Below are 53,423 nucleotides of genomic sequence, written 5' to 3'. Positions count from 1 at the left end.
TCGTAGTAGATGAGGGGCTTCACATAAGGGTACAGGGAAAGAAATTGACTGGAAGATCTGGAGAAATGACGCTCAACAGAGTAAGGTTAGCCATATCCAAATTTATGGGGCTAAATTCAGAAGTCCTTGAAAGGCACCTCCAACCTAATGTTCCACCCCGACCTCCGGCTATGTGCCCAGGATGTCCCCACAGATCCAGTTTCGTCTTTATGAAGAGGGGGGTAATCCTAGGAGGAATGAAAGAGACCTTTTATTCGGGGGATATTGGCTGTTACTCCTTAGGAGTGCTTCCGCCCTTTAACGTACAAGATAGTCTCATCTCCATGGGGAGTAGTATAGGAATAGCAAACGGCGTTTATAGGTCAACAGGAACTATCCCTGTGGCAGTCATAGGGGATTCTACCTTCTTCCACGCAGGACTTTCTTCACTTGCCAACGCCGTATACAATAACACTCCACTCCTAGTGGTGGTCCTGGATAATAGATCTACCGCGATGACTGGACAACAACCCAGTCCGTCTGAAAATATGGACATAGCTAGGGTAGCTGCGGGATTAGGGGTTGAATATGTTAGCGTTGCTGACCCCTTTAGTACCGACTTCTCTAAGGCTGTTGCTAATGCTATCTCTTGGGTCAAAGTAAATAAAAAACCAGCACTATTAATAGCGAAGAGGGCATGTGCACTTAAAGCCGTTGAGGGTTTTTCTGAAAGACCTCTAGCTTTCGTCAACGAGGATAAGTGCACCGGATGTACTATATGTTACGATCACTTCACATGTCCTGCTATTATGAGGAAAGCCAATAAGAAGGCGCACATTGATCCCAGGGAATGTATAGGTTGTGGTGCTTGCGTACCCATCTGTCCCTTCAACGCAATACTCCTGAAGGGGGAGAAGCCTGAGGGATGGGATAGGGCATGGTTAAGCTAAACATATTGATATGCGGGATAGGTGGCCAGGGAGTAGTCACCACAGGTAAGATACTGGCAGAAGCCTTTAGTAGGAGGGGTTTCAAAGTTATGGAGGCCGAGACTCATGGGTTAGCACAGAGGGGAGGAGCAGTCAACGTTCACGTAAGAATTGGGGATATTGAAGTTCCTTTAATTCCAGAAGGAGGGGCAGACTACATGATAGCATTAGAAGCCACTGAGTTGTTGAGAAATATTAATTTCCTTTCTAAAGATGCAGTGATCTTCGTAAACGCAGAGACGAAACCCTCGGCACTGCCAGGCCAACCTATGGTAGATCTGAATTATATCCTAAGTTTCTTGAAAAAGTGGAGAACATTCGTTGTTGATTGCCGGAAGATCTCGCAGAGTAGCGGAGGTTATTGTAATATTGCAATGTTAGCCTACTTGTTCCAGTTTGGCCTAAAGGAATTATTGGACATCGAAGACATTTTGTCGGCTATCCCTGGAACGGTCAATAAAAGACTATTCATTGAGACGGTTTCTGCGAGCCAAAATTACGTAGTGAGTGGACCGGCCGGGATTTGAACCCGGGGACCTCTCGGTGTCCTGCTCAGTGGTTGCAAGCCGAGCGCTCTTCCAGGCTGAGCTACCGGCCCACACACTTTCATCGTATTTATGGAGCTTTAAGATTAATTCTCGCCTTGCAAGAAAGCGTTCTCGGTACCACAACTCCCATAAAATAATTCTATGCATTGGTACAATGGTCTGTCCATAATTATGATCTAAAAAAAGACGAAATGAGTTTCTTACTTCAATTTGAAACTTATTTCACATAAGTTTCTCAAGAGCTCTATCACTCCTTCACCCTCACCTCAGCAGTTCAAGGATCAATAGCTAATTCATTTTGTTTAGCAAGTCTTATAATAATCAATTGCCAATTTAGGCTGAGCATCAACAGAGAATCAACAGAATTCTACTGATTTAAGGTCAAGAATTACAATCTGCAACGGAGCCCTGAATCGCCCTGGGCATTTTCCCTTAAACTATCTATTCTACGGAAAATCATTTCTTCGTAGTCAAAGATTTCCCCTTATTCTCAGACAAATTGGGATTAGGTATCACCACAGTGATCAGGAATCCCTCTCTCTTAAGCCTTTCTATTTCTTTGATAAGCGATCTAGAATATTCAAGCCTTATTATCATTGGTTCTGAAGTATCTAGGTCTGAAGACTTGATATATTCCACTAGTCTTTTGTGTCCCAAAGGGATTAGTACTACGTCCGCCTCGGTTTCCTTGATGATATCCCCTATACCCATGTTCAGCTCAAGTTCAGTAGCCTTGCTCCAATTCACCAGCTTGACCATTTCTACATCTTTTCCGACTATCCTCATTATATTAATATTGTTTAGGCGTGGCCGTAATGTCACGCACTAATATAAATTGGTATTACAAGAAGCAACCATGTTCGTACTACTCTTGAGGAACGTTCATCTTCAGGAATTTATCGTTAATGTGGAGAATTCTGAGGGAAAAGTTCTATTCCCAGAAAGAGTTTTGGTTCTACTCCAACTATAGGGCTGGGTATTGAGAGAGTGTCACAAGTGGCAATAATTGAATAAATTTATGTTCAAATTATCCGTGAATAATCCATTCGAGGTAGGAGTTATCTAGAAGTTCTGAATTTCCTCTCGGATGAGGGTCCGTAGTAACACTTAATGGGGAGGTCGTAGTACTGGAGCCTGGATGTCTGCTCCAGCCTGAGCCAATTCTGGCAAGAGCCGACCCACGTAATGTGGCATCTCTTGGAAAGTCGATTTTCCTTTCACTAATTATTTCATTTTTCAATAAATTGAATGTCTTCCTTGATATTGAGAGATATAATTCACCCCTGTTCCTTCCCGCTCATAATTCGATGCTTCTATAGTGTTTTGTTCGTTCAAATATTCCCACTTTGGACTCTCTTGAGGGTCAAGTTTTACGTTAGATCGTAATGAACAATGAAAAAGGAGTCATATATGTAGAAATGGCTTTCATTGTTTCCCTTGCCATATTGGATTACCATTTCCAGTTCTTTGATTAACCCATAGGGCTAATACGAACATAAGGGTGGAGAAACGATTCAAATAAGCCAAATGGACTGACTTAGCTAAACCACCCTTGACTAAACTAACGATGCTCCTCTCGGTTCTCCTACTTACTGCTCTAGCTAAATGAAGAAGAGATGCAGCAACGTGCCCCCCAGGTATGACGAAGTTTCTTAGAGGAGTCAGTTGATCGCCATAAAATTCGATTTCATGTTCGAGTTTCCTTACTTTATCTTCCCCAAAACCACTGTCAAATCCAGCTATCTCTGAAGAGAGCTCAAATAGGTCCCTCTGAAGACCCTGTATCAGGGATTTTACTTCAGGATAAAAACTGACGACTAGTCCAAGTACCGAATTCAATTCGTCTATGTTGCCAAGTGCTTCTATCATCTCGTCGTCCTTCCACACCTCTCCTTTTGACGGGACTTTAGTCTTTCCAGAATCGCCCAAGCCAGTGTACCACTTCATTTTGCTCATGTTCTCAAAGGTAGTTATGAGAATTATGCACAATATATTTCAATGAGATGCAGTTCCGTATCGATAATTGAGTCTAACGAACTACTTGGGGGCACTACCGCTCTGTCCACGACAGTTAAATGGGATTTCCCGTTTGGAGGAGAAAGTTTCTACAACGTTAGATCATGTCAATTAGTGGATCGAACTCATCTTTGAGTGGACCGGCCGGGATTTGAACCCGGGACCTCCTGGGTGCGAACCAGGCACTCTTCCAGGCTGAGCTACCGGCCCACAACGGAAATTCGGCGTCCAGTATTAAAATAGTTACCCAATACCTAGGCTTCTGGAGACTTTCTACTCTCCTTATAACTCCATCGAAAGTATTCTGTTTTTAATAATTTAATATAATGTATATCGAACATGATTTTGAATGACGCTGAGAGTCATCTTCCCAACATTTATAATAGTCCCTTTGTTCAATTGAAACGTAATGAGGCTACCTAATAGCGTATTTGTGATAAAAATCGTATCTATTATCGTTCAGATTTTCCTTCTCTTGGGACTAGGTTTCGCAGTATTAAGTACGATATTACAGATAATCTCAAGCTTACAGTTTGGTTTTCTGTTAGTAGCGTCAATAGTCTTAGAGAATGTCCTCCTCATCATTGTCTTCTTAGAAGTTTACTTGAGCGCTCTTGACTTTTTTGAGGGAAGAGGCAGAAGCGTGGTCTACGTTATAGATGCAATGTTGTCCTTTGTAGCTAGGGAAATAATAATTGAAATTCTAGCTCCCCCAGTTAACGCGATAGATTTGCTCACTCTATCGGCTCTAATAGCATCGGGCGCTTTCGCTAGGTTCATTCTTACAAGGAGATCGAGATCTTCAAGGAGAGGTGGTAGATATAAGAGAGGATCAGCCCAATGAGATTGGGCCATTGGAGAGTTAGCTTGTCCTCTCTAACCTAATAGCTTGCGCGAGCTTTGACGCCATATCGACTATCTGGGGAGGTATATCCGCATTCCAAAAACCATTAAAGGATAAATTCCTTAAGAACGGTATCTTCACTATACCGTAGATGGGACTGACACCAACCTTTATTTCCTTATTCATATCCTCTTGCCTTATCATGTTGACAGTGAAGAAGTCCAGCAGCCCCGAGTCTACCTGACTCGTTTCCTTTAAGATCATCATATAGGAGGAAATCATCTTTTCCGTGGATTTTATAATGAAATCATGGGGTGGTGAAACTGCTATAATGTGGGAAGAGTCCGAACGGGTCCTATAGAACAGTTCTAACTCGTATGATGCAACCCTATCGTAAAGTGGGAGTCCATAGTCGAGAATTAGAAACTCTGCTTCATCGATAATCTCGTCATATATATCCTTGAGGTTGGGTGATTCATTAAGTTGGATAAAGGGCAGATGAAAGGAAACTATCTTAAGTTTACCATCTTCTGCAATGAAATCGTGTCCAATGGTCAGACATCCCTTAATCCCCATGATGTTACTGATGGTCCTCGAGCTGCTGAGATCAAGAAGTACGACAGAAAACTCATTGGCCAAAACTTTGGAGAGACCAAAGGCTATGGTGGACTTTCCAGTACCCCCCTTTGCTCCAAGGATAGCTATCCTATACATTCGTTCCCACAACTCTTGACTAAAGAATATATCTTTAATTGACCACTATTGTCATTGATACTTTATATTCGCTAATTATTAGTGAACATATGAGAGTTGCGATAAACACACAAACTCCCCCAGTGAGGTTCACGCTAACTTACAGGGATCTTCTAGAGAAATATGGGGACCTGGAACTACCAGTGGACCTTTCATTGTTATCGGAGAGCGATTTTCAGGTGGCTGTAGGGGGAGTAGCACGCATGATGTTAGGCTTGATCAGGAAGATGAACTTAGGAAGAACCAGATGGGTAGCATTAGGCCCTGGTTACCCTCCGCAAGCATCTCTTCAAAACATCGAACTACATTTGGTAGACCTCCCCCCAAACGTCCTTTCTCTATATACCAAGTTCAAAGAGGGTCTTTACAATGAGGCTCATGGAATTTCGAGATATAACATTGTAGGCCAAGAGTATATAGCCTATGCCACCTATAACTGGTATTCAGCGAGTAAGCTTCTAGAGTTTTACCTGGACACTGACGTATATTTTGTGAATGATTTTCAACAATTACTAGTAGGAGGCATAATAGGTCCCTCGGCACCTGCACTGTTGTGGTACCATATTCCCTTCGTGCCTGAGAAGATGGGAGATAGGACTAGGGAATTTTTAGTAAGGTCTTTCGAAGGATTCGATTTAGTTATACTCAGCACTAGGAGAGACCTCGAAGGGTTAGTTAGAGCTGGGGGGAAAGTAAGAGCAAAACAGATATATCCTTTCATAGATCCGCAGGCTTACGAAAAGCCTAGTACCGCAGAACAGCAATCTACCCTAAATAAGTTCGGCATAGGTGAAGATGAGAAGGTAGTCCTCCTCGTGGGTAGGATGGATCCAATAAAAAGCCAAGATATAGCAATTAAGGCCATAAAGAAACTAGACGCCAAGTTAGTTCTGGCTGGAAATGGTAGTTTCACGAGCAAGACCCTTGGTCACGACAAGGCTAGTGTTTGGGTCAAAAAACTTAGAGACCTGACACAAGAAACAGGAGTTAAAGACAAAGTTATCTTCACAGGGTATGTTACTGAAAAGGAATTGGCATCCCTTTACATGAGGAGCGACGTAGTCATTTTGACGTCAAGAACTGAAGGATTCGGTCTGACTGTCTGTGAGGCTTGGAACTATCAAAAACCCGTAGTAGTTAGTAAAGGTGCAGGGGTCAGTGAACTAGTAATAGAAGGAGTGAACGGTTATACCTTTCCGTCGGACTCATACGATGAGCTTGCTGAAGCTATAAGGAGAACGTTCAAGGAAGGCGATAAGTTAGGTTCTATGGGTAGGGAGACCTTAAGACAATGCTCCTTAGAGTATGCTGTAGACAAGATTAAGGAAGCCATGGAAGAGGCGATGAAAGGTTATCCAAAGAGGGAGACGGATTGAAGTTCTATGCGTTTCTCTCCAATGGACTCACTTCGGCTTTAGAGAGAGACGGAAACATAGAATGGTTCCCCACCCCTAGATTCGACTCCCCATCCATATTTACCAAATTACTGGATCAAGAAGGAGGTTCGTTTAGCGTATTACCTGACGACGAAGATTACGTGGTCTCTAGTGAATACGTGGAAGACAGTATGATTCTAAGGACGAAGTTCAAGACAAAGAGAGGTCAACTTGAACTGATAGACTTCCTGCCTCTCTCTCTCCCAGCCATAATACGAATTTATAACAGCGAAATTCCTTTCGTCTCTGATATCAAAGTATTTTTCGATTATGGTCTCATTAGACCTGGTGTGAACGTGCATAGGAAGGGGTTGATATATAAGAACCCGAGATCTCAAGAGGGAGTAGAACTTGAGTTAAGAGGCAATTATTGCATTGAGGATACAAAGATAAAGTTTAAGCCAGGTCAAGGCTACTTATATCTCCTGTATTCGAAGGATCTACGATACGGACTTTTCAGTAAAAAGGGAGAAGTTTATTCTAAGCCCTATGAAGCCTTAGAAAGAACCCTAACGTTTTGGAAAAATCTTATAATGAGATCTAGACAAATTACGAAATTAAAGAGATTTGAGCAATTTTATAGAAGATCATTAAGCGTCATTCTAGGTCTTATGTACTTCCCGACTGGAGGACTCATAGCGTCTCCCACAACATCTCTTCCAGAGATCATAGGCGAGAGCAGGAACTGGGACTATAGATATGTGTGGGTTAGAGACGCTTCCTACGGTGCAGAGGCACTGATAAAGGCCGGTCTTCTGAGTAGGGCTAGACACGTGCTCAACTTCTTATCTAGCGTGGTTGATCCTTCTTCTAAGAGCTTCGATCACCCGTTCTATGGTATAGACGGGACATCACCCCCAGAAGAACAAGAACTAGAGTGGTTGAGAGGTTTCCAAAACTCTAGGCCGGTTAGGATAGGTAACGGTGCATACATGCAGGTGCAGAACGATATTGAGGGAGCATACATGCATTCCCTGCATCTTTATTATAAGGAATCCAAAGACAAGCAGTTTCTCTTGGATAACTGGTGGGCAGTGGAGGCCATAGCAGACTGGGTCTCCAATTCCTGGTACAGGAAAAGTACAGATATTTGGGAACAAAGAAACGTCAATGAACATTTTGTTCATACCAAGATAATGAATTGGGTAGCTCTAGATAGAGCATCAAAACTAGCACAGGATTTAGGAATGGAGAAATGGAAGGATTGGAGGAACGTTTCAGAGGAAATCAGGAGTTCTGTCATGGAAGAGGGCTACTCAAAGGAGCTCAACTCTTTCGTTAAGTATTATGGTTCACAAGAGATAGATTCAGCTTTACTCCTCCTTCCCCTTTACGGTTTCATAGAGGCTACAGATCCGAGGTTCTTGGGAACACTGAAGAGGATAGAGACAGAATTGGCGGTGTCACCAGGCCTATTCCTAAGATATAGGGGGGACTTCATGGGAGAAGCACTTAATCCTTTCACTCTAGTTACTCTATGGATGGCCAGAGTGTATATAAGGCTGGGCAGAACTAAAGAGGCCTCTAACATGCTTGAAGTTCTCCAGTCATGTTCCACTGATCTTCTGTTGCTAGGAGAGCACATAGAGAAAGGAACATGCATTCCAAGAGGTAATTTTCCTCACCTTTTCCCCACGTCTGGTGTAGTAGTGACTGTCCGTGAATTGGAAGAAAGTCTTCAAGACACTCATTTAACATGAGAAACAGTGAAATATTTAATTACTTATCAATGAAACAGTAAGAGTGTGAAAGTATGTTTGAAAGAATTTTAGTTCCTTTCGATGGTTCAGATAACTCCAAGAAAGCCCTACAGGTAGCCATAGATCTAGCGTCCAAGTATGATAGTAGACTTTACATTATCGAGGTTGTGAACGAGACGATATTCTACAGCGTAGGTATCCTTCCTCCATTGAAGGAATTAGAGTCCATGGAGAGAAAAGCCAAAGAGGATGTTAAGTTTGCAGTTACGGAGGCGGAGAGAGTAGGGGTGAGAGCTGTGGGGGAAACATTGGAAGGCGACCCCGCTCAGGCAATTCTGGACTACGTCGACAAGAACAGTATCTCTCTGATCGTGATGGGAAGCAGGGGTCTATCCACGGTCAAACGTGTTTTCTTGGGCAGTGTTTCAAGTAGAGTTGTACAAGAAGCGAGAGTTCCTGTGCTGATAGTCAAATAGCTTTTTATTGAGTGAAGTTATAAAGATATATTATCTATGCTGGACACGCTCTTAGGGATTATTGACTATTTGAACCAGGATAATGAAGTTGAGGCCGCAAAAAGGCTGATAGAGGCCACGAGGTATATAGAGGACGAAAACCTCATGAAAATAGTTGGAGAGATAGAGAAGGAAATTCATGATATTAAAAATACAGGCCTAAGCGAAGAAATGACTGGGGAACTGGCCCAGGAACTGGAGCGTATAGAGGACGAATTGAAAGCTCTGAAAAGAAGGAAACTGAAAATTCTAGTAATTTATGCTATCGATAGAATGAGCAACGGAAACTCTGTCGTTCTGCAAATGATTAGGAGACCGACATACGTTAGGAAACCACAAACTTTCATGTAGAAGCCGCGGCCGGGATTTGAACCCGGGGCCTCTGCCTGCCCAGGTAGGTTACCAGGGCAGCGCTCTAGCCAGGCTGAGCTACCGCGGCACTATAGAGATCAGCCCTAGAAAGTACAAAAGTTTAACTTATCCACCTGCTTGTGCTCCTTCTACCAGAAGTCAAGGACCGAAACTACTCTGTTACAGCAGTTATGGGAATCTTAGGGAGGTAATACCAAGAAGTTGGTATTAACGAGAAGTTTTTAATTTTCGACGTCTTCCTGCTGAAAAGATGTCAAACCAGAAGGGACAGGTGGAACTGGCTAAGGAGGATCTGATCAAGGCAGTGAACCAGGTCCTGGGCATAGTGAGGAGGAACGGGAGGAGCAGGAAGGTCGGGTTGGCGCTAGTCCTCATGGTTCTGCTAGGTGGGAGGTCCAGCGTGAGGAATGCTGCTGAGACGTTCGGGTTGGACTACGCGAACCTGCTGGAGGCGTTGGGGGAACTCCACGACGCGTGGAGGGACTACCTGGAGGTCCTGTCGGGGCTGGTGAAGGGTGAGGTGGCCGTAATCATAGACGACACCGTGGACCACAAGGAGTACTCCAGGGGGAGGGACGTGAGCCCCCACGGGAACTACTGGATCTACTGCCACACCCACCGGAGGTTCGAGAGGGGCGTGCAGCTCCTCACGGTCGCCATAGTGGACCTCTCCACGGGCAGGACGTTCATGGTGGGAGCCTTCCCCTACGCCGTGAGGAAGATGTTGGACTTGGGGATGGTCACCGAGTTCAAGACCAAGATCGACTTGGCCAGGGAGATGTTGGACGTGCTCAAGGGGTACTTCCGCGTGTCCAGGGTCGTCTTCGACTCGTGGTACTGGTCAGAGAAGCTCGTGAGGGACAACGTGGTGTCTGAGCTCAAGTCCAACCGGAGGCTCCTCAGGGTCGAGTCGGTCCAGGGGACCCTCGAGGAGGTGGAGGGACACCTCCGAGTGGGGGACCTACCCCCCGGACTCTACTACGCCGACCTGACCCTGGGAGGCCGAGCTATTACGGTAAAGTTGCTAGTCCGGGAATATAAACGTGACTCCGGGACACACGTGAAGTACCTCTACACGACCGACCTCTCGCTCAGCGAGGAGGAGATCGAGGAGGCCTGGAGGATGAGGTGGGAGATCGAGGAGCTCCACAGGGACGTTAAGGCCCTGGGACTGGAGGACTCCTCGTTCTGGAGGAGGGAGAGACTCCAGGGCTACCTCGCGATCTTCACCATCATGACCAACGTCGTCAGGGAGCTGGTGGGGGAGCTTAACCTGAGGAGCGTGGAGGCGTTCCTCAGGTTCGTTGAACGTCATTTAGGTGGACCACCTGGGCTGATGAAAATCTTTAAGTTACGTTAAAGTCCCATAACTGCTGTCTGTTACTTACTCACCTGCGGTGAGGGATATTCGTATTATCATCTCAACGTTAACCAAAGATAATATAGAACTGGAGTCCTTTCCTAGGAACTCCTTCGAATTCAGTCCATTTCCACCTCATTAACTTAATTCGGTGTCCGTCACTCCAATTATTAACATCGTTCTCTTATAGTCATTTTAATTCAAATTAGAAGATCATAATTGGCTAAAATAGAATGGAACATAGATTAGATATACAAAGTCGGTTGAGTGTCTCTACCTCTTTAGACACGGCTTCACGTGATGAAGAATGGATATAGAAGATGTGAAAGTCATAAGGAGCATTTACACGGAGCTTAGAGCTAGGATACCGTCCGATTGTGCTGAGATATTAGACAAGCATTTCTCAAACATTATTAAAGACATTAAAACCTTCGGCATAGAGGGAGCACTGAAGAGATGGAACGTGGGGGAAGATGAGGTAGAGCCTATCATCGAGGACTAGAATTCGTGGCCTTCTAGTTTCAATAGTTTTCTTTTTATGTCAACCCCCCTCGAATAGCCTCCAATCCCGCTTTCCGCTATAACTCTGTGACAGGGAACCAGTAATAGAGTTTGATTTTTGGAAAGGGCGGTCCCGACAGCTCTGGGTGAGCTACCTATCCTCTCAGCAACATGCTTATAGGTAGTGATCTCTCCCCATCGTAATTTCATGACCTCTTTGAAAACTCTCTGTCTAAAGGGGTTCATGGGCAATCTAATTTTTACCGTAAACTCTACCCTCTTTCCCTGGAAATACATGTCAAGTTTTTGAAAGAGATCCGAGAACCACTCGTTATTCATGAGGCCCTTCTCTACGCAATCGCAAAAGTCAAGCATCGTAATTTCGTCATCCTCTGCGATGACCGTTATAGGTCCAATGGAACTCTTATAAAGGCCGTATCTTACCTCAGTCATGATATCATCTTTAGAGCGACGTTCTCGGTGTTCCTCTCTCTTATTTCTTCTACTAGAGCTTCTAACCATCTTTCTAAGGGTACACCCTTAACCTCAATATTGGATCTTCCCCTCACTGTGACTTTATTTTCTGGTGCTTCCTTCCTACCTACTATAACTATATATGGCACACCTTCATCGTAAGCTCTCTTAATCCTTTTAGAGAGAGTCTCTCCACTAGGGTCTAGCTCCACCCTAATACCTTTGCTCCTGTGAGCCTCAGCCACTTTCACCGCATACTCGTGAATATCCTCAGTAATGGGTAGTACCCTCACTTGAACTGGGGAGAGCCAAGAGGGAAGCTTGCCCTTGAAGTGCTCAAGTAGGATTGCCATCATTCTGTCTATGGAACCATAGATCGCCCTATGAATTATTACTGGTCTCTTCTTACTTCCGTCCGCATTTACGTATTCCAGTTTAAACCTTTCAGGTAAGTTGAAGTCTACCTGAATTGTGGAAAGTTGCCACCACCTTCCCAAGCTGTCCCTAATATCGAAGTCTATCTTAGGCCCATAGAATGCCCCCTCCTTCTCCTTTATGATGAATGAGATACCAAGTTCCCTGAGAGCTTCGTGCAACGCGCTGGTTGCCTTCTCCCATTGCTCGTCTGTCCCAATGCTCTCGTCCGGCCTGGTACTCAAGTTTATCCTAACGTCGTCCCCCTTGAAGCCAAACTTTCCTAGAACTTCCAAGGTCTTCTTTACTAGAAGTTTAACTTCCTCCCTAATCTGATCTTCCCTAAGGAAAATATGTCCATCATCCTGAGTGAAACCACGTATTCTGAGGAGACCGTAGAGTTCCCCCTTTTTCTCCCACCTATACACGTTTCCAAACTCGGAGAACCTGATGGGTAAGTCCTTGTAACTCCTAACCCTCGACTTATAGATGAGTATATGTGCGGGGCAGTTCATCGGCTTAATTCCTAGTTCATCATCATCCTTCTGAAATATTAGCATCTTATCCCTGTACATCTCGTAATGCCCGCTTATCTTCCAGAGGACGGTTCTGAACACGTGAGAGGTATATACTTCGTTATATCCCATTGAATCATTTATTTGTCTCATATAGTTTATCATTTCGTTTCTTATCAGTTGACCTTTAGGGTGAAACAGCACTAGACCAGGACCACTCTCCTCATGGAAACTGAAGAGATCCATCTTTTCCCCAAGTACCCTATGGTCGGTCTCCGATGCCTTCTCTAACCACTCCAGGTAGTCCTTGAGTTGCTCCTCCGTTTCGAAAGCCACGGCCCTGATTCTCACTACCTGAAAGTCTGGGCTCACATGATGAACAGAGACGTTAAGGATTTTGAAGTACCTCGGATTACCAGAAGGTTTGGTCTCATCCAGGAGGCTGATCTCCCCGAACTTGCTTACAACCTTTCCGTTATTTATAGTGAAGTCATGATCTTTGTAAGTTGCAAAGTTCTCTGCTTCCTCTAGCGACAAAGAAGAATCGGCTATAACGTCAACGTAGAAGTCCCTTTCCCCAAGACCTATTTGATATACCCTTCGGCCTGCCTCCAGCATGTTCAGTGCGAGGACTATACCTCCCTTGAGCCATACAGCTTTGTACTCCATGGATAGCCTTTAAAATAGTTTAAGGTAATAATGTTATACGTTAATGCGGGATCTCTTGATCGTGGCCAGTGGAGGAGGCCACTCAGGTTTCGCCAAGGCTGTAGCGGATTATCTACCCTTTAAGCCGGATTTCGTGATTCCGACGGGGGATTCCTACTCGTGGAAGCTCTTAGAACCCTTGGCCAACAAGATATGGGAACTACCTAAGCCTAGGGAACCCTTAGAGTCCGATCTACACGCAATCTATAAGGGTGTCGAGTCTCTGGTACAATCATCGCTTCTGCCCAAGTATAAAGTAATTCTAGCTACTGGGTCCAATCACTCATTGTTGCCGTCCTTCTTCGGTTACCTGAAGGGATCTAAGGTGTTCGCCATCGAGAGCCAGGACAGGATATTCACGAGAGGGAAGGCTATCAGGATCATTTCTGCATTTGCCAAGGGTGTTTTCCTTCACTGGGAAGAACAGAGGTCACTATACAAGAACGGAGTTGTGGTCGGACCTATACTCCAGAGGCCCAGGTACGTTCCCAAGGACGAGGGATATGTTTTCGTCACAGCTGGTACAGAGGGATTTCAACGTCTGTTCGACGTCCTCGCCAAGCTCAAGTTACCCAACGTGATCCTGCAGACAGGAAAGGTGAACCCAGAGAGGTACAAAGGGTTAGGCTGGAAGGTCTTCGACTTCGATCCGGACATGGAGAAGTATTTAGCCAACGCGTCGCTTGTGATAACCCATCAAGGGAAGACTGCCATGGAGGCATCTATTCTCTATAATAAGAGTGTAATCATGGTATTCAACAGATCCTTAGTGAGGGCAACTACTTTCTCCGACGCTAAGGCCTACGCTGAGATCATAGGGGCAACATTCATGGACGATCCAAACACTTGGGCTTCAGAGGTGGAGCTTCTGAACTCCATAAACTCACCCAGGAGGCCCAAGACCCATAAGCCCGGTACAGAAAGATTGGTTCAGGTGATCCTGAATAACCTTTGACGAGCTCATCCAAATATTTGAAAGGGAGAGAGAGGCACTGGCACGACAGGGATGGATAATCTCAGATCCTCGCTCTTTTAGATGGTGGGACAACTTAGAGTCGGCAGACGAGATAGTGATCTCAGCCTTCTTAGTCCAGATGACAAAGTGGGAAACGGTTAAGAGGATATTGTTGGCTCTCAGGGAAGAGGGTCTCTCTACCATCGAAGCAATCTCTAGGTTAGACGAGGAGGACTTAGCGAGAAAAATTAGGGCAGTGAACTTCTACAAGACCAAGGCAACTAGGTTGAGGGCCTTTGCATCTTTTGTGGTGGAGAACGGTGGGCTCAGTAACCTCCTAAAGTTAGAAATGAGGAGTGAACTACTCAAGGTTAATGGACTTGGAGAGGAGACGGTAGATTCCATTCTTCTCTTTGCCGGACATCAACCTGTCTTTCCGGCATCAGAATACTCGAGGAGGGTATTAAGTAGATACCTGGGAGTAGAGCTCAGGCGGTCCGAAGTACCTAAACTTGTGTCTCAAAACGTAACGAAAGATATCTACTCGTTTAAGATTTTGCATGCAGGTTTAGGCTCTGTTGGAAAAGCTTCTTGTTTACAAGGAACACCTAAATGTGATAGATGCATTCTTAAACAGTGGTGCAAAAGTAATTATAGATACCCATGAAGTTGTACGAGTATGAGGGAAAGCTTCTCTTTAAAAAAGTGGGAATACGGGTACCTAAGGGCGTTGTCACTAAGGAACCCATCAAATGGGATGGAAAGGCTGTAGTTAAAGCTCAACTCCTAGAGGGTGCGAGAGGAAAGAGAGGCCTAGTAAAGGTAACCGATGACGTGTATTCAACAATTCTCGAAATGAGAGCTCAGGGCATTGGAACCTTTCTCGTAGAGGAGTTTATACCCCATACACGGGAGATATATCTCTCCACCATGATGGACAGGGAATCTGGGAACCCCATGATAGTAGCCTCGCCTTTTGGCGGGATAAATATAGAGGAGAGTAAGGAGGTCAGGACGTTCAAGATCCCCTTGGATAGAAGGGTTATGAGATTCGATGTCGAAGCTGTAGAGAAGTATCTCGGTGTCAGGGGCTTAGAGACTGTACTCCGAGGCTTGCTAGACCTCGTTCTAACATATGATGCAGAGTTAGCTGAGATAAATCCTCTCGCCGTGACTGAGGAAGGTCTACTTGCCTTGGACTCTAAGGTTATATTGGATGACAATGCGCTCTATAGGCACGAAGACATAATCAGTGAACTGGGAAGGAAAGAGGAGAGTGACTCATATGTGGAACTGGATGGAGATATAGGGATAATAGGCAACGGTGCTGGTCTAACCATGGCAACTATGGATCTGGTTAAGATAATGGGAGGTAGTCCAGCGAACTTCTTAGATGTGGGGGGAGGAGCAGATGCAGAAAAGATAGCCAAATCCATACTGCGTGTAGGGAATAACTCAAAGGTGAAGAAGATCGTCGTTAATATCTTCGGTGGAATAACGAGATGTGACGACGTCGCTAGAGGAATAATAGAGGCCTACAAACAGATAGGTAAACCCATTTTCGTTAGGCTCACTGGAACTAACGAAGAGGAAGGAAAGAGAATTCTCCAGACGTACGGAATAAAGACATACGAAGACGCCATCAGTGCCATAGGTGATGCACTACGTATGTGAATTCCAATACTAAGGTACTGGTCCAGGGAATAACCGGGAAGGAAGGTAGCTTTCATACCTCTCTCATGTTAAAGTATGGAACAAAGATAGTTGCTGGAGTGAGCCCTGGAAAAGGAGGTTCTAAGCTCAACGGAGTACCAGTCTATGACACTGTAGCTGAGGCCGCAAAGGAGCACGAAATAGATGCTTCCATAATTTTTGTACCAGCTAAATATGCCCCAGAGGCTGTTTATGAGGCCGTGGACTCAGGTGTGAAGCTCGTGGTTATAATTACGGAACATATACCCGTAGTGGAGGTAGCGAAGTTTGTGAGGTATGCTAAAGTAAGAGGTACAAGGATAGTGGGCCCTAATTGCCCAGGTCTTATAGCACCAGGCGAATCCCTCATAGGCATACTTCCCTCTAAATATTTCAACAGGGGAATGGTAGGCATAGTGTCCAGATCTGGAACTCTGACCTATGAGGTGGCAAGTATCCTGAGGCAATACGGTCAGTCTACTGTTATAGGTATAGGAGGAGATCCTATAATAGGTACCCCAATGCAAGAGGCCGTTCTCGATTTCCAAGACGACCCTGAGACTGAGGCCATAGTTGTTATAGGTGAAATAGGAGGTACTATGGAAGAACGCGTAGCTCAGCTCAAAAAGGCTGGTAAAATAACGAAACCGGTGGTAGCTTATATAGCGGGGATGACGGCACCTAGGGAAAAACGAATGGGGCACGCAGGAGCCGTAGTTTATATGGGTATGGGGACTTTCGAAAGTAAAGTCAATGCCTTCAGGGAAGCAGGGATTCCACTGGCAAAGACTCCGTACGAAGTCAAAGACTTAATAGAGAAGGTACTAAGAAAATAATTTTTAAGAAAACAATAATATTTTCAAAAACTTAGTGAGGTGGGTCATGAGCTTCTTGGCTTTATGGTTATTGTTCCTGTGTCTTCATCTACTTGCAGCATATACTTGACGCCAAACTTTTCCACCATGGACTTAGGTATATACAGGTTTAGAGGTAACGTATAGTATTCATATTCGTATATCTTTCCCCTCACCTGTTTCTTACCTATCAATCTTTTAGCTTCTACTTCTCTCTCTTTCATGAGATAAGAGTTACCTTCAGCTTTTTTAAAACTTTTTCCTGAAACCTTATTCATAAGATCAGGTGTTTTATATAAGGACCTACAGTAAACCGAATTTGTTTCCTAAAGTATAAAAGACGAGCTCGTTTTTTAAAACATGTGGGCTTATTCTCCTGAACTCGACGTCCATCTGTCCATCCACAGATCTCATCTTTAACATATATATCCAGTTGTTTTTACTAAAGAATGCATAATAGATACAATCGTTATACTCGCATAATGGGCCGAAATCTAATCTGATCCTTTCCCCATCGACGTTACTGAAGATGGAATGGAGAGACCAATCCATCACAACGATAACGTGTAGAGAATCAGCCTCTAATCGTATTACCACACCGATTTGCGAGATCTCAGTCTTATAAAGGGGTTTAAGCTTGACTCCCTTCAGAGAGGAAGCAATGCTAATGAATTCATCTTCAGTTAATGTGATTATCAGACCAGGTCCATCTAGGAGGATGTGTAGTCTTCGGTCTTTTGGTTCAGAGATGTGAATTTCGTTAATCGACAACGCTTCCTCGATTCCATCGAATGTGATCCTGTTTCCTTTCTTCTCGATCCTGACCTCTTCCCTCTTATTCATACGTCTAAGATAAGTAGTGCCTAGGAGAATTATAAAGGGGAATGCTATCCTCTTACCTTCTGATTGTTCTTTACGGCTCATCCGAAATTGTTTTTCTAGGACACTTTGTCCATAGGTTTTACAACTCTAAATCATAAAACAAGGAAAGTTTGTGGTAAGGGAATCTATTATCAAGGAGCATAAGAATAGAGATAATCGATAGATACCCTACTAAGGTGAGTGATGAGCGTGAAGTAAAATAACTTCCTTCGTGGACTCCCTAGAGATATCAGCCCCAGGAGTTTCTCCCTTCTTTATAAAGGGAATTAGGAGGTCTCTTTTTGAAGTCTATCGTAGATTGAATGCCAATGATTAACATCGCATCCCTAAAGTTAAAGTTAAATCCCATCGTCACTCTGGAACTTAATGAATCCAGTCCACATTCTGGCTAAGAAGGGAGATATAGCGGAAAGGGTGATCGTAGTTGGAGACCCTGGCAGAACCGAGCTGCTCTCTACTTTGCTCGTTTCTCCCAAGTTGGTGAACAAGAATAGAGGGTTCTTGATCTACACGGGTGAATACGAAGGAACTCAAATATCAATAGCTACCCATGGTATAGGAGGCCCTTCTTCTGCAGTGGTCTTCGAGGAGCTCTACATGCTTGGGGGACGTAAGTTCATAAGGTTAGGAACCGCAGGAGCTTTAGATCCTTCAATAGATCTGGGAGATTATATAATTCCCACAGGAGCTTCTTATAATCCAGGGGGACTGTTTTACCAATATTCTGGCGAGTTATCGTCAGTTTCCTCGACCCCAGATTTCTTCATAGTCAATCTCCTAGTTAACGCGTTCGCCTCGCGGGGCCTAAAATACTATTTAGGGAACGTGTTCAGTAGCGACGCGTTTTACGCGGAAGACGAGAACTTCGTTAGGAAGTGGTCAGGCAGAGGAAACATAGGTGTAGAGATGGAGTGCGCTACACTCTTCTTCTTAGGGAAAATGAGAGGAGCCAAAGTAGGTGCTGTATTGGTAGTCAGCGATAATCTAGCTAGAGGAGGAGATTGGATAACTAAAGAGGAACTGGAGGGCAGGGTGATCTCGGCTGCAAAATTGATTTTATCTGTATTGTCAAAGGTTTAACAATGAAGCTCATCAGAGATCCAGTTCACGGATATATAGAAGTGCCAGACAACATACTGGCTATAGTTTCTCACCCATTGTTTCAAAGACTAAGATACATCAAGCAGACTGCCTTAGCATACATGGTATATCCAGGCATGACTCACACTAGATTTGAACATAGCTTGGGTGCAATGCACTTAGCCTTGGAATTTTCCAAATACATAAAGGAGAACTCAGACTTGAAGTATTTGGACAAGACCCTCATGGAGCTGATCGCGACTGCTGGACTACTCCACGATATTGGGCATCTACCATTTTCACACACCTTCGAGAGTGCCCTGACTTTAGCTAAGGGCGTATATGGGATGGATGTTCCAGATAACGGCAAGAAAACTCATGTGAAGATTGGCATTAAGTTGATTTCTGAGGGTATTCCTGATATTATTGAGAAGAAATTCTCAGACCAAGGAGATCCAGTTAAGTTTCTCGTTAATGTTCTCAGCGAGAGTCCCTCCTCAGATGAAGAGAGACTAGCTAGTCTCATCATCTCTAATTTCATAGATGCAGATAGGGGAGACTATCTTCTTAGGGACTCCTATTATGCTGGAGTTGGCTATGGACGTTTCGACATTGAGAGGTTAAAGAGATTCCTCTATTTAAAAAGAGGCACCATAGCAGTTCTCAGGAAGGCACTCCCTATAGTAGAACAATTCTTGCTGGCTAGGATGTACATGTTCGAGAACGTCTATTTTCACAGCGTTGTGGGACTTTATAACGCAATACTCACTCAAGCCATTATAGAGCTTTTACAGAAGGGGAAAATAAAAATCCCTGAGGAGCCTGGGGAATTCCTATCATTCGATGATAACTATATTTTACATCAATTAAGGTCAGTCAGGAGTGAGCTAAGAGACGCAGTGCTCTACAGGAAGGGCTACAAACGAGTTAAGCTCAACGCGACTCAATCTTGCTATGAGCAAATCCAAGGTATGAAGAACGAGCTTTATAGCGAGATGGTATCCTCTAGGGGCCTCTTCGTCTTCCACGAATTTAACGACGTGCCTTATAGGGAGGAGAAGGACGAGGCGGTTTACATAATAGACAAGGGAGAGATAGAGAGGCTAAGGGAGGTTTCACCGCTCATAAGATCGTTAAGCGAGATCAGGAATTTTGTCATAGGTTATCATGACTCATATAGTAAAGAGGCCGAGAGGTACGTTAAGACCCTTCAGGAATGTATAACTCTAGGTCCTTGACTCACCCTTGACACGATTATTCTACTAGCACCAAACTCTTTTAGTGCATTTATGATAGCCTTAGCGTCTCTGTCTAAGACTAATATGTGTGGGTTAGGCCCAGCGTCGAAGGTATATCCAGCCCTTCCGAACTCTTGTACCCAACTCATGACTTGGAGTGACTTATCATTGAGATAGAAATTGGAAGGCCAGGAATCTAGAATCACCGCATGCATATTATTGCTGTGTCTCATGGCGAGCTCAAAGAACTTCCTCCAGTCTCTGTTAGCAATGGAGTCAACGACTTCATGGAACGTATCCTCAATGAACTGGAGTCTACATTTCATGAGTCTCGAGGTCTCTCCGGTTCTCAACATCCCTTGCCTCGAGGATATTTTCTTTCTTTCTTCTCTGAATATCCCTATTATGTCCAGGAGCTCAGGCCAATGATCTGGAGGAAATAACTGGTGGCAAAACGAGTCATCCCCATCTTCCTTTTCTCCTTTCTCCCATACGACAAAGCCTCCGAACAAACTTCTGCACGCACTCCCAGATCCTATCCTAGCTATCTTAGATAGCTCCTCGGGACGCAATCCCAGTCCCAAAGCCTCGTTGGCAGCTAAGGTGAGGGCAGCTATCCCGGCAGCGGAAGATGCTAGGCCAGCGGATTTAGGAAAGTTGAATTGTGAAATAACTTGAGCATATATCTCCTTGCCGTAAATCTTTCTAAACTTGTCCAGCACTCTCCCAGCGTATTCTCTCACCTCTTCTTCACTTACTCTCTCACCGTTTATCACCACCTCGTCTCGGCTCAGACTCTCGTCAAAAACTACCTTGCTTCTCACCTTAACTTCAGCCAGAGAGATGGAAAGTGAAGGGTTAGTGGGCAAATTGAGCTCTCTGTTCCTTTTTCCCCAATATTTGACAATAGCTATGTTGGAGGGGGCTTCTGCTTCAGCTTCCGTCCTCAACTCTCAATCCCTCATCATCTTTTACTTCCATCGTCTTAAGTCCTCTCTCTTCCCATCTTTTCCTTATTACGTCGATCTTATCTTCCGCTAATGCAAAAATCACGTCTCCACCTCCTGCCCCTGGCATAAGTGCTATTATGGCTCCGCTCTCCTCAGCCATTTTCATGAGTTTTCTCTCTTCTTCTCCCTCTAATTCCACTCCTACCACTTCTTCAGCTAGCATGTTCAGGTTCTTCCTGGCCAGTCTAATGTGAACCGTAGCTTCATCTAATCTCCCCATCTTAAGTAACTTGATGGCCATCTCATTGTCAGCCTCGATTTCCTCCATCAATTCCTTGAACCTCACTTTATTACTCGAATCGATAAACTTTTTCACTAGGGCAACAGTACCGGAACTCTTCCCTGTAAAGCCTAAAATGATCCTCAGACCTATAGGTAGCCTGAGCGGTTCCACATAAGAATCCATCTTGTTTAGATCCCTGAATCGTCTATAAATCACACTTCCATAGACCGCTGCTGCTATGTCGAATCCGCTGCCTATCCCCTTCTGTCTCATATAGTTTGCCTCTTGGGAAAACCTATAGATCTTCTCTATGTCCAGTTTACCCTCAACTTCTAGAGTAATACAACCCACCAGTGCTACAGTAGCTGCGGAAGAGCTTCCGAGGCCCGTCTTTCTTCCTTCAACTTGAAAGTCTGGATGATTCCGAAGTTTTACCCTGAGATTGGGGATCTCACTGTAATGGGTTCTGAGAACTTCTAGTACACTCTCGATGAGATCGTTCCCCTTCTCAAAGAAAGTTCCATAGCTGGTCTCGAATATCATACTTGTCGACCTTGAGGATTCGCATGTTACCCTCCTATCTATAGCTATGACGTGGGATATCCCTCCGAAGACTACTGAGTAGCTTCCTATCCATAATATCTTCCCAGGTGCAGATATCACAACCTATCACAACTTTTAACCTCTAGCCTTACTTTATGCCTAATGGAGTTCATGGATAAGCGGAAGAGAATCGTGCTGCTGTCAATAGCGAAGGAGGGAGTGGCAGGGATAACCCTGGATTCCCTCAATTCAACGCTATCCCTCCTCATGAGTAAAGACACGTTAGCTAAATCCATTGAAGAACTCTATTTCTCCCAGTACATTTCCTTGGTGAGGGACGGAGACGAGATCAGATATGTTGCCACTAAGAGGGTTAGGAACGCTATGATAAGCCTAGAATTGCATAAGTTCAGAATATCCAAGTATTTAGAAGAGTTGAAGAAGGTTTCCGAGGTACAGATGGAAGCTAAGGAAAGATTGTCAGAAATGAGCAAGGTAGTGGATAAAGGGCTAAGGATAATAGCCACAGCATATCTCAACCTTCTCTCGGAGGAGCCAGAATTCACTATACCCGAGTTTTCCGAGGTTGTGCAAATAATATATTCCGAGATCCTGAGTAGACTTCTTCCTCTGGTCGAGAAGGACAGAACCCAAGAGGAATTGGAGAAGCTTGTAGAGCTCGTCTCTAAATATATGGGCGAAAAGGAAGCCAAGACCCTGAAAACACTATTGGAGAAGGCTAAACACAATGCTTAAAAAGAATAGTAATGAATATAACATATGCGAACTAGGAGAACCTCGTTAGAGATAGTTGCTGATATCTTGGAAGTTATACAGGGTGGCACTGGGAGTAAGTCTTCCATAATGAGAAATGCCAACCTCAGTGAAGCCCTTACGGAAAGGTACGTTAAGCTACTCTTATCCAAGAACCTAATATACTACAAGGACGGTGCTTATAAACTAACTGACAAGGGAGTGAAGATTTTAGAGAACCTTAGGGAATTGAGAAGACTGGAACTCAGGTTAGATGAACTCTTAAATTCGACATTATCTGAGCTTTCTTAAATGGTCTTTGAACAAGAGATAGAGCTACTGTCGATAATCATCCTGTTGGAGTTATCAATAATGTATTTAATTTTATCAAAGTTTTATGACAGACTCAAGCTAAATGAGCAGAGGCTCAGTGATCTCATGTTGCTACAAGTTTTCAGAGAGATCTTGGCTTTCGTGAGTGATCAAGACATAGTGGAACAAGGTCTAGTGGGTAGCTTAATGAATATGAAGGATCGGGATCTCCTGGACTACCTCAGATCTAAGATCTGGGACATCAGAAGCGACCTGAATACAATAAGCGACAGGATAGCCAAATTCTATGACGTGGAGAGGAGTTTAAATAAAATAAGATCCTACTTCTTTCAAATTAGGTGGATGTTAGTCATAACCATAATAGCGATACCATTAAGCCTAATCCTACCAAAGGAGCTAAGCTTAGTCACGTTAGGATTAGCTTTCAGCTTGGAGTTGGTCTCCCTATATTATAACTTCATCTCGATTTTTCTTTACATAAGGCTATCAAAACACTATTCAGACGCGCTGAAGTCCTTAGAGAGCCTGTAGACCTCTAACGAAGCTAGGAGATCCAAGATTTTCCTCATGTAGACTTTCACAAAATACACCATCTTATAATCCCTGAATAGCGACTCATTCTCACACACGAGCCTGAGGTATTCCTCAGGATCGAACCTTCTTATCCTCACTTTTCTCTCCCCTAGTCTGATTTCTGATGGACACTCCTTTTTCGACACTATGATGACTTCTTCACCCTTTATTCCAGCCAACATCACGTCCCACTTCCCTACGGCGTCTACAACCTGCAAGACCGTTTCTCTATCGTCGCTCATAGTTCATCACTGAGCTGATGTTATCACATAAATGATCGGCAGGGTTAATTAACAGTATGTTTTGATAACGAGAGTTCTCTTCATCACTGTTAAATGAGAGGAGGCTCTAAGGGAATTTTAACGAATAGGACATATAGTCGACCTTTCGTGTAAACCTCCATAGAGAGCCTCTGAGCCCTCCTCTGGCTTTCGACGTATGTGGGGGTGGTATCGTTCAGGCCGAAAATCAGAAAAAGGATGAACTACAGTAGAGGCACTTTCCCTACCTTGACTTTTCAATCAGGGAAATTCATATCACCTGATAAAGAGTTGGATCCTTTAGTCCAGCCTCAATGAAGGCTAATTTTCTCAATTCGCACTGACTGCACTTACCACAGTGATACTTGTGCCCTAAAATACAAGAATAAGTCATCTTGGGATCCATTCCAGCCTGCAGGCCCAACTTCAATACAAAGGATTTACTCAATCCTAAAAAGGGAAAGACCAAGTTCACCCTGAGCGATCTGGCCAACTCACGAAGGGAACTTATTATCATGGGTTTGTTAGTCTCGTATCTGCACTCCTCGTTAACTAGAAAACTGTATACACTCTCGTAGCCGTTTTCAGAGGCAAAAGCTAGGGCGATAGGAATAATAACTGAGTTTCTGTGGGTTATCGGTTCGTGAGGTCGCATCCATTTCCCAGACGAAAAATAGTTACCTAAATTTTGTAGATCGATCTTCATGAACTTCTTGTTGAGACGTCTGCAATTTTTCTCCGCATAAAAGCTTTGTACTCTGAACGATCTCTGGCCGTAGTTAAAGAACAAGCAATCGAAGTCCATTTCCTTGAATCTGTAAATACCAGCAGTAGAATCTAGTCCTCCAGAAACTAAGAACAGGCTCCTCATATTACCTTAAAATACATTGTTGGGAAATTAAACCCATGGAAAGCAGAGAAAATGAGGCCAAAAAATTAGCCGCAACTTATGCAAGGTGGCTCAGAAATCCAGAAGAGGCACTATTCGGATCAAAGGGAGAAGGTGTTGTGCTCAAAATGTACAAGGCCTTAAAGGAGGCAAAGGAGAAGAAGGATCTGGACTCCGCTCTTGATCTGACCAAATACGAGATGAGTAAACAAACCATGAACGACATGGCTAGATTCGTTAATGAACTTAAAGGGAAAATCGCAAACATGCAAGATCAAGAGGCCATAAAGTTTGCTCTTGAAGTTATGAGATATTTTCAAATAGCCCTGGCCACTAAGATGGAGGACATGCGTAAAGGGCTTTGGGGTTAATGAGGACGTCTTTCCTACATTTGCATATTCAAAGAACTTCGCACAGGAATTTTATACCCTCTAATTAGGCAGGCTTTAACTATCTGAGTGAGGTTTGATTGAAAAGTCGAGCGGTTGTATCTTTATACGATCTTATCGCCTTTACTCCAATTTCCTGAAGATATCAGCTTTACTTGTCATTCTTTATTGCTAAAAAAAGCAAAGATTTATATATACGTTTTTACCACATAATATGTGAGATAGAATGGAAGTACAAAAACTTAAGGCTAGACTTCCCTCAGGAAGGGAAGTAGGACTGGTCGAGGCATTAAGTTTTTGTTATGACATATCTGACACCGATTTCCAAATACTGAAGGCTCTCATCAATTTAGGTCCTAAAACGGAGGACGATCTAGCGTCAGTGCTTAAACTGAGTAAGGCTTCCATAAACAGATCTGTGAATAAGTTAATATCAATAGGCTTCGTTGAAAGAGTGAAGGATCAGGGATCTAAGGGAGGCAGGCCCAGGTATATCTACAAGGCCGTGGACGCTGACTTCCTGGTAGAAAAAATGTCCAAGGATTTCGAGTATTGTGCAAAGCTTTTCAGTGCCTTAACCCCCAGTGAGCTCAAGAGCTTCCAGAAGACTTCTGGCACTTGAACGTGAACCTCTCCGGTTCCCTTAAGAATGCCAGCTGACATATCTCCGTGTCAAAGTAGTATGTGATCTCGTTATACTTTTGGAGGTACGGTGTACATTCGGCCTCGAAGAGCCTGTTACAAACTGGACAGACTACTTTCATGATTAGCATCATGAACTGTAAACCTTTTTAGCTTTTTTAGGAAGGATGGAAAGCATGGAGGAACTTAACCTCATTAATCTTGAGTGTCCTGAGCCCTTCATGAAGGTTGCAGCAAAGTTGATGACGATGAAGGGTGGAACACTTAAGGTCACTTTCAAGGATCCTAAGTGTGATGAAATGATAATTGAGGCCGTAAAGCTCATGGATTGTAAGATCCTGGAGCACAAGAACGACAACGGTGTATACACGCTCATCCTTGAGAAGACAAGACAAGATACCAGGGAGGATAAAAGCGTTAAGGAATTAGGAAGTTGCTGAGAGTATTTTTTCCGCGCAATCCTTTAGATCAGCCCTAATTCTCGGAAAGAAATCTTCAACTAATGAATACACAAACTTAGGCCTCCCTATTTTCTTCTCCTCTATCTTTATTCTCCTCACTAGCCCCAGCTCCATTAACTTCTTCATACTGTTCTCCACAGTAGTCTTACTTAGCTTCATGACTTCCGCAAGTTCCGAGGAACTCTTTGGCTCCTTGAGGTCCAAAAGAGTGAATAGACAATCCACATCGGTCTCACTTATCTTATAGCAACACCTTATGCTCTCTTTCTTGGCTTTCAAAGATTCCAGAGACTGCATTATATATTTCTTTCCATTCGTCATTAAAAACTTTATCTATTTTTTAGTACGTATAGATAAACCCCTAGCTTCAAACTTGGAACAGTCTTAGATATTCCTTGTACATACATCTGTCTTGGATCACTATTAATCCCTCGTTCCTAGCTCTCTCCGCTGATACATCGTCCCTTATTCCTTCCTGTAACCATACCGCCTTCACGTCACCCTTCTCTCTCCTCCTCTTAATTACTTCATCCATAATCTGGGGTACCTCTCTTGATGGCCTGAAAATTTGAACAACGTCTATGGAATCGCCTATTTCGGAGAGCGATCTGAATGATCTCTTTCCTAATATTTCAGGTGTAGTAGGGTTGACTGGATAGACTGTGTAGCCGTGATCCATAAGGAACTTAGGGACCCTGTGTGAAGGTTTATCTGGATCCTTCGAAAATCCTATAGTGGCTATCCTTCTAAGATTTTTCAGAATATAAGAAATCTCCTCTTCACTCATATTATCATGATGAACACCTATGTTTAAAAATTTAGACATAAGGGTTGCTTTGTAGACTGCTTCAGTTATCATCAAGCTAACGGTAGTCCTTCTTTTTATCATACACTAGATTTTTGAGTTTTAGGAGAACTGATGACCTCGTTTTATGAGAAAAATGAAGGATTCTACAAAGTAATGTTAATTAGGAACGTTTTTATATCTGTTTATTTTCCGATCTTTACCGATAAAACGTGATCTCTCACACCGATGTGGGCTCTGCCCAAAAGGGTGAGAGTGATCTGGGACGTGAGCCCCGTGCCGTTGGGCTCTAAGGAGTCCCACGAGCCACCTATCGTAAGTCTTCGTGGGTGGTTGAGGGCTAAGTCCCCATACCTGATCATGATCGAACATAAAATGAGTGGAATGAAAGTGTAGCGGCAAACGGTTCAGAGGACCGGCTCCACTTAAAGAGAACCTTCACTAATGGGCTCTGATTTCGTGTAGTAGTTATTTGACTTTCCCTTAACTGACGTCCTGTTATCAAGGGAAATCTAATAACTACTGTTCGTGATGAGGGAACGGGCACGATCCTGAATGTCTCTCCATTAGACTCATTTAAGCTCCTCACGATGAGGAGACCTAGCTCTCTCAAGTTGAAGCCGTTGTGAGACCTGTAGGTGTTACTCCTAAATATGCTTGGTGTCAACAACTCATTTTAAAGCATATCCTAGAGGTAACCTGTGATTTTCACCGACCTCCTGGTGACAGGTCTCCTGGCTCTATCTCACGGTCTCGAACCAGATCACATCTCCGGAGCGAGAATGATGAAGACGAGGAGGAAGGTGGCGATTTTCGCCGCATTCCATTCTTTGGGATTTCTGCTTATTGCGATACCTATAGCCATAGCGTTGAGTCTAGCCTCCTATGTCAGACCGTCGCTGGAAGCGGCCTCGTATATTGTCGGCATCGCATTTGGTATGATCCTCCTGATGTCGGTTATTTTAGGCAAGGAACTGGAGATAGAACCAAGGGGGGCTGGAATAGTCCAGGGAGCACTAGTGGTTACCCCGTCCAAGATCCTCGCCATAATCTTCGCTATGGACACAGGTTCGGTGCTCTATGGAGTATTCATTGTGGCCTGGTTCTCGGCGATAACTTGGATCTCTATCTTTCTTATGGGATGGATAAACGTGTATGTCCCCAAGAGTGCTGACAGGTATGTGAACCTCGCCGTATCTATACTCACTATTGCATATTTCACTTTCTTGCTCGTTGACCCTCTAACGGTCTGAATGATGTGTATCTGAAAATGAGCAGTTATTAGATTCCCCTTAGCCGCGAGGCCGTACTCGAGGCAAAATCCCATAACTTCTGTGAAAATGTTACCACATATGAGGCTACTTCCATCATCGTGTAAACTGGTATCTAACCGCTGTCTATTAGAGTTTCCTGGCATTTTCACAGCGCTACGACATTCTCATCTACGATGTACCGCATGTACCGGTAAACATAGTCTATAAGTGTGATTACCATAATTCCCAAAGGGAAGCTCGGATTGACTGCAGGAGAACTGTTGGGTATCGTATGGGACGACAGATTCAGAGATATCTCCTTCTCCCACCCAATGATACGTGATGTCTCGTTTGAGCGAATTAGGAGATTTAAAGAGCTAATCAGCAACGAGGACGGTATCATGTTCATAAAGCCAGAAATGGCTAACTTCGAGGACCTATTACTAGTCCACGACGTGACGCTGATAGAGAAATTGAGGGAAGCCAGCTCTCTTCCCTTTGTTGGGTTCCTGGATGAGGGAGATACCGTACATTATCCAGGCATGTTAGAGGACATTCTACTGGTAGCTGGCTCCACTCTCACTGCACTCAAGTTTTCGAGATATCTGGCCAGGATCTACATACCGTTGGGTGGATTCCATCACGCCACTAGGACATCTCCCATGGGGTTCTGTCCCATAAACGACGTGGCTATAGCCCTGAAGACGCTTCAATCCAAGGGGGAGAGGGTGGCGCTGATAGACGTTGATGCACACCATCCTAACGGTTTAGAGGAGATGTTCTACAACGAGAAACTGCTCAAGATAAACGTGTTTGCCTATGATGGGGAGTTCTTCCCTAGGACCGGTGACGTGAAAAGGCGAGGTGAAGGAGAGGGATTCGGGCTCAACTTTAACGTGGGTCTTCCCTTAGGTTCTTCCGATGATGCATTCATGGAAGCCTTAAGGATGTTGGAACTAGTCAGGCATTTCAAACCGACTTACATCGTAGTGGTTGCAGGAGTAGATGGCCACATGGATGACGGGCTTAAGTCTTTGAACCTAACCGCCAATTCCTATAACCTTCTCGGGCAGAAGGTCTTCGCTCTTTCGAGGGAGTTGGAGGCGAAGGTCATCTCCTATGGAGGGGGAGGGTACGGACCAGGGTCTTCCATATCCATGTATTCCTTCATTAAGGGACTAAAGGGTCAAAGGTTCCTCCCAGAAAAGGGGACGGAGGACAGAGAGAAAAGAGAAATAGTAAAAAAGTTAGTGAATTTATTCCTTGAAAGCTCTTCCTGTTGCCTTAAGTAGTGAAGTCATTATACCCAGTGCGTACTTAGAATCCGGATCTCTGGTTATACCCGCTAATCCTCCTATTCCCACAGGTTTCACGTTGGGCAGTTCTGCAGCCCATATCTTCATTGCCTTAGCAAACTTCTCCATGACGGTTACCATCGTATCCACGAGCTGAGGATCCGCCATGACGTCAATCAATTTATACATCCTATCCATAACGCCAGCCCTCTGGAGTTCTGCCAGTTTCATGAGCATATTGATCATGGAGTCCATGTCCAGTTGCGAGATCGCCTTGACGGTGTTCTCACTGGTTAGCTTCTTCATCAACGGCATTGAGGCCTCGAGGGCTCCAAGCATCCCCTCTACGTCCATTTGCCTCATTAGATTTATTGCTCTCTCGCTGGTCAGTTTTTGAAGCATTGGTATCATGGCGTCCATTGCCTTCAGGGTGGAGTCCAGATCCAACTTCTGTAATAGATTCAGTGTCTCCTCGCTCGTGAGCTTCTCCATGAGAGGCCAGATGGCCTGAACCTTGGATATCTGATCCATTCCGAACGAGACCAGTGTATTTACGAGATCAGCCTTCTGTACAGCTTCCAGCAGCGAGAGTCCTTGCTGCATCAAGTTGATCAGGTTATCTAACTGGCCTGACTTCTGCATCTCACTCATCATGTTAGCCAGCTTAGTTATCGCCGGCGTCATACTCTCCGCAGCCGTCAAAAGGGAGTCAAGGTCGAGGCTTTGGATTATTTTCATAGTCCTCTCGCTGGCCAGTTTGTTCATCACTGGAGTGAGTGATGAAATGTACTCCAGCATTGAATCGTAATCTATGGACTGAAGTACCTTCAGAGCTTTCTCACTGGTCAGCTTGTTAAGTATTGGAGTGAGCTTCTCCAGGGCAGTTAGGGTAGAATCTATGTCCAATTGTTGGATAATGTTGATTACTCTATCGCTCGTGAGCTTCTCCATGAGAGGCCAGATGGCCTGAACCTTGGATATCTGATCCATTCCGAACGAGACCAGTGTGTTCATCAGGTCAGCCTTCTGTACAGCGTCGGCTATGGACACTACTTGCCCCAACATGTCAAGCATGAAATCCAGTTCACCTCTCCTGTCCATCTCGCTCAGTTTCTCGGTTATCTTCTCGACGGTAGGCAACACATCAAGTAATTTAGTTATCTTCTGTAAGTTTTCCTCCTTTAATAGTATTTCTAACGGATCTTGTTGAGACATGTGGTTCAGGGATACCTTATATACTATAACTTAAATAATTTTGATGAATATGTACGCCGTCATATCCCCTAGTTCCTATCCGAGACTTAAGGAGATCCTAAGCAAGTTCTCCCAATACAAGTTGGTAATAACCACATTCGGTGTCTCATACGCTCTCAAGAATAACCTTGATATAGATTTCGCCTTAGATAAGGGAGTTTGGGTGAGGGCCTATTCGCACAAGGTGTTCTCTCACGGTGAGTTACCCATTCATGAGGCGGAGGCTATAATGGTAGCCTCGGATCTTCAAGCCATACTAATAGCATCTGACGAGAAGGTCAAGGCTGAAGCGGAGAGGCGAGGAGTTAAAGTTGTCTCTCCAGACGCGTCATGATGTAGCTTCACTGGACTTAGCTAACATCTTAAGTACTATATGTGGAGGAAATCCTCCAGGAATTTCCACTTTTTCATTTAATATTATCTTGGGAACGTTCATCACGCGATATTTCTTGCTTAAATCGTCATAGAGCTCGGAGTCCACAACCTCAAGCTTAACGTTCCTGTTGACTAAGGCGACTTGATACAGTAGTTCCGCCGTAATGGGACACTTTGTGCACTCAGGTGTGACGAAGAGCTTAATGTCACCTTTAACCTTCTTGGCCAACTGCAGTTCCTCAGAGTCTAGCTGTATTGCACCGGTGGATCCTCGGACCAAGGCGTTCAAGAAAGGCCATAGCTCGTTCATAGATGGTATCCCGTAATAGGAGAAATACTTTCCATCACTGAGATAAACATGTATTTCCGGCTTTTGGCAATTTCCCTCATCTTCTATCCTGATAGATTCACTTCGGAAAAATTCCACGAAATCGGAAGCCTTACAGTGGCGTAACGTTATGTCCTTGATCGCCTTAAGGTATTGTCTAATTACGTAATCGTAGCTCACATGAAATACCTCAGACTCTCAATTCCCTCCAGGGCATTAATTAGTTTCTGTTCCAGCTCCTCTCTGCAAGTGAAATTAACTACGACTTCCACAGTAGTTTCTCTCAACTCATACTCGACCTTCCCCTTCAATCCCTGAACCAGCCTCGAGGCCCTAGCGTAAAACGTCCCCATGGTCACTAGTTCATCAAGGTTTTCTCTTCCAGTGGGAAGGGGAATAGGGATGTGGAGAGTGTTGTTCTTGATGTAGAATACATAGTCGTCCATGTAGATCTCCTCTATACCTTCATTAACTCGATATCGGAAGTTCTTCTTTTCAAGATATTCCTTCAGGTTCACCTTTTCTCCCTATATACATCAACATCGAGGTTTAAGAAAGCTCTAGCAGCATTAGAGATTACTTCCGAAACTGAAGGATGGACCAAGGGAAGCAACGCTAGTTCCTCGACTTTCATCCTCAACTTGATCGCGAGTACTAGAAGATTAACTATCTCTTCTGCATTATTCGAAACTACCTCTCCGTACACAACCCTATTCTCTCTGTCGATGCCAAGCTTCGTGTATCCCTCGGTGAGTCCATAAATTATTGCCCTCGTTGAGGCATTTATTGGGAATCTCCTAAATGAAGTTGCCAAATTAACATCTCCCACAACTGCGACCTGAGGGTCTGTATATATCACGTGGGGAACCGGAAGTCGATCTATCCTCAATTCTCTCCCAAGGATATTCAGCGAGGAAATGAATCCTTCCATCATTGCCGAATGGGCAACCTTTCTCTCCTTATCTACCACGTCTCCTGCCGCCCACACCTTAGGGTTGCTCGTCCTCATAGATTGGTCTGTAACTATTCCCCTAGAGTTGTAATTCACGTCAAGTAGGTTGAGGCCCACGGGAAAGTTAGGCTTCCTCCCGGTAGCGTAAACCGTTACCTCTCCCTTCAACTCTCCGCAAGTGGCCTTCACCACCTTTCCGTCCTGCTCCCTCGGTTCACAGTTCTCGATTACCTTAACTCCGTCCCATTCGAGGGAGGTGAGGATAGCGTTCCTAGCATCTTCACTTAGGCACTTTAGGATTCTCCCCCTAGTTATGAGTGAGACTGTGGAACCCAATCTGGCGTAAAACTGTGCTATCTCCACACCAGCGAATCCCCCTCCTATCACTACCATATCTGTGGGGGTGAAACTCAGGTTTACAGCTTCATCCTCAGTGATACCCTGTTCCACACCCTTAATACACGGCAAGGAGGGTGACGAACCTGTAGCTATCACTACACGATCGAACTCAACCTCCTTTCCATCAATCAACAGAGATGAATTCCCACTTATCCTAGCCTCCCCCTTAATCACATCTGCTCCAGCGTCCTCAACTAATTTCTCACCCGCAGTTGAAAGGTAATCCACTACCTCATTACGTTTCTTGAAAGGATCCTTGGCTTTAACGTCAATGGAGATACCCTTATAGTTTCCAAGCTCCGTAAATCTTGTTAAGAAAAAAGAGGCATCATACAAAAAAATACTGGGGGCGCAACCGGACCTTACGCAGACGCCCCCGAACCTATCTTTTTCCACTACTAGAACTTTCTTACCGTTTCTGGCTAGTACACTTCCAGCTACGTACCCAGCAGAGCCTCCTCCTATCACTACTACATCATATTTCATGGGCATCAGAAGAACAGTGTTCTGTCTGCGTCCAGAGTGAGGTCTATTAGTGTGGATCCGCCTACTAGCTCCACTCCGTCTACTACGTCGCTCTCATTCATGTGGCACATATCCTTCAGACTCTGCACGCATACGTACATCTTCACGTTGTTATCCTTCGCCATATCGAAGAAGTGTATGAACGGATTACCTCCCTTCTTTCGTTCTTCTTCCTGCCACTTCTTAGACAATAACAGAGGTCCCTTGATCATGAAGAACACTGAGGTCTCATATTCCATTGAGGCGGAAATGGACGCCATGAACAGAGGGGCATATGTTCTGTCGAGGTCCTCTGGGCCGTGCGTTACTACGATGAGTATCTTTTTCTTCTGTTCCTCCTGCGTTTGCTCAGTTTGAGTTTGTGCCAAGACTCTCCCTCGGGATTATTTAATTTAGCTTACTTATATTTTTTATCAAACATATTCATGTGGTTCCTCGCTCTGCTCTAGAGCAGACTACCCAGGATTTTAAAGTGATTTTTTAGATATTAAACAAGACCACAAAGCTTAAATATTTTTAATATAAAAGAGATTTTGGTGAAAGTTTGGCAGGAAAGAAACTCTCAATAATCGTCTTTTCGGGCACAGTAGATAAGCTTATGCCAGTAGGCATCCTGGCTTCAGGTGCTGCAGCTTCGGGATACGAGGTAAACCTTTTCTTCACCTTCTGGGGGTTGAACGCAATTAGCAAGAGAGGAATGAGCTCACAGCCCCAGATAGACAAGAACTACGAGCAGATGGGCCCCATGATGATGAAGAGGATGCAAGAAATGAAGTTCCCCATGTGGCACCAACTGGTGAAGGAGGCTAAGGATGTGGGGGAGGTTAAGGTTTTCGCATGTTCTACCACTATGGAATTCTTCGGCATGAAGAAGGAGGATCTAGCGGACTTCGTGGATGAAGTTGTGGGCGTTGCTACCTTCTTAGATAGGGCCGAAGGTGGTATAACCCTCTTTATATGAGGTGATCTAAATGTCGCAGGAGATTAGAATAGCCAAAACCCTAGACGTAAAAGGGATGTATTGTCCTGGCCCCGTCATGGAGACCGCTAAGGCCATCAAGCAAATAAACGTAGGAGAAGTCCTGGAGGTTCTGGCCACAGATCCTGCTGCCAAGCCTGACATAGAGGCTTGGGCTAGGAGGACAGGACACCAAATCCTAGATATACAGCAGCAGGGTGGCGTGACTAGGATACTAGTGAAGAGGGCCAAATAACTTATTTTATTTTAGATTTTTTTTAACAAAACTTATAAGTCCCCATTTCTCATTATTATACGGATGTAGATGGCTCAAGCTAAGGGTATATTACAACTCCCGGACGACCCCAGGTTCCTGGACATGGCCTATGACGTACAGGGACCTGTACCGGAGGAGGAAAGAAATCTATTATCAAATCTGAACCCCCAAGATAGAGAGATAGCCATAAAGTTCTGGGAGTCCGTGAAGTCAGACTTCAGGTTTAACGAGTATCTAAGGGGATGCTTAAACTGTGGAGTGTGCACCTCAGGTTGTCCCGCAGCCAAGTTTTACGACTTCGGTCCAAGAGAGATGATACAGTACATGATGAGGGACGAGGTGGATAAGATATGGGAGTTCACAAACAAGAAGGTGTGGGCATGCGTCCAATGCTATACCTGTTCCATGAGGTGTCCATTCAACAACGAAATTGCAGGACTCATTATGGTCCTCAGGGAGTATGCCGTAAAGTTTGCCCTACCCTCAGCTAAGGAGATCCTTGCCCCGTACAGGAGAGTCCTATACACAGTCCTGACCATGGGCAACCAAGTTACCCCAGATATGATCCAACCAGATTCATTCCCAGACTGGGGTCCTCAGGCAGTTGAAGAGTCCAAGAACATGGACGTTTATAGGAAGGCCATACCTGTTGACCTGATGCAAAGGACCGATATAGGCTGGCATCCCTCCTTACAGACTGCAGTGGAGATGATGACCATCATGATAGAGTCAGGTGTCATGGACTCGCTTAAGGGAGTAGACAAGGACCTTTACGACATGATAATGGACATCTATGAGGAGAGGAAGTCCCAGCTAGAGGAGATAAAGCAGAAGTGGGAGAAGGGAGAACTTGACGAAAGCGAATTACCCGACAGTTGGTTAGATCTCTAACTTTTTTGCCTTTAGCCTAAAGCTTTTTTTGCCATTATTTTGCTAGTTTCGGTACAATTGTAATATCTTTCATAGTTACATAAAATGTTTAATAAGTAAAGTATTTAACCCTGACCAATATATAATGTTAGAAGGTGCATAGTTTGTCAGCTCAAGAGGTAGATAAGAAGATAGAGGAGGGCATAAAGGAAGCCTTCCCCATGACAGATACCATGGATTGGAACGAGGTTTACCAGAGGATAATATATAGGTATAGTACTCCCCACGGATTAAACCACGTGAAGGAGGAACTGTACAAGCTAGAAGACAAGGGGGAGATAATAATACATCACATTAAGCCCTATAACAATCCTGTAAAGATGCAAACCCTGAACGGCTTCCCCAAGGTCATTCCTACGACAAGGCTGTGGCAACACAAGAGCTGTGGACAGTGTGGTCACATACCCGGTTATCCCACTTCGGTCTTCTGGATGATGAACAAGATGGAAGTAGACTACATGGACGAACCACATCAGACCTCCTGTACGGGCTGGAACTACCACGCGTCTGGTGCTTCCAACCCAGTAGCTCTAGCTGGAGTTTACGTTAGGAACATGTGGAGGGCATACGAGATAGATTACTTCCCGCTAATACACTGTGGAACTTCCTTCGGTCACTACAAGGAAATCAGGAACATGTTGGTTTTGCACAAGGAGATCAGGGAGAAGTTAAGGCCCATAATGAGGAAGATGGACATGGACATCGTCATCCCAGAGGAAGTTGTGCACTACTCTGAGTGGCTCTACACTATGAGCAAGAAGGCCGCACAACAGAGGAAGTATAACCTGAACGAGGTGAGGGCAGCCGTTCACACACCGTGTCACGTGTACAAGCTCGTCCCTGAGGACACCATATATGACCCCGATGTGTTCCAGGGGAGAAGACCAGCTGCTCCAAGTGGGACGGTACAGAACTTCGGAGCCAAGTTAGTGGATTATTCGACCTGGTGGGACTGCTGCGGTTTCGGCTTTAGGCACATCCTGACTGAGAGGGAGTTCTCCAGAAGCTTCGCCCTATTCAAGAAGGTCATCCCTGCGGTTGAGGAAGGGAAGGCAGACGTCTTCGTTACCTCAGACACAGGATGTGTAACCACGTTAGATAAGAGCCAGTGGGCCGGCAAGGCTCATGGATTCAACTATAACCTCCCGGTTCTGGCCGACGCACAGTTCGCCGCTATCGCTATGGGTGCAGATCCATATAAGATAGCACAGATTCACTGGCACGCCACTGACGTAGAGGGCTTCATGAGAAAGATAGGGGTAGACGTTGACGACTATAAGGAGAAGTTCATTCAATACTTGGCAGACCTAAGGGAAGGAAAGGCCGAACCAGAGTATCTGTACAAGCCCCACAGGAAGATCGACTTCTACCTCTCAGTACCAGAGAGAGTGAAGTGGTATAAGGGTGAGGGACAGAAGTCAACAAGCTCTAAGTAAACCTTTTTAATTATTTTTATTAAAAAAGAGGCGAGAGTGGGAATTTGGCCGGGGAAAAGGTTCTCGTGATAGGTTCGGGTCCAGCTGGTCTCTCAGCTACCAAGGAACTTAGGAACATGGGAGTGGACGTAGTCCTGGTGGAGAGAGAGTCCTACCTGGGAGGTACCCCAAAGAAACTTAAGTACAGCTTACTCTTTCCAGAACTGAGACCTGCAAGTGAGGTACTGGATCCCCTCATCAAGGGAGTAGAGAACAGTGGGGTCAAGACTTACATGGAGAGTATAGTGGAGGGGATAAAGGAGGAGGATAAGGGATTCACGGTCTCCATTAAGGACAAATCAGGTAAGATAGTTAACGAGAAAGTTAACGCCGTCATAGCTGCCTCTGGGTTTGAGCACTTCGATTCCAGGAGGAAATATGAATATGGTTACGGCATCATTCCTAACATCTATCAGATATCTGACATAGAGAGGATGTTATCGGAGAACAAGCTGGTGACGACTAAGGGCACACCTCCAAAGAGGGTGGCCATACTGCTGTGTGTGGGTTCCAGGGACGCTACGGTAGGGAATACCTATTGCTCTAGGGTCTGTTGTGCGGTCTCCACGAAACAGGCCATGGAGATCAAGGAGAGGGTTCCAGACGCAGTGGTTCATATTTACTACATGGACATAAGGACCTACGGGCTCATGGAAGACAAATTGTACTGGAAGTCGCAGTTAGAGTATAGGGTAGGATACATCAGGGGCAGGATCTCAGAGTTCATGAGAGGTCCCAACGATACCGTTATAATAAAGGGCGAGGATACCATGAACCTCAACAGGGCCCTCGTAGTTCCTTACGACATGGTGATCTTAGCCAATGGTATGGAGTTAGGTCTTGGCTCGAAACAGGTCGCTAAAACGTTAGGCTTGGAGCTTGAAGAGCATGGTTTCGTCAAACCTCTGGATCCAGACAGGCTACCGGTTCAGTCCACCAGGAAGGGAATATTCTTGGCAGGAGCCATAACTGGTCCCAAGACGATATCAGACTCCATTACTGAAGGCTACGCAGCGGCCATGAAGGCATATGAGTACGTAACTAGAGGCATATGGGACGAATCTGACTTCGCGAAGAAGAGAATCGAGGTGACCCATCATTAGTTCCACTTTTTTAAACGTGGATTACGTGAGGGAAATATTCAACGCTATGCTCAACGTTGACGTAAATAACACGGCTTCTGGGGACGCCAAGAAGTCTTTGAAGCTCATAATGGAGGCCATGGAGCTTAAGTCAAAGTTCCTGAGGGAGACAGAGGTAAGTTCAGAAGAGGAGATGAAGAAGATCTTCGAGTCCGTATTTTACGCCAAGAAACACTTCGGTGACGTTCTCGCCAAGACTGGTCTCCCCTCGTTTAGACAAGCTTTCCTTGTGCTGAAGGAGAGAGAAAAGGAGTACGGGGAGAGAATAGCGGAGTTCACCTCAAGGGTTAAGGGCGGAGATCAAGAGGACATGGAGGATCTGGCCAAGGAGGTAATCCACTATCTGGAGCCGGAGTCTTATCCGCTCTGGACGAGATGGATATGGAACCCCAGCAGAAACACGGGTTCCATAAATTACGTGCTAAAGGACGGTGTGACACTGAAGAACGAGGGTGAATTCCTCTCAGCTATCAATGAATTGAGGAGGATCCTGGAGATCTTCGGTCTCTCCTCAGGAGGTAACTATTACTCCACTTCAATTTTTCTCGTTTACGCGTACGTGAGGTACTTAGATTACACGACCCACCTCGCGGTGGATAAGAAGGCCGCGGGGTTGATACCCACGCACCTCACGACCACGGCCCTGGTTATGGGCCTGAAACCATATCTCAAGGTGATAAAACTTGCCCATACCTAATCTGGAAAAACCAATCATAAAAGGTCTAATCCAAAAGGATAAGGTAATTGTGGACGGAGTGGAGTTAGACGGAACATGGAATGCATTCATGATAGAGAGGACTCAGACGGGTTATGACCAAAGCGTCTGGGACGAGATAGCCAACACAATTGAGGGAGCTACCATAAGCCTGTGCTGGCAATGTGGTACCTGTACCTCTGGGTGTACCATGAGAGAATATGACCCCAACTACAGTCCTAGGAGATTCATAGATCTAGCCAGGAAAGGCGATAAACAGGCACTGATAGAGTTACAGGACAGTCTGTGGCGATGCGTGTCCTGCCAAAAGTGTACTCACAGGTGTCCCAAGGGAGTACTCGTGGAGGAGGTGGTACACTCTATCCATAATTATCTTCTTAAGCATGGTCTGGTCAAAAGGGATCCAGGAACGATCTTTGACGAGCTCTTCCTGGAGACTGTGATGAAGAACGGTGGGAGAATAAGTGAACTCCTCTTGGGAGGGGCATCAGCTAAGGCCGGTTTTGTGACCATGAGCTTAAGGGATCTGATAACCATGATGGGACCACTCATGAAGTCAGGCCTGATAAAGGACCTCATGAAACCCAACAGGGTGAAGAACTGGGATAGAATAAAGCCTGTGTTGGAGGAGGCAATGAAGGAGGAGGTGGTTCCAGAGTGACCCAGACCATTAACCCATACGGCAAGGTAGCCCTCTACCCGGGATGCGCTCTGGACGGGCTCGGTAAGGCATATGACGTAACGTTGCAACTTGTGACCAGGGATCTGGGACTAGAGTACGAGAAGATAGACGACTATAACTGCTGTGGAGCTCTCGAGGTCAAGAACGTGAATACCATGGCAGGACTACTCTTACCTGCGAGGAACCTCTCCTTAGCTAGGCAGATGGGAGCTAACGCAGTCATGTCAGCCTGTCCAGGTTGTCATTACTCCCTGTCGAGGACTCAGTACTTCATGACCAGGTATCCGAAACTGAGAGAGAAGGTTAACGTTTACTTGGAGAAAATGGGTGAGAAGCAGTACGACATGCAACTCCTCATGATACATGCAGTGGAATTCATCTACAATACTGTGGGGCCCGAGGGAGTTAAGGCAAGAGTCAAGAGACCCCTCGCCGGGCTTAAGGTAGCTCCCTATTACGGATGTCTCTACACGAGGCCAAAGGCATACACGCTCACTGGATACATGAAACTGAAGGACGACCCGGAGAGACCAGTCTTCATGGATGAACTACTCACTGCCCTGGGAGCGGAGGTAGTACCCTTCGAAGCTAAGACCATATGCTGTGGAGGTCCTCATGTGTATTCTGATCTCCCAACTTCCTTACACCTTGAGGCTAGGATACTCAAGGAGGCCAAGCGGAATGGTGCAGAACTCCTAATAACGGACTGCCCGTTAGGTCACGTCGCCATAGAGACCAACATGAACAAGATAGCTGAGAAGTACGGTAAAGACCTAAGGATGCCACTGGTTTACTTCACTCAGTTGCTAGCGTTTGCCTTCGGTCACAGCCCTGAGGAGGCACTGCTTACGGCGAACCTGTCAGACCCCATGTCGGTACTGAAGAGATACCTTTAAGTCAAACCCTTTTTACTCCGTCATCCTCTTATTAGTATGCCTTCCCCTTCCGATCACATGGCAAACGAGAGGACCTTCCTTGCCTGGGTCAGAACTGGCATAGCTTTGATAGGCTTCGGTTTCGTCATAGCCAAGTTCGCCCTCTTCCTCCAACTGATCAAGGGTGTAAAGGGATCAGGGAACTCAGTGATCTTCGGAGAAGCCATGATAGTGTTGGGTGGAGCGGTGATCGGCTACGGTCTTTTACTCTACCTTCTGGTCGAGAGGGACCTAGAGAACAACACGTATAGGTCTAGGTACGTGATGAACTCTATCTTCGCCCTCTTCGTCCTGTTGACCGCTGTAGGGTTGGCCCTCCTCATAATTTAGGGGAAAACGATGTGGTTATTGTTCCTGTTGATAGGATTAATGGCACTATCGGCAGAGCTCTTGGCTAGGGGAGTAGAGAAACTCAACATGGGTTTAGGCCAGGGAATGGCCAGCGGAGTAGTTTTAGGAACCCTCACCTCTCTCCCTGAGACGATAGTAGTGATCACCGCCCTCCTGGAGGACAAGGGAGACGTCGCTTTGGGTTCAGCCATCGGTGGAAACATAGTACTACTGACGCTGGGAATAGGACTTGTCGGGTTAGTTTACAACTTCAAGTGGAAGGACGAGCTGAGAATGGGAGGAGATTACTCCCATGAGTTGGGAGTGATATCACTTTCCACGTTGTTCTTGGCAGTAGTGTACGTTTACGGACGTCTGACTCCCCTCACGTCCCTTCCCCTCTTCGCCCTCTACGGATATTATTTACTTCACAGGGTCCGAGGGAGGAACGAGTCCGGGAAGAGGGTGAGTCCAGTGTCTGTCCTGGAGATATTGGGGGGAGGCATTCTTATGCTGATACTATCTCCACTCTTCGTGGGTCAACTGGAAAAATTGAGCCTCAGCTTAGGGACCTCAGATACTTACCTGGCCATGATCCTCACTCCCGTAGTTGCAGAACTGGAGGAGGGGGTCTCAGCGCTGAGATTAGCCATGAGGAGTAGGGAAGGTGGATCTTCAGCCCTACTAAGCTACTTCGGTAGTAAGATCCAAAACATCACCTTCCTGCTGGGACTCGTGGGCTTAATTTCAATACCTGTTAGAGGACCCTACCTCCTGCTCACTCTGATCTCCAACGTATTGGGCACTCTGGTGATCCTGGACGGTAAACTAGGTAAACTGGAGAGTTTCCTCCTCTCCTTGAGTTACTTTCTCCTCATCTCGTTTACCGTGCATTATCTACCGTAAACCTAGCTGGTCTATACAAGGTTCGACTCGTCCTGGCTGTATCTTTGCGAGAGTAGAGAACTCTTGGAGGGAGGAGATGATGCCTGGAGGTGTAACTGGTCTCCCTACAGTCAGGGGGAGATTTCCCGTAGGAGCCCGTGCTATCTCTGAACAAGAGACCTAAGCTCATAAAAGCTATGCCAGTTCCTACCCACGCAAGAGCTCATAAGCTCTAGTTCTACTGATCACCTAAAATGGTTGGCGAAATGACCGGTTTGCAATACGAGATCAGGGAAGTCAGATGGGAAGATGCAGACCAAGTCATATCAAATTACTACTCTTTATTGGACGAGATGGATATAAATCCTTGGTTGGGGATCACCACACCTCCCCAAAGACCCAGCTTACCGTCAGAGTTTAAGTGGTTCGCAGACCTCTACTCGTCCATGTTGGAGGGCGATGCCGTGGCGTATGTAGCTGAGGCTGACAAGAGGATTGTGGGAATGTGCGAGGTAAGGAGGAGATCGAAGAGGATAGAGCTTTCACATATAGGTAATCTAGGCATGCACGTTAACAGGAATTATAGGGGAAAAGGGGTGGGGAAGGCATTACTTTTGAAGACCATTGAGGGTTGTAGGGGAAGATTTGAGGTCATTACTCTGGAGGTTTTCTCCAATAACCTCGCTGCAAAGAAACTCTATGAAAAGGTCGGGTTCAAAACCTATGGTGTACTTCCTGGAGGAGTGAAGAGGGGAGGGAATTCTGTGAATTTGGAACTCATGTTTTTGAGGCTGGAGCGATGAGACTCTTACCTAGAAGCCAGACTCTCTCTAGTTCTCCTCCTACCCACTGTCCTAACTACAACAGAGAGTATGGCTGAGATCAGGAAGATTACATATGCAATGAGGCTCGCTTCCTGAGACCGAGTGAACGCTGGAATAGTTAAGGACGCCAGTGCCAACGCGCTCAAGATGGAGGAAGATATACTGTACTCCCTAGGAACGGACTTACTCACCACTCTAACCGGCTTCAGGTAAGGGATCAGAAGGGCCAGATATATCATCATAACGTCGGGGTTAGCATTTCCCAAGGCCTTAAGCTCCTCTCCCTCTCTCCTTATCACGAAGAACCAGGGGTCACCATCTACCCGCAGTTCGTTACTGCTTCCTCTCACGAACTTCGTGAGTTGTCCTCTACTTACCCTATACGTCGTAGCTTGATAGCGTATGGTAAGTCCTCTCCTCTCAGTGCCAACCTGGGACCCATCCTTGAGGATCCGAAATCTCATTCCTTCTCTCTCCAGGGATATCTTGAACGCGTTACCTACTATCTCGATCTTATCCGTCCTGAACTGCTCCTCCCTCCTAACCTCTGCAATTTTCCCCAGTTCGTCATATATCACGTTTCCCTTGAGAACGTACTCCACGGAAATACGGTTGAGGATAACTTAAAATCTTCTCATGAGGACATGAGGGAACGGATGACTCAAAGACTGATCATACCACTCCTGATTTCACTGATCGTTCCCGGGAAGCGTTACGGCGAGGATAGATGCACTTTTAATACGATCCGCTGGGGGAACTACTGGATCGTAAAGTCGGTTCAATGAAGCCGACGGAGGAGAATCCTGAACTTGTCTAACCGTTTATGCGGTTCATAGGTAAATGGATACACTGATGGATCGACTGGTATCTTCCTGGAAATCGAATAAATTTTAGATATTATTCCAGAGGCGACATGTCAAGCTTGGGCTAGCTCAAACTAACTAAGCCGATGGGTATCACCAAAGGAGCGTAATATCTGATGACACCTGCTCATTTCATTTTATTTGCCATCTTATGTTTGAGAAAATACTATTAATTTTAACCATAGAGAGCTAGAAGTTGTTTATTAATAATGTAGTCAGTTAGCCGTAAATATTTGCATGTTGAATATTTGTGAGAGGAAAGCCCGTCATTAGGAATATCTCCTCGTCTAACGCTAGTCCCTAAAGCGAGATAAGACGTAAAGACTCCTGGAGGTGTAGATGAAACTACTGAAATGGTTTTATGGAACTCTCCGTTTGTCCCAACACCTTCATTCCAATCATTTTGTGTTCAATCATGATCGAGTGTAGGAACTTAGCCCTCGGCCATCTACAAATTACGGTACAGCAGTTATCAGATTTTACCCTGATTACAGGGCGCTACCTAAGGAAAAATCCCACAACTGCTGTACGGTAGGTGGATCACAGGACTCCTGGGAGCCCAACGGCAAAGGGCTCAAGTCCCTGTCGTCGCTCCCTTTTGGGCGGAGCTTACACGGTATAGGAGCTCTATTTAATCAAAAATTGTAATAAACAAAGATAAAAACATTTTGACGTGGAAAAGTATTCAGCCCAAAATATCATTCCGTAGTCAAGGCGAACCTAATAACTGCTTACGTAATGAACTTGTGAAGAGAGCAATTCTACGTAAATCCAAACATCACCAACTTCATGAAGGCCTTACCCTTAGCCTGTTCCCTAGCCCTATCCCACAGGCACGCAACCTCTTATTTCCCTTGTCCTAGCGTTTTGGCCAACGGTAGTTAGGGGATTCTTCGTTTAATGGCCTTTAAAGTTAAGCCGAAATCTAATAACTGCTATACCAAGTCAAAACGATACTGAGAGGTTACCGCTCAATCCACACAAAAGCTATGACTCTCATTTAGAGTGCACCATCAACACTCTTTCCCTCAGGGTAGCAGCTATGAGAGGCGTCGGCCACAGATGTCCTCCAACTGGAAATCCCGTGATCCGTCAGGGACGGAACGGCACTGCCTCTCAAGGTTCCTATATTACTTAACGCCTTGGATCTCAATGTGTCACATGGGGTGACTCTAAAGAGGGACCATCAATACGTCCCTGACGGTCAAGCGGGATCCCGTTGAATAACCATACACTTCTCCAGCAGACCAAACGTATCTCTCGACTTTTCCCTAGGATAGCCCAGGTTAGAGAGGACCAGCAAGACTGATAAAAGGAGCTTCGAGATAAAACACTCAACATTTAGGAAGGTATTGGTATCAAGATCTATAGCTAAACGGCTACACTATGAGGGAACTTTACAATATTATTCTATACACTTTTTATGAAGACTTTACCTTATCTTTAAGACCAATCATAACGAGGAATCCCATAACCACTGAACTGAGTTTCCACCATACACAGTGGAGTTTGACCCGTGAGTTTGGTGGACTCTCCCCAAGTAATTGGGCTACCTCTCACCACACTTTCTCAGGAGTATCACCCAAGGTCAATATTACTGGAAATTCCTCTACCGATCCAGTTTCCCTCAACTTCCACTAGAGCTAACGTAATTTCTAAACTCTCCTTATAGAGATGATATTACTTGGTATAGTTAACTCCCAGTTAACTCGTCAATTGAAGGGTGCGGAATTACCGTTGGGATAATCTGACGTCGGCTCCTAGATGACGTCACTGGGCGTAGCTGGAGCGATAACCTCGAGTTCCTGTGTAAGCTGTAAACAAGCTCAATATTTGTTGTAAAATTCTTTATTCCTCTTCTGTGAGGCATCATTAAAGTAGTTTCATAGTTTGATGATATTAAAGCAGTAACTCCCACATGAAGGGAACTTTACTCCCTACTTTTCTGCAGAATAGACTCTAGACCGGCGTCCTAGACCTGATTAGCTCTATGAAATCTTTTTTATTTCCAATTAAGTTCCATTTAGCGAGGCATTTAACGAGACATGGTCCAGGGAAGTTCCTAGCCTGAGTACGCTCCATCCAGTGCTAAGAATCCTCATGCACGTACCTCCCTAGGGTCACCTTTTTGTCCTTACACTGTCACCGGATCACTCTATCTTCACTCACGATCGAGTGTTTTAGCCCTCACCTATCTATGGTAAGTGGGTCGAGGGACTCCTTCGACTTGAAGGTTGCCGGTCACCATCTCCGGGTCACTCCCACCCTCTTGGGCAGAGCTTACACGATGTGAGAGATCCTGTTCTCTCGGTGAAGGTCGAGAATAGACGAACATAAAACATTCCTATTACCATGAAGAGGATTAAGCCCAAGTTAAGGTGATCTAATCACTACCTAACGAGTTAACTGACACCTGAGCCGTCTAAAATTATAACCTAGTCTATATCAATTTTATCCATGGAGAGTAGATATCCCAAGATACTCTACACGTTACTGAAGGAGACCAGCCTCTGGTACGACACGTTGCTCGAGACGGACTCGTTGATAGTGAGGTTGAACAAGAGCTTCGTGGGAGAGTACTTCATCCTTCTCAACCCATTCGAGATATGGATAGCCTTCGAATCCGCCATGAACGATTTCGCTCTCAACAAGAGCGTCAGCAGGAGCCTGGCGCTGTTGACTTATCGTCTCGCTGTCCGTCCTATCTTCTTGGATGGAAACAAGAGAACCGCTATCGCAGTGATGTTGACTATCCTCTCGGAACTCCTTGGGAAGGACGTCAAGCTCAGAGAGGACAAGGTTTCGTCATTGATGAGGGTTCTTGCTGAAGCCTCCGAGAACCCTCCGAAAGATGATGAGGAACCTGTGCGCGAAATTCAGAAGATAATCGAAGAGATCATGGGAGGCTCTTCATGGGTCTGATGCGTTTGCTCACGTATATCTCCTTACCCTTCAGCTTCAGGACCCCGGTCTTCTCGAACTCAGCCAGTGCCTTGAAGTAGTCCTTATACTCGTCGAGCACAAAATCGGCCCTTCTGTTCAGGGCTTCCAGTAAACTCACCTCTTCCCCAGTGAGGGAAGTGTCGAACTCAAGCATGACCATCTATTATCATAGATGGGTTGACGCGTAATAAACGTTTCGTGGTACTGTGTACAGCAGTTGTGGGAATCTTAGGGAGGTAATACGGAAAAGTCGGTATTAGCGAGAAGTTTTTATTTTTCCACGTCTTCCTGCTGAAAAGATGCGGAAAGGGACAGATCGAGTTGGCTAGGGAGAGGCTGGTCAAGGCGGTCAACAGGCTGGGCGTGGTCAGGAGGAACGGGAGGAGCAGGAAGGTCGGGTTGGCGCTAGTCCTCATGGTCCTGGTAGGTGGGAGGGCCAGCGTGAGGAACGCGGCCGAGACGTTCGGGTTGGACTACGCAAACCTGCTGGGGACGTTGGGAGAACTCGACGACGCGTGGAGGGACTGGAGGTCCTGTCAGACTGGTGAAGGGTCAGATCGTCATCATGGACGACACCGTGGACCACAATACTCCAGGGGAAGGACGTGAGCCCCTGAGAACCACTGGATCTACTGCCACACCCACGGGAGGTTCGAGAGGGCCAAGCTCCTCACGGTCGCCATAGTGGACCTCTCCACGGGCAGGACGTTCACGGTTTCCCCTACGTCGTGAGGAAGATGTTGGATTTGGGGATGGTCAACGAGTTCAAGACCAAGATCGACTTGGCCAGACGTTGGACGTGCTCAAGGAGCGCTTCCGGTAGCCAGGGTCGTCTTCGACCCCAGTACTGTCCGAGAAGCTCGTGACGGACAACGTAGTGTCTGAGCTCAAGTCCAACCGAGCTCAGGGTCGAGTCGGCCCAGGGGACCCTCGAGGAGGTGGAGGGACACCTCCGAGTGGGATACCCCCTGGAGTCTACTTCGTCTCCCTGACCCTGGGAGGCCGAGCGATTACGGTGAAGTTGCTAGTCCGGGAACATAAACGTGACTCTGGGACACACGCCAGGTACCTCTACACGACCGACCTCTCGCTCAGCGAGGAGGAGGCCTGTCGGGTGGGAGATCGAGGACCTCCAAGGGACGTCAAGGCCCTGGGACTCCTCGTTCTGGAGGAGGGAGAGGCTTCAGGGTTACCTCACGATCTTCACCGTGACCAACGTCGTCAGGGATTTGATAGGGAGCTGAACCTGAGGAGCGTGGAGGTGTTCCTCAGGTTCGTTGAACGTCATTTAGGCGGACCGTCGGGGCTGATGAAAATCTTTAAGTTAAGGTAAAATCCCATAACTGCTGTCATTCATTTAATGGCGCGTCCTCCCCAACTACCTCAAAGAGGAGCGCGGTCACCACGTGATTGGACACCTCATGGTATGACCTAGCGCTCGTCCCCTTTTCGTGTACTGACGTAGGATCAATTAAGTCACTTTCATTCTATAGAAACAAATAGAAATCGCAATGGAGTCCTGAATCGCCCATTATAGTGCAACATATACCCTTTTCACACCTTAGCGATATTAACTTGCCTGCAAGAGAAGTCCTGATTTTGCAATTTAGAAGCGAGACGGTAGTTTCAGGATATTACCCCTCATGAATATTACCCGTCAACCTTTGATGCTGGAGCTGGCCCAATCTAGCACTATTTATTTAGAAATAAAAAGTCAAATGAGCGGTTTTAGCTACGTCATGAATTCAGACTTGAGTACACCGGTACATTGAACTGTAAACCCGCAATAGATTTGTATCAGAGAGCGTTTGGCTCATCTCCTTTTAATTCGTTTCTCGCTTACAATCAATCCATCGTTGAACTAGCCGTAGCGACACTACTCGGTGTGGCGTCATGGTCGCATAGTCCTCGAGTGTATTGGTATCCTTCTCATCCCACAAACCCAACGGTCACAGTTTGCGTGTCGCAGTTATCAATTTGTTTAAAGAGGAAACCCAAACTCCACGGGATTGATAAGGCTCTAAATTTATTACAACGTCATTATTTATGAAAAATGAAAGCGAAAAGTGATATCACATTAGAACCTCAGTAGATGTCATAAAATCACGGTAATCATGAGGAGATAGAGGCAACCTACGAAGGATTGAATTCCTCAACACCGAGAGTGTCCTCGGTGAGCCAGGGTGAAAACAACTCTCCGTATACAGAAACGCTTATATAGAATTTTTCCTCCTTATTAAGTGATGTCTAAAGCTCAGAAGGTCATGGTAAAAGCGAGGAAAAGGAAAGGCATTTCGGACTCCATAACTGTGGTAATATTACTAATAGTGGCGGTATCCCTAACTCTCTCTGTAGCCCTCCTCGGCTTCACCATGTTTAGAAGTTATAGTTCCCAGTCCGTCCTCTCCGTCAAGGGTATACCTACCCTTAGTTTTGAAGGCGGTAAGGTTTACCTCAACGTGACAGTTGTGAACTACGGATCTCAACCGATCTACGTAACCTCAGCGACTTTAGGTGTAACTCCTCAGGTCACCAACAGTTCGTTGAACCTTATGGTTCCTGGGAGTTCCTCCAAGAGTTTTGTCATAACGTTCAGCGTCGTAAACATCTCACAGTTGGATCAAAACAAGTCGTTGATACCTGTGTCACTTCAAACTTCATCCTCATTGGAGCCTGTCCTTTACTTCCACGCTTTGGTTTCTTAATTGCAGCAGTTATGGGACTTTCCCTTAAATATCGCCCTGTAATCAAGGCAAAATCTAATAACTGCTGTTAATTGGCTCAGACTCCCTTTCGAACTGGCTTATATGGTCAAGGGTAATTCTTAGGCGAGCTTAACGTGATCGTCACAATGTTAAAATGCGGTGTGGAAAACTTCGTCGGTGGGGGGAATAGCCCCAGGATTTAGATGTCCCAACACTCACGAGAATCTCCCTCGGATATCCCCAGAATCAGGGCGGAATATAATTGTTGACATCGATTTTGGTGGTCAATACATTAATGCCGATAATCGATGGGGTAAGCGTTACCAGGACACTTGGGCTAGGTTCGGTGAGGTGTACCTTACTCCACCGACGACCCATTATGGGAATTGACCTAGTTTCCGTGACTTCAGGGCTAGGACGATCCTAGTACCCGTAGACCTCGCACTCTACCCTTAACTGCTGATTTAAGTTGTGTTCGCTCATCGAATCATTTCTGGGGAGGCCCTTAATCCTCTTCACTGGAAGGATGTTCTAGAACCCTCTTTTATCGTGAGGTATGACATCGTCTTGCTCTTCCCCTATGTAATCCAAAGCACGATGACCCTGGTTTCGACTGCGAAGGTCCATACTAAGTTATCTAGACTTCTCCTCATCTTTCCTGGACTCCTCCAGCTTGCCCAGCTTCAGGTATGCCCTGGATCTCCTTAAGTAAGCTTCCTTGTAGTTAGGCTTGAGCTCTATACTCCTTGAATAAAAGGATATAGCACTCTCCGTATCACCTCTGTTCTCCGTGATTATACCCTTACTAAGGTATGCCTCGGCATAGTAAGGGTTCAGGTTTATGGCCATGTTCAGGTCCCGTTCAGCCCCAGCTTCATCCCCCAAGGCCAACCTGGTCAAGGCCCTATAGTAATACAATTCAGCGTCTAGTGGATAGAGCATTATACTCCTGGTGAGATCCCTGATGGCCTCGTAGAACCTCTTGGTAGCATACTCCGATATCCCCTTGACCTTGTGGAAGATAGCTTCATTCCTAAACTCATCCTCCTTCCCCTCTAACTCCTTGAGGGCTGAATCGAACTTCTCCGTTCTCATGAATATCAGGGCCTTGATGAGGCTCACTTCCTTACCGCTCTTGCTCTCGAGCAATGACAAGACCTTGTCAAAACTTCCCATGGAGACGAGTATCTTTGCTGCGGACTCAAAGTCCCCTGCGTTAATGAAGGCATCTAGGGCCTCCTCGTCTCTACCAAGCTCTAAGAGGACCTTTCCCAATAAGGCATAGGAGTCCTTTGTTGGATTTTGGCTCACGACCTCTTGGAGTTTCTTCAGTGCCAGGTGGAGATTGCCTGAAGCTATTAGGGACGCAAGCTCATCCATTAAGTTGTTTTATGTGGGCTTTGATATAAAGATGACTAAAGTCTCGTCAAGGGTAACATGCCCCAGTTGTGGGGCAAATCCCTCTAACGGAGGGGATCTGAGGGCGTAAAACCCAGCCTCCCTGGAGTAATCTCATGACTGCTAGACAGCATTTTAGTGTTTACGTGATAGTGTAATAGTCGAACGCATGATAAAACTAACGACAAGCCTCGCCCCTTCTCGGTAGACCCAAAATCACCTCCTTGAAAATAAATCTATATTATTAATAAGCGGTTTTATTGATTTAAATAGAGAATCTTTTAGATAGAATAAATCATCAGAAAACAAGAGTATTAGGAGTATCCTGAACTGCTCCCTCCTCACCTCCCCCTTGAACACGGTGTACAGGGAGTAGAAGGCCACGGCCAGCACGAAGATCAACGTGCGGAAGACGAACTTGGTGGAACTGGTGAATGGGAGAAAAGCCTTGATGTTCCGGTGAGAGGTCTCTATGGGACCCCTCACCTTGTTGTACAAGTCCAACACCTCCCCCTTCGGTAGGTCGAGGTTCGTAGCCCTAGCGAAGTAAACAACCTTCTTCCTCTTCCCCTTCTCCCTACCGTAGACCAAAAGCCTGAACTTGACCTGCTCGTCCCTCCTGTGCCTCTTACTGTTCGTCTCGTACTCGCCGTCGAACTCCTGGTAGACCTTAACATCACCAACAGGGACGGCAATTACGTACTTGAACTGCGAAACGAAGTTGAGCACGTCTACAGTGTAGAAGCCAGCGTCGAGAGTCATCAACCTCACCTTGAACCCCATGGCGACGACTCGCTCCACGAGGGCCTTCACGACCTCATCCTTGGTCATCCCCTTGACTAGTGTGACGAAGGCCAGTAGGAGCACTTTCCCATCTTTGGTCGTCGCAGTTGCGTAGTTCCAAGAGTTTCCCTCCTCCGAACTCCCGAGCCCTCCCACCGTTTTCCCGTACCAGGTCTTGGTTATCCAGTCTATTGAGACGTCTATCTCCTTGACTCCCTTCAGCGTCTCCAAGGATATTTTCCTCACTTGTTCCAACAGCTTTTCCACCACTTCCACCCCTTGCTCCTCCACGTAATTCCTCACGGTCTGTGGGGACACGCCATACGCCCTCGACTTGTTCTCTACTGAATCGTTCCACAGACAGGCCGAGATGAGGGTTCTCGCCACCTCTTCCCCTCTCTTTCCCTTGAAGTTCAGCATGGAAAGTAATTTATATCCTATTTGTTGAACGTTGTTTTGGTGAGGGAGAACCGGTGTTACCATCTTGATCTCCCACACGGTAATACCACATCTCCCTCACCTTAAACCTTTCTTCAACTGAATTCTTAATACTCTTATAAATCCTGTTATTCGCTATGAATCGATATTATCCTGCTGGAGTTATTTTTCATAATATGATTTTGGGTCTACCGTTTAGGGCGGGGAGGAGGTCAGATTTAGAAAAATGATTTACATCATGGTAGGCGGGTTGATGTCGTATAAGCTTATAGAGAGCTACAAGGCCCCTGATATTCTCCTAGGAACCAGCTTGAATCCGGCAATCAAAGTTCCCAGAGTTAATATGCCTAGAATTTCCTCTACTTCGTAAATTTTTAGAAAAATAACTAGAAAAGTTGAGGCAAGCAAACCTAACAACATACCAATGGAGGAGAAGAAAGAGAACTTGGAAAACAGCGAACCCCAATGTTTTTTCTCTGCAGATTCCATAACTAATAGGTTGAAAGGTGTAGTTGATGCTGTGCTCATGAAAACTAACAGGGAATAATTAATAGCAACGAAGGAAATTGAATTAAAGAAAGGCATTAATAGTAAGGGTAGTGCAGTTCCTGCAAAGCTTAATAATATCTGCTTTTTCCTGTCCATTCTATCAGTCAAGAAACCCCATATTATTGATGCAGGAATTAATACTGCGTTACCTAAGAGAAATTACGTAAGCTACATCTATGGCATTACCACCAAGGGTTAAAATTTGTAAAGTGACTAAAGTGGAAATTGGCCCTATTGCCATGTTAAACGGTATTACGAGATACATCCACTCTGTGCTGTACTTTATCATCCTTGCTTTAAACTTACAATCTCATTTAAAAGACTTATTGTAATCTTATAAACAATTTCGACCTTATATTCCCTTTTACAAAGTGTAAATAAAATGAGAAGAATTTTACAATGATTAGCATTTTCTCTGTTGCTTATAAATTATCATAGAGAGAAGAATGAGTTATTAATTTAAACTTTTATACAGTTGAAATTCAGTCTTTGTTTAACTTAAGGATAAGTAAAGTTAAACTTAAAGCATTCATGAGGATATTCTTTTATATGTATACACTGAAGGTTCATAAGAAAGGTATTATTGTAATACCAAAGGAGATAAGAGAAAAATTCAACTTGGAAGAAGGTGACGAAGTTAACGTTATAGTTGATGATGAGGGAATTTATATATTTCCTCGTGGTGATATTAGAAAATACTTTGGTAGTGACAAAGATGCAATAAAAGCTTTAAACATTCTGGAAGAGGAGAGGAGAAGAGAACGTGAAAGTAGTACTTGACGCCTCTACATTAATTTTGTATTTTTATGGAAATAACAAGGCCAAAGAGATAATAGAGAAAAACGTGAGCGAAGCTTTTGTAAATTCGGTAAATCTTACAGAATTCCTTTATTCGTACGCAAAAGTCAAAGGCTGGAGGGAATCTCTATTTAAATATACCTTGATCAGGGATACATTTAAGCTAATAGATGTTAACAGCGAGGACATAATTAAAAGCGCGGCCAAGTTGAAAATTAAGTATAACCTCTCCTTAGGAGACGCGTTCTTACTGGCATCTGCCAAAAGTACAAATTCAACTGCTGTAACTAGTGATCACGAGCTTAGTAAAGTTAAAGAGGTTAAAGTGCTACTTATTCCTAAGGAATAACATGAAGTGTTATTATCATAACTAAGGTGTAATCTCAACGAGGGCGATTCAGGGCTCCATTGCGATTTCTATTTGTTTCTATAGAATGAAAGTGACTTAATTGATCCTACATCAGTACACGAAAAGGGGACGAGCGCTAGGTCATACCATGAGACACTCATTCAATCACGTGGTGACCTCGCTCGTCCCCGAGTTACTTGGGAAGGACGCGCTATTGAATGAAACGGTGGCTGAGATCGAGAGGAGGGCCCTGGAGGAGGCGGAGAGGACCTCCCCCCGGGTACGCCAGGGGGAAGGAGGTGAGGAGGAGGGGTTACGCCAGGTACAGGTTCCTGAGGGGGTTCAAGGTCTCCCTCC

63 protein-coding genes, 3 tRNA genes and 3 pseudogenes (1 of these 69 only partly in view) are annotated in these 53,423 nt (G+C 45.3%); 42 read left to right on the top strand and 27 right to left on the bottom strand.

The features are described from left to right. Both METMK1DRAFT_RS12025 and METMK1DRAFT_RS12020 read left to right on the top strand, forming a co-directional pair. Window positions 1-929: the 3' portion of a thiamine pyrophosphate-dependent enzyme gene (locus tag METMK1DRAFT_RS12025; RefSeq protein WP_048088096.1), read on the top strand. Its footprint begins 889 nt before the window's first position; only the last 929 of its 1,818 coding nucleotides appear in the window; its start codon lies off the left edge, out of view; its stop codon occupies window positions 927-929. Then, window positions 917-1,495 carry a 2-oxoacid:acceptor oxidoreductase family protein gene (locus tag METMK1DRAFT_RS12020; RefSeq protein ID WP_048088095.1) on the top strand — a complete coding sequence of 193 codons (579 nt, stop codon included), beginning with the start codon at window positions 917-919 and terminating at the stop codon, window positions 1,493-1,495. The genes METMK1DRAFT_RS12025 and METMK1DRAFT_RS12020 overlap by 13 nt, the downstream gene beginning before the upstream one ends. Here the strand turns inward: METMK1DRAFT_RS12020 and METMK1DRAFT_RS12015 are convergent. The 4 genes from METMK1DRAFT_RS12015 to METMK1DRAFT_RS12000 form a co-directional block, all read right to left on the bottom strand. After that, window positions 1,477-1,566, bottom strand: a tRNA-Ala gene (locus METMK1DRAFT_RS12015). The genes METMK1DRAFT_RS12020 and METMK1DRAFT_RS12015 overlap by 19 nt on opposite strands. Before the next feature lie 406 nt (window positions 1,567-1,972). After that, window positions 1,973-2,302: a hypothetical protein gene (locus tag METMK1DRAFT_RS12010; protein ID WP_009074524.1), complete on the bottom strand. Its 330-nt coding sequence runs from the start codon at window positions 2,300-2,302 to the stop codon at window positions 1,973-1,975. A 639-nt stretch (window positions 2,303-2,941) separates the two neighbouring features. Then, a complete protein-coding gene (locus METMK1DRAFT_RS12005; RefSeq protein ID WP_009074521.1) occupies window positions 2,942-3,472 on the bottom strand; it encodes a cob(I)yrinic acid a,c-diamide adenosyltransferase in 531 nt (176 codons plus the stop codon). Between the two features lie 196 nt (window positions 3,473-3,668). Beyond that, a tRNA-Ala gene (locus METMK1DRAFT_RS12000) sits at window positions 3,669-3,742 on the bottom strand. Window positions 3,743-3,941: 199 nt separating this feature from the next. Here METMK1DRAFT_RS12000 and METMK1DRAFT_RS11995 point away from each other — a divergent pair. After that, window positions 3,942-4,376, top strand: a complete 435-nt coding sequence (locus tag METMK1DRAFT_RS11995) for a phosphate-starvation-inducible PsiE family protein (protein ID WP_009074519.1) — start codon at window positions 3,942-3,944, stop codon at window positions 4,374-4,376. An 18-nt stretch (window positions 4,377-4,394) separates the two neighbouring features. On the opposite strand, the gene METMK1DRAFT_RS11990 is transcribed toward METMK1DRAFT_RS11995, so the two are convergent. After that, window positions 4,395-5,090 (bottom strand): ParA family protein, encoded by a 696-nt coding sequence (locus METMK1DRAFT_RS11990; protein ID WP_009074517.1) that lies wholly within the window; start codon window positions 5,088-5,090, stop codon window positions 4,395-4,397. Between the two features lie 89 nt (window positions 5,091-5,179). Here METMK1DRAFT_RS11990 and METMK1DRAFT_RS11985 point away from each other — a divergent pair, with 89 nt between their 5' ends. Genes METMK1DRAFT_RS11985 through METMK1DRAFT_RS11970 form a run of 4 tightly spaced genes read left to right on the top strand, consistent with a single transcriptional unit; the run spans window position 5,180 to window position 9,131 of the window. Next, the gene (locus METMK1DRAFT_RS11985; RefSeq protein ID WP_009074515.1) at window positions 5,180-6,505 is read left to right on the top strand and encodes a glycosyltransferase family 4 protein; all 1,326 of its coding nucleotides are present in this window, start codon (window positions 5,180-5,182) and stop codon (window positions 6,503-6,505) included. Then, window positions 6,502-8,265 carry an alpha,alpha-trehalase TreH2 gene (treH2, locus tag METMK1DRAFT_RS11980; protein WP_009074513.1) on the top strand — a complete coding sequence of 588 codons (1,764 nt, stop codon included), beginning with the start codon at window positions 6,502-6,504 and terminating at the stop codon, window positions 8,263-8,265. The genes METMK1DRAFT_RS11985 and treH2 overlap by 4 nt, the downstream gene beginning before the upstream one ends. A gap of 53 nt (window positions 8,266-8,318) precedes the next feature. Then, window positions 8,319-8,741: a universal stress protein gene (locus tag METMK1DRAFT_RS11975; protein ID WP_009074512.1), complete on the top strand. Its 423-nt coding sequence runs from the start codon at window positions 8,319-8,321 to the stop codon at window positions 8,739-8,741. 36 nt (window positions 8,742-8,777) lie between these two features. After that, on the top strand, window positions 8,778-9,131 hold the full coding sequence (locus METMK1DRAFT_RS11970) for a hypothetical protein (protein ID WP_009074510.1): 354 nt from the start codon (window positions 8,778-8,780) through the stop codon (window positions 9,129-9,131). A gap of 1 nt (window position 9,132) precedes the next feature. Here METMK1DRAFT_RS11970 and METMK1DRAFT_RS11965 read toward each other — a convergent pair. Then, window positions 9,133-9,219, bottom strand: a tRNA-Thr gene (locus METMK1DRAFT_RS11965). Between the two features lie 183 nt (window positions 9,220-9,402). Between METMK1DRAFT_RS11965 and METMK1DRAFT_RS11960 the strand changes: the two genes are divergently transcribed. Both METMK1DRAFT_RS11960 and METMK1DRAFT_RS11955 read left to right on the top strand, forming a co-directional pair. Next, window positions 9,403-10,512, top strand: a complete 1,110-nt coding sequence (locus tag METMK1DRAFT_RS11960; protein ID WP_009074508.1) for a transposase — start codon at window positions 9,403-9,405, stop codon at window positions 10,510-10,512. Between the two features lie 307 nt (window positions 10,513-10,819). Next, window positions 10,820-11,014: a hypothetical protein gene (locus METMK1DRAFT_RS11955; protein WP_009074507.1), complete on the top strand. Its 195-nt coding sequence runs from the start codon at window positions 10,820-10,822 to the stop codon at window positions 11,012-11,014. Here METMK1DRAFT_RS11955 and METMK1DRAFT_RS11950 read toward each other — a convergent pair. After that, window positions 11,011-11,466, bottom strand: a complete 456-nt coding sequence (locus tag METMK1DRAFT_RS11950) for a methylated-DNA--[protein]-cysteine S-methyltransferase (protein WP_009074505.1) — start codon at window positions 11,464-11,466, stop codon at window positions 11,011-11,013. The genes METMK1DRAFT_RS11955 and METMK1DRAFT_RS11950 overlap by 4 nt on opposite strands. After that, window positions 11,463-13,085, bottom strand: coding sequence for a threonine--tRNA ligase (gene thrS, locus METMK1DRAFT_RS11945; RefSeq protein ID WP_009074503.1), 1,623 nt, complete (start codon window positions 13,083-13,085; stop codon window positions 11,463-11,465). The genes METMK1DRAFT_RS11950 and thrS overlap by 4 nt, the downstream gene beginning before the upstream one ends. Before the next feature lie 43 nt (window positions 13,086-13,128). Between thrS and METMK1DRAFT_RS11940 the strand changes: the two genes are divergently transcribed. The 4 genes from METMK1DRAFT_RS11940 (at window position 13,129) to sucD (ending at window position 16,607) form a co-directional block, all read left to right on the top strand. Beyond that, a complete protein-coding gene (locus METMK1DRAFT_RS11940) occupies window positions 13,129-14,079 on the top strand; it encodes a UDP-N-acetylglucosamine--N-acetylmuramyl-(pentapeptide) pyrophosphoryl-undecaprenol N-acetylglucosamine transferase (RefSeq protein WP_009074500.1) in 951 nt (316 codons plus the stop codon). Window positions 14,080-14,194: 115 nt separating this feature from the next. After that, window positions 14,195-14,746 carry an endonuclease III domain-containing protein gene (locus tag METMK1DRAFT_RS11935; RefSeq protein ID WP_009074498.1) on the top strand — a complete coding sequence of 184 codons (552 nt, stop codon included), beginning with the start codon at window positions 14,195-14,197 and terminating at the stop codon, window positions 14,744-14,746. Next, window positions 14,743-15,753, top strand: coding sequence for a succinate--CoA ligase subunit beta (locus METMK1DRAFT_RS11930; protein ID WP_009074496.1), 1,011 nt, complete (start codon window positions 14,743-14,745; stop codon window positions 15,751-15,753). Before METMK1DRAFT_RS11935 ends, METMK1DRAFT_RS11930 begins: the two co-directional genes overlap by 4 nt. Continuing rightward, window positions 15,750-16,607, top strand: a complete 858-nt coding sequence (gene sucD, locus METMK1DRAFT_RS11925; protein WP_009074494.1) for a succinate--CoA ligase subunit alpha — start codon at window positions 15,750-15,752, stop codon at window positions 16,605-16,607. Before METMK1DRAFT_RS11930 ends, sucD begins: the two co-directional genes overlap by 4 nt. A gap of 44 nt (window positions 16,608-16,651) precedes the next feature. Here the strand turns inward: sucD and METMK1DRAFT_RS11920 are convergent, their stop codons facing one another. Both METMK1DRAFT_RS11920 and METMK1DRAFT_RS11915 read right to left on the bottom strand, forming a co-directional pair. After that, complete coding sequence (locus METMK1DRAFT_RS11920) at window positions 16,652-16,849, bottom strand: hypothetical protein (RefSeq protein ID WP_048088092.1); 198 nt, start codon at window positions 16,847-16,849, stop codon at window positions 16,652-16,654. Window positions 16,850-16,928: 79 nt separating this feature from the next. Next, a complete protein-coding gene (locus METMK1DRAFT_RS11915) occupies window positions 16,929-17,549 on the bottom strand; it encodes a hypothetical protein (RefSeq protein ID WP_009074490.1) in 621 nt (206 codons plus the stop codon). A 324-nt stretch (window positions 17,550-17,873) separates the two neighbouring features. Here METMK1DRAFT_RS11915 and METMK1DRAFT_RS11910 point away from each other — a divergent pair, with 324 nt between their 5' ends. Continuing rightward, on the top strand, window positions 17,874-18,587 hold the full coding sequence (locus METMK1DRAFT_RS11910) for a purine-nucleoside phosphorylase (protein ID WP_009074488.1): 714 nt from the start codon (window positions 17,874-17,876) through the stop codon (window positions 18,585-18,587). 2 nt (window positions 18,588-18,589) lie between these two features. Then, window positions 18,590-19,825: an HD domain-containing protein gene (locus tag METMK1DRAFT_RS11905; protein WP_009074487.1), complete on the top strand. Its 1,236-nt coding sequence runs from the start codon at window positions 18,590-18,592 to the stop codon at window positions 19,823-19,825. Here METMK1DRAFT_RS11905 and mvaD read toward each other — a convergent pair. Together mvaD and METMK1DRAFT_RS11895 are read right to left on the bottom strand one after the other, a co-directional pair. Then, window positions 19,798-20,775 (bottom strand): diphosphomevalonate decarboxylase, encoded by a 978-nt coding sequence (gene mvaD, locus METMK1DRAFT_RS11900; RefSeq protein ID WP_009074485.1) that lies wholly within the window; start codon window positions 20,773-20,775, stop codon window positions 19,798-19,800. The two genes, METMK1DRAFT_RS11905 and mvaD, sit on opposite strands and share 28 nt — an antisense overlap. Next, window positions 20,759-21,721, bottom strand: a complete 963-nt coding sequence (locus tag METMK1DRAFT_RS11895; RefSeq protein ID WP_009074483.1) for a phosphomevalonate kinase — start codon at window positions 21,719-21,721, stop codon at window positions 20,759-20,761. The genes mvaD and METMK1DRAFT_RS11895 overlap by 17 nt, the downstream gene beginning before the upstream one ends. Before the next feature lie 42 nt (window positions 21,722-21,763). On the opposite strand from METMK1DRAFT_RS11895, the gene METMK1DRAFT_RS11890 reads away from it, so the two are divergent. From METMK1DRAFT_RS11890 to METMK1DRAFT_RS11880, 3 genes are read left to right on the top strand one after another with little or no spacing between them, the layout of a single operon-like run. Further along, window positions 21,764-22,357: a hypothetical protein gene (locus tag METMK1DRAFT_RS11890; protein ID WP_009074480.1), complete on the top strand. Its 594-nt coding sequence runs from the start codon at window positions 21,764-21,766 to the stop codon at window positions 22,355-22,357. Window positions 22,358-22,381: 24 nt separating this feature from the next. Beyond that, window positions 22,382-22,666 carry an Sso10a family chromatin protein gene (gene sso10a / locus METMK1DRAFT_RS11885; RefSeq protein ID WP_009074479.1) on the top strand — a complete coding sequence of 95 codons (285 nt, stop codon included), beginning with the start codon at window positions 22,382-22,384 and terminating at the stop codon, window positions 22,664-22,666. Next, complete coding sequence (locus METMK1DRAFT_RS11880) at window positions 22,667-23,218, top strand: hypothetical protein (protein ID WP_009074478.1); 552 nt, start codon at window positions 22,667-22,669, stop codon at window positions 23,216-23,218. On the opposite strand, the gene METMK1DRAFT_RS11875 is transcribed toward METMK1DRAFT_RS11880, so the two are convergent. After that, complete coding sequence (locus METMK1DRAFT_RS11875) at window positions 23,182-23,502, bottom strand: hypothetical protein (RefSeq protein ID WP_009074477.1); 321 nt, start codon at window positions 23,500-23,502, stop codon at window positions 23,182-23,184. The two genes, METMK1DRAFT_RS11880 and METMK1DRAFT_RS11875, sit on opposite strands and share 37 nt — an antisense overlap. A gap of 289 nt (window positions 23,503-23,791) precedes the next feature. Next, the gene (locus tag METMK1DRAFT_RS11870; protein ID WP_009074475.1) at window positions 23,792-24,391 is read right to left on the bottom strand and encodes a 7-cyano-7-deazaguanine synthase; all 600 of its coding nucleotides are present in this window, start codon (window positions 24,389-24,391) and stop codon (window positions 23,792-23,794) included. Window positions 24,392-24,426: 35 nt separating this feature from the next. Here METMK1DRAFT_RS11870 and METMK1DRAFT_RS11865 point away from each other — a divergent pair, with 35 nt between their 5' ends. After that, window positions 24,427-24,780, top strand: coding sequence for a hypothetical protein (locus METMK1DRAFT_RS11865; protein ID WP_009074474.1), 354 nt, complete (start codon window positions 24,427-24,429; stop codon window positions 24,778-24,780). A gap of 244 nt (window positions 24,781-25,024) precedes the next feature. Beyond that, the gene (lrs14, locus tag METMK1DRAFT_RS11860) at window positions 25,025-25,420 is read left to right on the top strand and encodes an Lrs14 family HTH-type transcriptional regulator (RefSeq protein WP_009074473.1); all 396 of its coding nucleotides are present in this window, start codon (window positions 25,025-25,027) and stop codon (window positions 25,418-25,420) included. Here the strand turns inward: lrs14 (METMK1DRAFT_RS11860) and METMK1DRAFT_RS18310 are convergent. Next, window positions 25,389-25,574: a hypothetical protein gene (locus METMK1DRAFT_RS18310; protein WP_009074471.1), complete on the bottom strand. Its 186-nt coding sequence runs from the start codon at window positions 25,572-25,574 to the stop codon at window positions 25,389-25,391. The two genes, lrs14 (METMK1DRAFT_RS11860) and METMK1DRAFT_RS18310, sit on opposite strands and share 32 nt — an antisense overlap. A gap of 42 nt (window positions 25,575-25,616) precedes the next feature. On the opposite strand from METMK1DRAFT_RS18310, the gene METMK1DRAFT_RS11855 reads away from it, so the two are divergent. Next, window positions 25,617-25,880: a sulfurtransferase TusA family protein gene (locus METMK1DRAFT_RS11855; protein ID WP_009074469.1), complete on the top strand. Its 264-nt coding sequence runs from the start codon at window positions 25,617-25,619 to the stop codon at window positions 25,878-25,880. Here METMK1DRAFT_RS11855 and lrs14 (METMK1DRAFT_RS11850) read toward each other — a convergent pair. Together lrs14 (METMK1DRAFT_RS11850) and METMK1DRAFT_RS11845 are read right to left on the bottom strand one after the other, a co-directional pair. Further along, entirely contained in the window at window positions 25,866-26,198 is a 333-nt protein-coding gene (gene lrs14 / locus METMK1DRAFT_RS11850; RefSeq protein WP_048087991.1) for an Lrs14 family HTH-type transcriptional regulator, read from the bottom strand. The genes METMK1DRAFT_RS11855 and lrs14 (METMK1DRAFT_RS11850) overlap by 15 nt on opposite strands. Window positions 26,199-26,268: 70 nt before the next feature. Then, a complete protein-coding gene (locus METMK1DRAFT_RS11845) occupies window positions 26,269-26,688 on the bottom strand; it encodes a CoA-binding protein (protein ID WP_048087990.1) in 420 nt (139 codons plus the stop codon). Window positions 26,689-26,961: 273 nt separating this feature from the next. Between METMK1DRAFT_RS11845 and METMK1DRAFT_RS18305 the strand changes: the two genes are divergently transcribed. The 3 genes from METMK1DRAFT_RS18305 to METMK1DRAFT_RS11835 all read left to right on the top strand — a co-directional run bounded on the left by METMK1DRAFT_RS18305 (window position 26,962) and on the right by METMK1DRAFT_RS11835 (window position 29,251). After that, complete coding sequence (locus tag METMK1DRAFT_RS18305; RefSeq protein ID WP_216586112.1) at window positions 26,962-27,102, top strand: hypothetical protein; 141 nt, start codon at window positions 26,962-26,964, stop codon at window positions 27,100-27,102. Between the two features lie 305 nt (window positions 27,103-27,407). Beyond that, window positions 27,408-27,959 (top strand): hypothetical protein, encoded by a 552-nt coding sequence (locus tag METMK1DRAFT_RS11840; RefSeq protein WP_009074462.1) that lies wholly within the window; start codon window positions 27,408-27,410, stop codon window positions 27,957-27,959. 332 nt (window positions 27,960-28,291) lie between these two features. Next, the gene (locus METMK1DRAFT_RS11835) at window positions 28,292-29,251 is read left to right on the top strand and encodes a histone deacetylase family protein (protein ID WP_155812453.1); all 960 of its coding nucleotides are present in this window, start codon (window positions 28,292-28,294) and stop codon (window positions 29,249-29,251) included. On the opposite strand, the gene METMK1DRAFT_RS11830 is transcribed toward METMK1DRAFT_RS11835, so the two are convergent. After that, window positions 29,216-30,469 (bottom strand): helical membrane plugin domain-containing protein, encoded by a 1,254-nt coding sequence (locus METMK1DRAFT_RS11830; protein WP_009074460.1) that lies wholly within the window; start codon window positions 30,467-30,469, stop codon window positions 29,216-29,218. The two genes, METMK1DRAFT_RS11835 and METMK1DRAFT_RS11830, sit on opposite strands and share 36 nt — an antisense overlap. A 43-nt stretch (window positions 30,470-30,512) precedes the next feature. Here METMK1DRAFT_RS11830 and METMK1DRAFT_RS11825 point away from each other — a divergent pair, with 43 nt between their 5' ends. Further along, a complete protein-coding gene (locus METMK1DRAFT_RS11825) occupies window positions 30,513-30,842 on the top strand; it encodes a PIN domain-containing protein (RefSeq protein ID WP_009074459.1) in 330 nt (109 codons plus the stop codon). Here METMK1DRAFT_RS11825 and METMK1DRAFT_RS11820 read toward each other — a convergent pair. Genes METMK1DRAFT_RS11820 through METMK1DRAFT_RS11805 form a run of 4 tightly spaced genes read right to left on the bottom strand, consistent with a single transcriptional unit; the run spans window position 30,837 to window position 33,455 of the window. Then, window positions 30,837-31,391 carry a thioredoxin family protein gene (locus tag METMK1DRAFT_RS11820; RefSeq protein ID WP_009074458.1) on the bottom strand — a complete coding sequence of 185 codons (555 nt, stop codon included), beginning with the start codon at window positions 31,389-31,391 and terminating at the stop codon, window positions 30,837-30,839. The two genes, METMK1DRAFT_RS11825 and METMK1DRAFT_RS11820, sit on opposite strands and share 6 nt — an antisense overlap. Continuing rightward, window positions 31,388-31,729, bottom strand: coding sequence for a hypothetical protein (locus tag METMK1DRAFT_RS11815; RefSeq protein WP_009074457.1), 342 nt, complete (start codon window positions 31,727-31,729; stop codon window positions 31,388-31,390). Before METMK1DRAFT_RS11815 ends, METMK1DRAFT_RS11820 begins: the two co-directional genes overlap by 4 nt. Then, entirely contained in the window at window positions 31,726-33,048 is a 1,323-nt protein-coding gene (locus METMK1DRAFT_RS11810; RefSeq protein WP_048088089.1) for a dihydrolipoyl dehydrogenase family protein, read from the bottom strand. Before METMK1DRAFT_RS11810 ends, METMK1DRAFT_RS11815 begins: the two co-directional genes overlap by 4 nt. Window positions 33,049-33,053: 5 nt before the next feature. Next, window positions 33,054-33,455 (bottom strand): DsrE family protein, encoded by a 402-nt coding sequence (locus tag METMK1DRAFT_RS11805; protein WP_009074455.1) that lies wholly within the window; start codon window positions 33,453-33,455, stop codon window positions 33,054-33,056. Between the two features lie 176 nt (window positions 33,456-33,631). Here METMK1DRAFT_RS11805 and METMK1DRAFT_RS11800 point away from each other — a divergent pair, with 176 nt between their 5' ends. The 11 genes from METMK1DRAFT_RS11800 (at window position 33,632) to METMK1DRAFT_RS11750 (ending at window position 42,219) form a co-directional block, all read left to right on the top strand. Continuing rightward, window positions 33,632-34,048, top strand: coding sequence for a DsrE/DsrF/DrsH-like family protein (locus METMK1DRAFT_RS11800; RefSeq protein WP_009074454.1), 417 nt, complete (start codon window positions 33,632-33,634; stop codon window positions 34,046-34,048). Between the two features lie 10 nt (window positions 34,049-34,058). Then, entirely contained in the window at window positions 34,059-34,301 is a 243-nt protein-coding gene (locus METMK1DRAFT_RS11795; RefSeq protein WP_009074453.1) for a sulfurtransferase TusA family protein, read from the top strand. A gap of 69 nt (window positions 34,302-34,370) precedes the next feature. Continuing rightward, window positions 34,371-35,213 carry a 4Fe-4S dicluster domain-containing protein gene (locus METMK1DRAFT_RS11790; protein ID WP_009074452.1) on the top strand — a complete coding sequence of 281 codons (843 nt, stop codon included), beginning with the start codon at window positions 34,371-34,373 and terminating at the stop codon, window positions 35,211-35,213. Between the two features lie 200 nt (window positions 35,214-35,413). Beyond that, window positions 35,414-36,688 carry a heterodisulfide reductase-related iron-sulfur binding cluster gene (locus METMK1DRAFT_RS11785; RefSeq protein ID WP_425357387.1) on the top strand — a complete coding sequence of 425 codons (1,275 nt, stop codon included), beginning with the start codon at window positions 35,414-35,416 and terminating at the stop codon, window positions 36,686-36,688. Between the two features lie 44 nt (window positions 36,689-36,732). Further along, window positions 36,733-37,830, top strand: coding sequence for a CoB--CoM heterodisulfide reductase iron-sulfur subunit A family protein (locus tag METMK1DRAFT_RS11780; protein ID WP_009074449.1), 1,098 nt, complete (start codon window positions 36,733-36,735; stop codon window positions 37,828-37,830). Between the two features lie 46 nt (window positions 37,831-37,876). After that, entirely contained in the window at window positions 37,877-38,566 is a 690-nt protein-coding gene (locus METMK1DRAFT_RS11775; RefSeq protein WP_048088088.1) for a hypothetical protein, read from the top strand. After that, window positions 38,553-39,245 (top strand): 4Fe-4S dicluster domain-containing protein, encoded by a 693-nt coding sequence (locus tag METMK1DRAFT_RS11770; protein ID WP_009074445.1) that lies wholly within the window; start codon window positions 38,553-38,555, stop codon window positions 39,243-39,245. Before METMK1DRAFT_RS11775 ends, METMK1DRAFT_RS11770 begins: the two co-directional genes overlap by 14 nt. Further along, window positions 39,242-40,162: a CoB--CoM heterodisulfide reductase iron-sulfur subunit B family protein gene (locus METMK1DRAFT_RS11765; RefSeq protein WP_009074443.1), complete on the top strand. Its 921-nt coding sequence runs from the start codon at window positions 39,242-39,244 to the stop codon at window positions 40,160-40,162. Before METMK1DRAFT_RS11770 ends, METMK1DRAFT_RS11765 begins: the two co-directional genes overlap by 4 nt. A 36-nt stretch (window positions 40,163-40,198) precedes the next feature. Beyond that, window positions 40,199-40,531, top strand: a complete 333-nt coding sequence (locus METMK1DRAFT_RS11760; protein ID WP_048087989.1) for a YidH family protein — start codon at window positions 40,199-40,201, stop codon at window positions 40,529-40,531. 9 nt (window positions 40,532-40,540) lie between these two features. Continuing rightward, window positions 40,541-41,437 carry a sodium:calcium antiporter gene (locus METMK1DRAFT_RS11755; protein WP_009074440.1) on the top strand — a complete coding sequence of 299 codons (897 nt, stop codon included), beginning with the start codon at window positions 40,541-40,543 and terminating at the stop codon, window positions 41,435-41,437. A 233-nt stretch (window positions 41,438-41,670) separates the two neighbouring features. Further along, complete coding sequence (locus METMK1DRAFT_RS11750) at window positions 41,671-42,219, top strand: GNAT family N-acetyltransferase (protein ID WP_082230052.1); 549 nt, start codon at window positions 41,671-41,673, stop codon at window positions 42,217-42,219. A gap of 5 nt (window positions 42,220-42,224) precedes the next feature. On the opposite strand, the gene METMK1DRAFT_RS11745 is transcribed toward METMK1DRAFT_RS11750, so the two are convergent. Beyond that, a complete protein-coding gene (locus METMK1DRAFT_RS11745; protein WP_009074436.1) occupies window positions 42,225-42,842 on the bottom strand; it encodes a hypothetical protein in 618 nt (205 codons plus the stop codon). 2,718 nt (window positions 42,843-45,560) lie between these two features. Here METMK1DRAFT_RS11745 and METMK1DRAFT_RS11740 point away from each other — a divergent pair. Then, window positions 45,561-46,025, top strand: coding sequence for a hypothetical protein (locus METMK1DRAFT_RS11740; protein ID WP_009074434.1), 465 nt, complete (start codon window positions 45,561-45,563; stop codon window positions 46,023-46,025). Here the strand turns inward: METMK1DRAFT_RS11740 and METMK1DRAFT_RS11735 are convergent. After that, the gene (locus tag METMK1DRAFT_RS11735; RefSeq protein WP_009074432.1) at window positions 46,000-46,206 is read right to left on the bottom strand and encodes a hypothetical protein; all 207 of its coding nucleotides are present in this window, start codon (window positions 46,204-46,206) and stop codon (window positions 46,000-46,002) included. The genes METMK1DRAFT_RS11740 and METMK1DRAFT_RS11735 overlap by 26 nt on opposite strands. 131 nt (window positions 46,207-46,337) lie before the next feature. On the opposite strand from METMK1DRAFT_RS11735, the pseudogene METMK1DRAFT_RS17870 reads away from it, so the two are divergent. Continuing rightward, a pseudogene (locus METMK1DRAFT_RS17870) lies at window positions 46,338-47,379 on the top strand (IS701 family transposase). Between the two features lie 910 nt (window positions 47,380-48,289). Further along, a complete protein-coding gene (locus tag METMK1DRAFT_RS11720; protein ID WP_009074426.1) occupies window positions 48,290-48,751 on the top strand; it encodes a TRAPPC13 family protein in 462 nt (153 codons plus the stop codon). Window positions 48,752-49,384: 633 nt separating this feature from the next. On the opposite strand, the gene METMK1DRAFT_RS11715 is transcribed toward METMK1DRAFT_RS11720, so the two are convergent. From METMK1DRAFT_RS11715 to METMK1DRAFT_RS19750, 3 genes and pseudogenes are all read right to left on the bottom strand, one after another. After that, complete coding sequence (locus METMK1DRAFT_RS11715; protein WP_009074424.1) at window positions 49,385-50,131, bottom strand: tetratricopeptide repeat protein; 747 nt, start codon at window positions 50,129-50,131, stop codon at window positions 49,385-49,387. 234 nt (window positions 50,132-50,365) lie between these two features. Beyond that, on the bottom strand, window positions 50,366-51,415 hold the full coding sequence (locus METMK1DRAFT_RS11710) for an ISH3 family transposase (protein ID WP_009074422.1): 1,050 nt from the start codon (window positions 51,413-51,415) through the stop codon (window positions 50,366-50,368). A gap of 246 nt (window positions 51,416-51,661) precedes the next feature. Then, window positions 51,662-52,208 (bottom strand): annotated as a pseudogene (locus METMK1DRAFT_RS19750) (MFS transporter); the annotation flags it as partial. A 260-nt stretch (window positions 52,209-52,468) separates the two neighbouring features. Between METMK1DRAFT_RS19750 and METMK1DRAFT_RS11700 the strand changes: the two are divergent. The 3 genes and pseudogenes from METMK1DRAFT_RS11700 to METMK1DRAFT_RS11690 form a co-directional block, all read left to right on the top strand. Then, the gene (locus METMK1DRAFT_RS11700; RefSeq protein WP_172634144.1) at window positions 52,469-52,699 is read left to right on the top strand and encodes an AbrB/MazE/SpoVT family DNA-binding domain-containing protein; all 231 of its coding nucleotides are present in this window, start codon (window positions 52,469-52,471) and stop codon (window positions 52,697-52,699) included. After that, window positions 52,683-53,066 (top strand): type II toxin-antitoxin system VapC family toxin, encoded by a 384-nt coding sequence (locus tag METMK1DRAFT_RS11695; RefSeq protein ID WP_009074418.1) that lies wholly within the window; start codon window positions 52,683-52,685, stop codon window positions 53,064-53,066. Before METMK1DRAFT_RS11700 ends, METMK1DRAFT_RS11695 begins: the two co-directional genes overlap by 17 nt. 148 nt (window positions 53,067-53,214) lie before the next feature. Next, window positions 53,215-53,423, top strand: a pseudogene (locus tag METMK1DRAFT_RS11690) (IS256 family transposase); the annotation flags it as partial.

Source organism: Metallosphaera yellowstonensis MK1 (genome assembly GCF_000243315.1).
GTDB classification, from domain to species: domain Archaea; phylum Thermoproteota; class Thermoprotei_A; order Sulfolobales; family Sulfolobaceae; genus Metallosphaera; species Metallosphaera yellowstonensis.
This window is presented reverse-complemented; position numbering and strand designations above follow the sequence as displayed.

What these genes read in the sequence shown, in the direction of transcription:
- METMK1DRAFT_RS12020 (WP_048088095.1), top strand. Translation starts at nt 917, where the DNA reads ATGGTTAAGCTAAACATATTGATATGCGGGATAGGTGGCCAGGGAGTA.
- METMK1DRAFT_RS12010 (WP_009074524.1), bottom strand. Translation starts at nt 2,302, where the DNA reads ATGAGGATAGTCGGAAAAGATGTAGAAATGGTCAAGCTGGTGAATTGG.
- METMK1DRAFT_RS12005 (WP_009074521.1), bottom strand. Translation starts at nt 3,472, where the DNA reads ATGAGCAAAATGAAGTGGTACACTGGCTTGGGCGATTCTGGAAAGACT.
- METMK1DRAFT_RS11995 (WP_009074519.1), top strand. Translation starts at nt 3,942, where the DNA reads ATGAGGCTACCTAATAGCGTATTTGTGATAAAAATCGTATCTATTATC.
- METMK1DRAFT_RS11990 (WP_009074517.1), bottom strand. Translation starts at nt 5,090, where the DNA reads ATGTATAGGATAGCTATCCTTGGAGCAAAGGGGGGTACTGGAAAGTCC.
- METMK1DRAFT_RS11985 (WP_009074515.1), top strand. Translation starts at nt 5,180, where the DNA reads ATGAGAGTTGCGATAAACACACAAACTCCCCCAGTGAGGTTCACGCTA.
- METMK1DRAFT_RS11975 (WP_009074512.1), top strand. Translation starts at nt 8,319, where the DNA reads ATGTTTGAAAGAATTTTAGTTCCTTTCGATGGTTCAGATAACTCCAAG.
- METMK1DRAFT_RS11970 (WP_009074510.1), top strand. Translation starts at nt 8,778, where the DNA reads ATGCTGGACACGCTCTTAGGGATTATTGACTATTTGAACCAGGATAAT.
- METMK1DRAFT_RS11960 (WP_009074508.1), top strand. Translation starts at nt 9,403, where the DNA reads ATGTCAAACCAGAAGGGACAGGTGGAACTGGCTAAGGAGGATCTGATC.
- METMK1DRAFT_RS11955 (WP_009074507.1), top strand. Translation starts at nt 10,820, where the DNA reads ATGGATATAGAAGATGTGAAAGTCATAAGGAGCATTTACACGGAGCTT.
- METMK1DRAFT_RS11950 (WP_009074505.1), bottom strand. Translation starts at nt 11,466, where the DNA reads ATGACTGAGGTAAGATACGGCCTTTATAAGAGTTCCATTGGACCTATA.
- thrS (WP_009074503.1), bottom strand. Translation starts at nt 13,085, where the DNA reads ATGGAGTACAAAGCTGTATGGCTCAAGGGAGGTATAGTCCTCGCACTG.
- METMK1DRAFT_RS11940 (WP_009074500.1), top strand. Translation starts at nt 13,129, where the DNA reads ATGCGGGATCTCTTGATCGTGGCCAGTGGAGGAGGCCACTCAGGTTTC.
- METMK1DRAFT_RS11930 (WP_009074496.1), top strand. Translation starts at nt 14,743, where the DNA reads ATGAAGTTGTACGAGTATGAGGGAAAGCTTCTCTTTAAAAAAGTGGGA.
- METMK1DRAFT_RS11920 (WP_048088092.1), bottom strand. Translation starts at nt 16,849, where the DNA reads ATGAAAGAGAGAGAAGTAGAAGCTAAAAGATTGATAGGTAAGAAACAG.
- METMK1DRAFT_RS11915 (WP_009074490.1), bottom strand. Translation starts at nt 17,549, where the DNA reads ATGAGCCGTAAAGAACAATCAGAAGGTAAGAGGATAGCATTCCCCTTT.
- METMK1DRAFT_RS11910 (WP_009074488.1), top strand. Translation starts at nt 17,874, where the DNA reads ATGAATCCAGTCCACATTCTGGCTAAGAAGGGAGATATAGCGGAAAGG.
- METMK1DRAFT_RS11905 (WP_009074487.1), top strand. Translation starts at nt 18,590, where the DNA reads ATGAAGCTCATCAGAGATCCAGTTCACGGATATATAGAAGTGCCAGAC.
- METMK1DRAFT_RS11890 (WP_009074480.1), top strand. Translation starts at nt 21,764, where the DNA reads ATGGAGTTCATGGATAAGCGGAAGAGAATCGTGCTGCTGTCAATAGCG.
- sso10a (WP_009074479.1), top strand. Translation starts at nt 22,382, where the DNA reads ATGCGAACTAGGAGAACCTCGTTAGAGATAGTTGCTGATATCTTGGAA.
- METMK1DRAFT_RS11880 (WP_009074478.1), top strand. Translation starts at nt 22,667, where the DNA reads ATGGTCTTTGAACAAGAGATAGAGCTACTGTCGATAATCATCCTGTTG.
- METMK1DRAFT_RS11875 (WP_009074477.1), bottom strand. Translation starts at nt 23,502, where the DNA reads ATGAGCGACGATAGAGAAACGGTCTTGCAGGTTGTAGACGCCGTAGGG.
- METMK1DRAFT_RS11870 (WP_009074475.1), bottom strand. Translation starts at nt 24,391, where the DNA reads ATGAGGAGCCTGTTCTTAGTTTCTGGAGGACTAGATTCTACTGCTGGT.
- METMK1DRAFT_RS11865 (WP_009074474.1), top strand. Translation starts at nt 24,427, where the DNA reads ATGGAAAGCAGAGAAAATGAGGCCAAAAAATTAGCCGCAACTTATGCA.
- lrs14 (WP_009074473.1), top strand. Translation starts at nt 25,025, where the DNA reads ATGGAAGTACAAAAACTTAAGGCTAGACTTCCCTCAGGAAGGGAAGTA.
- METMK1DRAFT_RS18310 (WP_009074471.1), bottom strand. Translation starts at nt 25,574, where the DNA reads ATGATGCTAATCATGAAAGTAGTCTGTCCAGTTTGTAACAGGCTCTTC.
- METMK1DRAFT_RS11855 (WP_009074469.1), top strand. Translation starts at nt 25,617, where the DNA reads ATGGAGGAACTTAACCTCATTAATCTTGAGTGTCCTGAGCCCTTCATG.
- lrs14 (WP_048087991.1), bottom strand. Translation starts at nt 26,198, where the DNA reads ATGCAGTCTCTGGAATCTTTGAAAGCCAAGAAAGAGAGCATAAGGTGT.
- METMK1DRAFT_RS11845 (WP_048087990.1), bottom strand. Translation starts at nt 26,688, where the DNA reads ATGAGTGAAGAGGAGATTTCTTATATTCTGAAAAATCTTAGAAGGATA.
- METMK1DRAFT_RS11835 (WP_155812453.1), top strand. Translation starts at nt 28,292, where the DNA reads ATGATACGTGATGTCTCGTTTGAGCGAATTAGGAGATTTAAAGAGCTA.
- METMK1DRAFT_RS11830 (WP_009074460.1), bottom strand. Translation starts at nt 30,469, where the DNA reads ATGTCTCAACAAGATCCGTTAGAAATACTATTAAAGGAGGAAAACTTA.
- METMK1DRAFT_RS11825 (WP_009074459.1), top strand. Translation starts at nt 30,513, where the DNA reads ATGAATATGTACGCCGTCATATCCCCTAGTTCCTATCCGAGACTTAAG.
- METMK1DRAFT_RS11810 (WP_048088089.1), bottom strand. Translation starts at nt 33,048, where the DNA reads ATGAAATATGATGTAGTAGTGATAGGAGGAGGCTCTGCTGGGTACGTA.
- METMK1DRAFT_RS11795 (WP_009074453.1), top strand. Translation starts at nt 34,059, where the DNA reads ATGTCGCAGGAGATTAGAATAGCCAAAACCCTAGACGTAAAAGGGATG.
- METMK1DRAFT_RS11790 (WP_009074452.1), top strand. Translation starts at nt 34,371, where the DNA reads ATGGCTCAAGCTAAGGGTATATTACAACTCCCGGACGACCCCAGGTTC.
- METMK1DRAFT_RS11785 (WP_425357387.1), top strand. Translation starts at nt 35,414, where the DNA reads ATGACAGATACCATGGATTGGAACGAGGTTTACCAGAGGATAATATAT.
- METMK1DRAFT_RS11775 (WP_048088088.1), top strand. Translation starts at nt 37,877, where the DNA reads ATGCTCAACGTTGACGTAAATAACACGGCTTCTGGGGACGCCAAGAAG.
- METMK1DRAFT_RS11760 (WP_048087989.1), top strand. Translation starts at nt 40,199, where the DNA reads ATGCCTTCCCCTTCCGATCACATGGCAAACGAGAGGACCTTCCTTGCC.
- METMK1DRAFT_RS11755 (WP_009074440.1), top strand. Translation starts at nt 40,541, where the DNA reads ATGTGGTTATTGTTCCTGTTGATAGGATTAATGGCACTATCGGCAGAG.
- METMK1DRAFT_RS11750 (WP_082230052.1), top strand. Translation starts at nt 41,671, where the DNA reads ATGGTTGGCGAAATGACCGGTTTGCAATACGAGATCAGGGAAGTCAGA.
- METMK1DRAFT_RS11740 (WP_009074434.1), top strand. Translation starts at nt 45,561, where the DNA reads ATGGAGAGTAGATATCCCAAGATACTCTACACGTTACTGAAGGAGACC.
- METMK1DRAFT_RS11735 (WP_009074432.1), bottom strand. Translation starts at nt 46,206, where the DNA reads ATGGTCATGCTTGAGTTCGACACTTCCCTCACTGGGGAAGAGGTGAGT.
- METMK1DRAFT_RS11720 (WP_009074426.1), top strand. Translation starts at nt 48,290, where the DNA reads ATGTCTAAAGCTCAGAAGGTCATGGTAAAAGCGAGGAAAAGGAAAGGC.
- METMK1DRAFT_RS11715 (WP_009074424.1), bottom strand. Translation starts at nt 50,131, where the DNA reads ATGGATGAGCTTGCGTCCCTAATAGCTTCAGGCAATCTCCACCTGGCA.
- METMK1DRAFT_RS11710 (WP_009074422.1), bottom strand. Translation starts at nt 51,415, where the DNA reads ATGGTAACACCGGTTCTCCCTCACCAAAACAACGTTCAACAAATAGGA.
- METMK1DRAFT_RS11700 (WP_172634144.1), top strand. Translation starts at nt 52,469, where the DNA reads ATGTATACACTGAAGGTTCATAAGAAAGGTATTATTGTAATACCAAAG.